58 protein-coding genes, 1 tRNA gene, 1 pseudogene and 1 riboswitch are annotated in these 55,568 nt (G+C 68.7%); of the genes and pseudogenes, 29 read left to right on the top strand and 31 right to left on the bottom strand.

What is annotated here, in order from left to right:
* Positions 1-9: 9 nt before the first annotated feature.
* The 3 genes from araD to QSK35_RS33945 are packed head-to-tail and all read right to left on the bottom strand — an operon-like array spanning position 10 to position 3,252.
* Positions 10-1,716, bottom strand: a complete 1,707-nt coding sequence (araD, locus tag QSK35_RS33935) for an L-arabinonate dehydratase (protein WP_285751758.1) — start codon at positions 1,714-1,716, stop codon at positions 10-12.
* A complete protein-coding gene (locus QSK35_RS33940) occupies positions 1,713-2,618 on the bottom strand; it encodes a dihydrodipicolinate synthase family protein (RefSeq protein WP_285751759.1) in 906 nt (301 codons plus the stop codon). The genes araD and QSK35_RS33940 overlap by 4 nt, the downstream gene beginning before the upstream one ends.
* Complete coding sequence (locus QSK35_RS33945; RefSeq protein WP_285751760.1) at positions 2,605-3,252, bottom strand: GntR family transcriptional regulator; 648 nt, start codon at positions 3,250-3,252, stop codon at positions 2,605-2,607. Before QSK35_RS33945 ends, QSK35_RS33940 begins: the two co-directional genes overlap by 14 nt.
* A gap of 161 nt (positions 3,253-3,413) precedes the next feature.
* On the opposite strand from QSK35_RS33945, the gene QSK35_RS33950 reads away from it, so the two are divergent.
* From QSK35_RS33950 to QSK35_RS33965, 4 genes are all read left to right on the top strand, one after another.
* The gene (locus tag QSK35_RS33950; RefSeq protein ID WP_285751761.1) at positions 3,414-3,917 is read left to right on the top strand and encodes a hypothetical protein; all 504 of its coding nucleotides are present in this window, start codon (positions 3,414-3,416) and stop codon (positions 3,915-3,917) included.
* 677 nt (positions 3,918-4,594) lie between these two features.
* Positions 4,595-5,590 (top strand): DUF1996 domain-containing protein, encoded by a 996-nt coding sequence (locus QSK35_RS33955; protein WP_285751762.1) that lies wholly within the window; start codon positions 4,595-4,597, stop codon positions 5,588-5,590.
* 114 nt (positions 5,591-5,704) lie between these two features.
* Complete coding sequence (locus QSK35_RS33960; protein ID WP_146351038.1) at positions 5,705-6,256, top strand: sigma-70 family RNA polymerase sigma factor; 552 nt, start codon at positions 5,705-5,707, stop codon at positions 6,254-6,256.
* Positions 6,253-6,966 (top strand): anti-sigma factor family protein, encoded by a 714-nt coding sequence (locus tag QSK35_RS33965; RefSeq protein ID WP_285751763.1) that lies wholly within the window; start codon positions 6,253-6,255, stop codon positions 6,964-6,966. Before QSK35_RS33960 ends, QSK35_RS33965 begins: the two co-directional genes overlap by 4 nt.
* A gap of 62 nt (positions 6,967-7,028) precedes the next feature.
* Here the strand turns inward: QSK35_RS33965 and QSK35_RS33970 are convergent, their stop codons facing one another.
* A complete protein-coding gene (locus QSK35_RS33970; RefSeq protein WP_285751764.1) occupies positions 7,029-7,922 on the bottom strand; it encodes a zinc-binding dehydrogenase in 894 nt (297 codons plus the stop codon).
* Between the two features lie 129 nt (positions 7,923-8,051).
* Here QSK35_RS33970 and QSK35_RS33975 point away from each other — a divergent pair, with 129 nt between their 5' ends.
* The 4 genes and pseudogenes from QSK35_RS33975 to QSK35_RS33990 form a co-directional block, all read left to right on the top strand.
* Positions 8,052-8,441, top strand: a complete 390-nt coding sequence (locus tag QSK35_RS33975; RefSeq protein WP_285751765.1) for a hypothetical protein — start codon at positions 8,052-8,054, stop codon at positions 8,439-8,441.
* Positions 8,438-8,833, top strand: a complete 396-nt coding sequence (locus QSK35_RS33980) for a thiol-disulfide oxidoreductase DCC family protein (protein ID WP_285751767.1) — start codon at positions 8,438-8,440, stop codon at positions 8,831-8,833. The genes QSK35_RS33975 and QSK35_RS33980 overlap by 4 nt, the downstream gene beginning before the upstream one ends.
* Positions 8,799-9,500 (top strand): TetR/AcrR family transcriptional regulator, encoded by a 702-nt coding sequence (locus QSK35_RS33985; RefSeq protein WP_285751768.1) that lies wholly within the window; start codon positions 8,799-8,801, stop codon positions 9,498-9,500. The genes QSK35_RS33980 and QSK35_RS33985 overlap by 35 nt, the downstream gene beginning before the upstream one ends.
* 224 nt (positions 9,501-9,724) lie before the next feature.
* Positions 9,725-9,856, top strand: a pseudogene (locus QSK35_RS33990) (leucine zipper domain-containing protein); the annotation flags it as partial.
* Between the two features lie 232 nt (positions 9,857-10,088).
* Here QSK35_RS33990 and QSK35_RS33995 read toward each other — a convergent pair.
* From QSK35_RS33995 to QSK35_RS34015, 5 genes are read right to left on the bottom strand one after another with little or no spacing between them, the layout of a single operon-like run.
* Positions 10,089-10,664 carry a hypothetical protein gene (locus QSK35_RS33995; protein WP_285751769.1) on the bottom strand — a complete coding sequence of 192 codons (576 nt, stop codon included), beginning with the start codon at positions 10,662-10,664 and terminating at the stop codon, positions 10,089-10,091.
* A gap of 24 nt (positions 10,665-10,688) precedes the next feature.
* Entirely contained in the window at positions 10,689-12,089 is a 1,401-nt protein-coding gene (locus tag QSK35_RS34000) for an aminobutyraldehyde dehydrogenase (RefSeq protein ID WP_285751770.1), read from the bottom strand.
* A complete protein-coding gene (locus QSK35_RS34005) occupies positions 12,086-13,699 on the bottom strand; it encodes a thiamine pyrophosphate-binding protein (RefSeq protein WP_285751771.1) in 1,614 nt (537 codons plus the stop codon). Before QSK35_RS34005 ends, QSK35_RS34000 begins: the two co-directional genes overlap by 4 nt.
* Complete coding sequence (gene speB / locus QSK35_RS34010; RefSeq protein ID WP_285751773.1) at positions 13,696-14,634, bottom strand: agmatinase; 939 nt, start codon at positions 14,632-14,634, stop codon at positions 13,696-13,698. Before speB ends, QSK35_RS34005 begins: the two co-directional genes overlap by 4 nt.
* Positions 14,631-16,055: a sodium:solute symporter family protein gene (locus tag QSK35_RS34015; RefSeq protein ID WP_285751774.1), complete on the bottom strand. Its 1,425-nt coding sequence runs from the start codon at positions 16,053-16,055 to the stop codon at positions 14,631-14,633. Before QSK35_RS34015 ends, speB begins: the two co-directional genes overlap by 4 nt.
* Positions 16,056-16,136: 81 nt before the next feature.
* On the opposite strand from QSK35_RS34015, the gene QSK35_RS34020 reads away from it, so the two are divergent.
* From QSK35_RS34020 to QSK35_RS34055, 8 genes are all read left to right on the top strand, one after another.
* Positions 16,137-17,582, top strand: a complete 1,446-nt coding sequence (locus QSK35_RS34020) for a PucR family transcriptional regulator (RefSeq protein WP_285751775.1) — start codon at positions 16,137-16,139, stop codon at positions 17,580-17,582.
* A gap of 256 nt (positions 17,583-17,838) precedes the next feature.
* A tRNA-Glu gene (locus QSK35_RS34025) sits at positions 17,839-17,910 on the top strand.
* Between the two features lie 170 nt (positions 17,911-18,080).
* Entirely contained in the window at positions 18,081-18,740 is a 660-nt protein-coding gene (locus QSK35_RS34030; protein ID WP_285751777.1) for an SAM-dependent methyltransferase, read from the top strand.
* 62 nt (positions 18,741-18,802) lie between these two features.
* Positions 18,803-19,432, top strand: a complete 630-nt coding sequence (locus QSK35_RS34035) for a DUF4383 domain-containing protein (protein WP_285751779.1) — start codon at positions 18,803-18,805, stop codon at positions 19,430-19,432.
* 71 nt (positions 19,433-19,503) lie between these two features.
* The gene (locus tag QSK35_RS34040; RefSeq protein ID WP_285751780.1) at positions 19,504-20,166 is read left to right on the top strand and encodes a M50 family metallopeptidase; all 663 of its coding nucleotides are present in this window, start codon (positions 19,504-19,506) and stop codon (positions 20,164-20,166) included.
* A gap of 18 nt (positions 20,167-20,184) precedes the next feature.
* Complete coding sequence (locus QSK35_RS34045; RefSeq protein ID WP_285751781.1) at positions 20,185-20,850, top strand: M50 family metallopeptidase; 666 nt, start codon at positions 20,185-20,187, stop codon at positions 20,848-20,850.
* Between the two features lie 41 nt (positions 20,851-20,891).
* Positions 20,892-22,625 carry an arginine--tRNA ligase gene (gene argS, locus QSK35_RS34050; protein ID WP_285751782.1) on the top strand — a complete coding sequence of 578 codons (1,734 nt, stop codon included), beginning with the start codon at positions 20,892-20,894 and terminating at the stop codon, positions 22,623-22,625.
* 74 nt (positions 22,626-22,699) lie between these two features.
* Entirely contained in the window at positions 22,700-22,999 is a 300-nt protein-coding gene (locus QSK35_RS34055) for a WhiB family transcriptional regulator (protein ID WP_285751783.1), read from the top strand.
* A 65-nt stretch (positions 23,000-23,064) separates the two neighbouring features.
* Here QSK35_RS34055 and QSK35_RS34060 read toward each other — a convergent pair whose 3' ends face one another.
* Both QSK35_RS34060 and QSK35_RS34065 read right to left on the bottom strand, forming a co-directional pair.
* Positions 23,065-23,832 carry a SigB/SigF/SigG family RNA polymerase sigma factor gene (locus QSK35_RS34060; protein WP_285751784.1) on the bottom strand — a complete coding sequence of 256 codons (768 nt, stop codon included), beginning with the start codon at positions 23,830-23,832 and terminating at the stop codon, positions 23,065-23,067.
* Positions 23,829-24,239, bottom strand: a complete 411-nt coding sequence (locus tag QSK35_RS34065; RefSeq protein WP_285751786.1) for an ATP-binding protein — start codon at positions 24,237-24,239, stop codon at positions 23,829-23,831. Before QSK35_RS34065 ends, QSK35_RS34060 begins: the two co-directional genes overlap by 4 nt.
* Before the next feature lie 138 nt (positions 24,240-24,377).
* On the opposite strand from QSK35_RS34065, the gene QSK35_RS34070 reads away from it, so the two are divergent.
* On the top strand, positions 24,378-25,130 hold the full coding sequence (locus tag QSK35_RS34070) for an ATP-binding protein (RefSeq protein ID WP_285751787.1): 753 nt from the start codon (positions 24,378-24,380) through the stop codon (positions 25,128-25,130).
* Here the strand turns inward: QSK35_RS34070 and QSK35_RS34075 are convergent.
* Together QSK35_RS34075 and QSK35_RS34080 are read right to left on the bottom strand one after the other, a co-directional pair.
* A complete protein-coding gene (locus QSK35_RS34075) occupies positions 25,090-25,482 on the bottom strand; it encodes an STAS domain-containing protein (protein ID WP_285751789.1) in 393 nt (130 codons plus the stop codon). The genes QSK35_RS34070 and QSK35_RS34075 overlap by 41 nt on opposite strands.
* 386 nt (positions 25,483-25,868) lie before the next feature.
* On the bottom strand, positions 25,869-26,537 hold the full coding sequence (locus QSK35_RS34080) for an ANTAR domain-containing protein (RefSeq protein ID WP_285751790.1): 669 nt from the start codon (positions 26,535-26,537) through the stop codon (positions 25,869-25,871).
* Positions 26,538-27,764: 1,227 nt separating this feature from the next.
* Between QSK35_RS34080 and clsA the strand changes: the two genes are divergently transcribed.
* From clsA to QSK35_RS34115, 6 genes are all read left to right on the top strand, one after another.
* Positions 27,765-28,343, top strand: coding sequence for a cardiolipin synthase ClsA (gene clsA / locus QSK35_RS34090; RefSeq protein ID WP_285751793.1), 579 nt, complete (start codon positions 27,765-27,767; stop codon positions 28,341-28,343).
* A 54-nt stretch (positions 28,344-28,397) separates the two neighbouring features.
* Entirely contained in the window at positions 28,398-28,781 is a 384-nt protein-coding gene (gcvH, locus tag QSK35_RS34095; RefSeq protein WP_285751794.1) for a glycine cleavage system protein GcvH, read from the top strand.
* Positions 28,782-28,894: 113 nt separating this feature from the next.
* Positions 28,895-29,353 carry a glycogen accumulation regulator GarA gene (gene garA / locus QSK35_RS34100; protein ID WP_285751795.1) on the top strand — a complete coding sequence of 153 codons (459 nt, stop codon included), beginning with the start codon at positions 28,895-28,897 and terminating at the stop codon, positions 29,351-29,353.
* A 17-nt stretch (positions 29,354-29,370) separates the two neighbouring features.
* A complete protein-coding gene (locus QSK35_RS34105) occupies positions 29,371-29,922 on the top strand; it encodes a MerR family transcriptional regulator (RefSeq protein ID WP_502881761.1) in 552 nt (183 codons plus the stop codon).
* 127 nt (positions 29,923-30,049) lie between these two features.
* Positions 30,050-30,523, top strand: coding sequence for a bifunctional nuclease family protein (locus QSK35_RS34110; RefSeq protein WP_146351007.1), 474 nt, complete (start codon positions 30,050-30,052; stop codon positions 30,521-30,523).
* Between the two features lie 291 nt (positions 30,524-30,814).
* Positions 30,815-31,381, top strand: coding sequence for a MerR family transcriptional regulator (locus QSK35_RS34115; protein WP_285751797.1), 567 nt, complete (start codon positions 30,815-30,817; stop codon positions 31,379-31,381).
* On the opposite strand, the gene QSK35_RS34120 is transcribed toward QSK35_RS34115, so the two are convergent.
* Positions 31,347-32,705, bottom strand: coding sequence for a glycosyltransferase (locus tag QSK35_RS34120; RefSeq protein WP_285751798.1), 1,359 nt, complete (start codon positions 32,703-32,705; stop codon positions 31,347-31,349). The genes QSK35_RS34115 and QSK35_RS34120 overlap by 35 nt on opposite strands.
* A 152-nt stretch (positions 32,706-32,857) precedes the next feature.
* Positions 32,858-32,952, top strand: a riboswitch (glycine riboswitch).
* Between the two features lie 147 nt (positions 32,953-33,099).
* On the opposite strand from QSK35_RS34120, the gene gcvP reads away from it, so the two are divergent.
* Positions 33,100-35,991 carry an aminomethyl-transferring glycine dehydrogenase gene (gene gcvP / locus QSK35_RS34125; protein ID WP_285751799.1) on the top strand — a complete coding sequence of 964 codons (2,892 nt, stop codon included), beginning with the start codon at positions 33,100-33,102 and terminating at the stop codon, positions 35,989-35,991.
* Between the two features lie 64 nt (positions 35,992-36,055).
* Here gcvP and QSK35_RS34130 read toward each other — a convergent pair whose 3' ends face one another.
* From QSK35_RS34130 to QSK35_RS34155, 6 genes are all read right to left on the bottom strand, one after another.
* On the bottom strand, positions 36,056-36,280 hold the full coding sequence (locus QSK35_RS34130) for a hypothetical protein (protein WP_285751800.1): 225 nt from the start codon (positions 36,278-36,280) through the stop codon (positions 36,056-36,058).
* Between the two features lie 36 nt (positions 36,281-36,316).
* Positions 36,317-37,207 (bottom strand): trypsin-like serine peptidase, encoded by an 891-nt coding sequence (locus QSK35_RS34135; protein WP_285751801.1) that lies wholly within the window; start codon positions 37,205-37,207, stop codon positions 36,317-36,319.
* A 122-nt stretch (positions 37,208-37,329) separates the two neighbouring features.
* Positions 37,330-38,043: a maleylpyruvate isomerase family mycothiol-dependent enzyme gene (locus QSK35_RS34140; RefSeq protein WP_285751803.1), complete on the bottom strand. Its 714-nt coding sequence runs from the start codon at positions 38,041-38,043 to the stop codon at positions 37,330-37,332.
* Positions 38,040-38,636, bottom strand: a complete 597-nt coding sequence (locus tag QSK35_RS34145) for a TetR/AcrR family transcriptional regulator (protein ID WP_285751804.1) — start codon at positions 38,634-38,636, stop codon at positions 38,040-38,042. Before QSK35_RS34145 ends, QSK35_RS34140 begins: the two co-directional genes overlap by 4 nt.
* A gap of 40 nt (positions 38,637-38,676) precedes the next feature.
* Positions 38,677-39,336: a maleylpyruvate isomerase family mycothiol-dependent enzyme gene (locus tag QSK35_RS34150; RefSeq protein ID WP_285751805.1), complete on the bottom strand. Its 660-nt coding sequence runs from the start codon at positions 39,334-39,336 to the stop codon at positions 38,677-38,679.
* A gap of 7 nt (positions 39,337-39,343) precedes the next feature.
* On the bottom strand, positions 39,344-39,736 hold the full coding sequence (locus QSK35_RS34155) for a DUF3224 domain-containing protein (RefSeq protein WP_285751806.1): 393 nt from the start codon (positions 39,734-39,736) through the stop codon (positions 39,344-39,346).
* A gap of 40 nt (positions 39,737-39,776) precedes the next feature.
* Here QSK35_RS34155 and QSK35_RS34160 point away from each other — a divergent pair, with 40 nt between their 5' ends.
* On the top strand, positions 39,777-40,757 hold the full coding sequence (locus QSK35_RS34160) for a helix-turn-helix transcriptional regulator (RefSeq protein ID WP_502881759.1): 981 nt from the start codon (positions 39,777-39,779) through the stop codon (positions 40,755-40,757).
* Entirely contained in the window at positions 40,748-41,581 is an 834-nt protein-coding gene (locus QSK35_RS34165; protein ID WP_285751807.1) for an aldo/keto reductase, read from the top strand. The genes QSK35_RS34160 and QSK35_RS34165 overlap by 10 nt, the downstream gene beginning before the upstream one ends.
* 6 nt (positions 41,582-41,587) lie before the next feature.
* On the opposite strand, the gene QSK35_RS34170 is transcribed toward QSK35_RS34165, so the two are convergent.
* The 5 genes from QSK35_RS34170 to QSK35_RS34190 form a co-directional block, all read right to left on the bottom strand.
* A complete protein-coding gene (locus tag QSK35_RS34170; RefSeq protein WP_285751808.1) occupies positions 41,588-43,354 on the bottom strand; it encodes a substrate-binding domain-containing protein in 1,767 nt (588 codons plus the stop codon).
* 75 nt (positions 43,355-43,429) lie between these two features.
* Positions 43,430-44,473, bottom strand: a complete 1,044-nt coding sequence (locus QSK35_RS34175) for an NlpC/P60 family protein (protein WP_285751809.1) — start codon at positions 44,471-44,473, stop codon at positions 43,430-43,432.
* Positions 44,470-44,958 carry a poly-gamma-glutamate biosynthesis protein PgsC/CapC gene (locus tag QSK35_RS34180; protein ID WP_285751810.1) on the bottom strand — a complete coding sequence of 163 codons (489 nt, stop codon included), beginning with the start codon at positions 44,956-44,958 and terminating at the stop codon, positions 44,470-44,472. The genes QSK35_RS34175 and QSK35_RS34180 overlap by 4 nt, the downstream gene beginning before the upstream one ends.
* Positions 44,955-46,196 (bottom strand): poly-gamma-glutamate synthase PgsB, encoded by a 1,242-nt coding sequence (gene pgsB, locus QSK35_RS34185; protein ID WP_285751811.1) that lies wholly within the window; start codon positions 46,194-46,196, stop codon positions 44,955-44,957. Before pgsB ends, QSK35_RS34180 begins: the two co-directional genes overlap by 4 nt.
* Before the next feature lie 3 nt (positions 46,197-46,199).
* Entirely contained in the window at positions 46,200-48,284 is a 2,085-nt protein-coding gene (locus tag QSK35_RS34190; RefSeq protein WP_285751812.1) for a HAMP domain-containing protein, read from the bottom strand.
* A gap of 116 nt (positions 48,285-48,400) precedes the next feature.
* Here QSK35_RS34190 and QSK35_RS34195 point away from each other — a divergent pair, with 116 nt between their 5' ends.
* Positions 48,401-49,225 (top strand): hypothetical protein, encoded by an 825-nt coding sequence (locus tag QSK35_RS34195; protein WP_285751813.1) that lies wholly within the window; start codon positions 48,401-48,403, stop codon positions 49,223-49,225.
* Here QSK35_RS34195 and QSK35_RS34200 read toward each other — a convergent pair.
* From QSK35_RS34200 to QSK35_RS34210, 3 genes are all read right to left on the bottom strand, one after another.
* A complete protein-coding gene (locus tag QSK35_RS34200; protein ID WP_285751814.1) occupies positions 49,194-50,642 on the bottom strand; it encodes a hypothetical protein in 1,449 nt (482 codons plus the stop codon). The genes QSK35_RS34195 and QSK35_RS34200 overlap by 32 nt on opposite strands.
* A 10-nt stretch (positions 50,643-50,652) precedes the next feature.
* The gene (locus tag QSK35_RS34205) at positions 50,653-51,483 is read right to left on the bottom strand and encodes a 3-methyladenine DNA glycosylase (protein ID WP_285751883.1); all 831 of its coding nucleotides are present in this window, start codon (positions 51,481-51,483) and stop codon (positions 50,653-50,655) included.
* Positions 51,484-51,551: 68 nt separating this feature from the next.
* On the bottom strand, positions 51,552-51,788 hold the full coding sequence (locus QSK35_RS34210; protein ID WP_285751815.1) for a hypothetical protein: 237 nt from the start codon (positions 51,786-51,788) through the stop codon (positions 51,552-51,554).
* A gap of 33 nt (positions 51,789-51,821) precedes the next feature.
* Here QSK35_RS34210 and QSK35_RS34215 point away from each other — a divergent pair, with 33 nt between their 5' ends.
* A complete protein-coding gene (locus tag QSK35_RS34215) occupies positions 51,822-52,265 on the top strand; it encodes a DUF1801 domain-containing protein (RefSeq protein ID WP_285751816.1) in 444 nt (147 codons plus the stop codon).
* Here the strand turns inward: QSK35_RS34215 and QSK35_RS34220 are convergent.
* Both QSK35_RS34220 and QSK35_RS34225 read right to left on the bottom strand, forming a co-directional pair.
* Positions 52,249-53,031 (bottom strand): phosphotransferase, encoded by a 783-nt coding sequence (locus tag QSK35_RS34220; RefSeq protein ID WP_285751817.1) that lies wholly within the window; start codon positions 53,029-53,031, stop codon positions 52,249-52,251. The two genes, QSK35_RS34215 and QSK35_RS34220, sit on opposite strands and share 17 nt — an antisense overlap.
* Positions 53,028-53,495 (bottom strand): glycine-rich domain-containing protein, encoded by a 468-nt coding sequence (locus tag QSK35_RS34225; RefSeq protein WP_285751818.1) that lies wholly within the window; start codon positions 53,493-53,495, stop codon positions 53,028-53,030. The genes QSK35_RS34220 and QSK35_RS34225 overlap by 4 nt, the downstream gene beginning before the upstream one ends.
* A gap of 280 nt (positions 53,496-53,775) precedes the next feature.
* Here QSK35_RS34225 and QSK35_RS34230 point away from each other — a divergent pair, with 280 nt between their 5' ends.
* Complete coding sequence (locus QSK35_RS34230; RefSeq protein WP_285751819.1) at positions 53,776-55,125, top strand: NsdA family TPR-like regulatory protein; 1,350 nt, start codon at positions 53,776-53,778, stop codon at positions 55,123-55,125.
* On the opposite strand, the gene QSK35_RS34235 is transcribed toward QSK35_RS34230, so the two are convergent.
* On the bottom strand, positions 55,093-55,566 hold the full coding sequence (locus QSK35_RS34235; RefSeq protein ID WP_285751820.1) for a winged helix-turn-helix transcriptional regulator: 474 nt from the start codon (positions 55,564-55,566) through the stop codon (positions 55,093-55,095). The two genes, QSK35_RS34230 and QSK35_RS34235, sit on opposite strands and share 33 nt — an antisense overlap.
* Between the last annotated feature and the right edge of the window lie 2 nt (positions 55,567-55,568).

The following is a 55,568-nucleotide window of genomic DNA, read 5'->3' on the forward strand; positions in this document are numbered from 1 at the left end:
TCATGGCAATCAGAGGGCGTTTGGTTCCGGGTTGGTGCCTGGGCGGGACAGGAACTCGAAGTCGCAGCCCTCGTTGGCCTGGGTGATGTGCTCGTAGTAGAGCGCGCCCCAGCCGCGTTCGAACTTCGGCGCCGGGGGAGTCCACTCGGCACGGCGCCTGGCAAGCTCCTCGTCGGACACTTCCACGTGCAGGATCCGCGCTTCCACGTCCAACGTGACCAGATCGCCGGTGCGGACCAGAGCGAGCGGACCGCCCACGTGCGCCTCGGGCGCGACGTGCAGAACGCAGGCGCCGTAAGAGGTTCCGCTCATCCGCGCGTCCGAGACGCGGACCATGTCGCGCACGCCCTGCTTCAACAGCTTGTCCGGGATCGGCAGCATGCCGTATTCGGGCATGCCCGGTCCGCCCTTCGGCCCGCCGCCCGCGAGGACGATCACCGAGTCGCGGGTGATCTCCAGGTCGGGCGAGTTGATCCGTTGCTGCAAGTCCTTGTATCCCTGGAAGACCACGGCGGGACCGGTGTGCTTCCACAGCTCGGGTTCGGCGGCCACGTACTTGATGACCGCGCCGTCCGGCGCCAGGTTGCCGCGCAGCACCGCGAGGCCGCCCTCGGGCGAGACCGGGTTGTCCAGCGGCCGGATCACGTCGTCGTCGAACACCGCGGCGCCTTCGAGGTCCGCACCGAACGTCCTGCCTGTCACGGTGATCCGGTCGAGGTGCAGCCGTTCGGTGAGCCGCGAGAACAGGCCGCGCAGCCCACCCGCGTAGTAGAAGTCCTCCATCAGGTACTTGCCCGCGGGCTGCACCGACGCCAGCACCGGCGTCACGCGGGACAACCGGTCGAAGTCGTCCAGCGACAACGGAATCCGGCTCCGCCCGGCCATCGCGACGAGGTGGATCAACGAGTTCGTCGACCCGCCCAGCGCCAGGATCGTCGTCACCGCGTCGGTGTACGCCTCCGGCGACAGGATCCGCGACGGCTTGAGGTCCTCGAGCACCATCTCGACGACGCGCGCGCCACTCGCCGCGGCCATCCGGTAATGCGCGGAGTCGACGGCCGGAATCGAAGACGCACCAGGCAGAGTCAGCCCCAGTGCCTCCGCCGCGGAGGTCATCGTCGACGCCGTGCCCATGGTCATGCAGGTGCCGGGGGAGCGGGCGAGACCGGACTCGATCTCGTTCCACTCCTCGTCACCGATGACGCCGGCGCGCTTGTCGTCCCAGAACCGCCACATGTCCGTGCCGCTGGCGAGCTTCTGCCCGCGCCAGTTGCCGCGCAGCATCGGCCCGGCGGGCACGAAGATCACCGGCAGGTCGGCCGAGATCGCGCCCATGAGCAACGCGGGCGTCGTCTTGTCGCAGCCGCCCATGAGCACCGCGCCGTCGACCGGATAGGACCGCAGGATCTCCTCGGTCTCCATCGCGAGCATGTTCCGGTACATCATCGGTGTCGGCTTCTGGTACGTCTCCGACAGCGTGGACACCGGGAACTCGAACGGGAAACCGCCCGCCGCCAGCACGCCGCGTTCGACCTGCTGCGCACGTTCACGCAGATGCATGTGGCACGGGTTGATGCCGCTCCACGTGTTCAGGATCGCGATGATCGGCTTGCCGAGGTGCTCCTCGGCGTTGAGCCCGAGCTGCCGCGCCCGCGCGCGGTGACTGAACTGGCGCAGTGCCTCGCCTTTGAACCACTGCTCGCTGCGAAGTGTCACTTCAGGCTCCACATGGCCAGCAGGTCACCGACCTTCGCACGGTCCTTTTCGGACAGCGGATGGCTCGGCGGCCGGATGTCGCGGCGGCAGAGTCCCAGCTGTGCCAACGCCTCCTTCACCACGGACACGTTGTTCGCGGACTCGTTGGCCGCGCGCATCTCCTCGAACGGCCGGATGAACTCCCACAGTTCCATGGCGGCGCCGAACTCGCCGTTCTTCAGGGAGTTGAACATCTGCACGGAGATCTCCGGCGCGACGTTCGCGAGGCCGCTCGTGAATCCGGTGGCGCCGGTCGCGAAGTAGCCGGGAGCGGACAGCTCGGCGAGCCCGGCGACCCACACGAGCCGGTCGTAGCCCGCGTCGCGCGAGACGGACGCGAAGCGCACCGGGTCCGGCACCGCGTACTTGACGCCGACGACGTTCGGGCATGCGTCCTTGAGCTGTGCGATCTGCGCGCCGCCGATGCGCGGGTTGCGGACGTAGAGGATGACGCTGAGCTCCGGGACCTCCGACGCGATCCGCCGGTGGTACTCGACCCAGCCGTCCAGCGACACGTACGGGTGGACGGGCTGGTGGATCATGATCCCGCTCGCGCCCGCGGCGTCGGCGTACCTGGCGGCCTTGACGGCGGTGTGCACGTCGTGCCCGACGCCCGCGATGATCGTCGCGCGGCCGGCGACGACCTCGGCGGTGATGCTGACCGCCTTCTGCGTCTCCTGCTCGGACAACGCGTAGAACTCGCTCGTGTTGCCGTTCGGCGTGACGACACCGATGCCGCCTTCGACCATCCGGTCGACGATCGCGCCGTACGCCTTCTCGTCGATGGCGCCGTCCTCCGCGAACGGGGTGACGGTGATCGCCACGATTCCGGAGAGCTGGGCGGACACGTCATCGAATGCCATGGGGAAGCTCCTCGATCACTCGGTCGGCGAACGTCTGGATGTGCCTGCGCAGGAGCTCGGCGGCGAGATCGGCCTTGCCCTGCTCGGCGGCGGCGAGGATGGCGCGGTGTTCGGCGGCTTCGTCGTCCCACGTGGGGCAGATGCCCCAGCCCGCGACGGTGATCAACGCGGCCTGGTCGCGCAGCCCGTCCAGAATGTCGATCATCAGCGGGTTGCCGCACCCCTCGTACAGGGCGCGGTGGAACGACCGGTTCGCGAGGCTGCGCTTCGCGAGGTCCTGTGGGTCGGTCAGTGCTTGTCGTGCTTGGTGGAACGACGCTTTGAGCATGATCGACCGGCGCAGCGCCTCCGGCTCGACGAGCATCCGGACGTCGTAGACCGCGTTGGCCATCTCCGCGTCGACGGTCCGCACGGCCGCGCCCTTGTACGGCTCCATGACGACGAGCCCTGATCCGGCGAGCGTCTTCAACGCCTCGCGCACGGGTGTCTTCGAGACGCCCAGGTTTGCGGCGAGGTCCGTTTCCACAAGTGGCTGACCCGGCGTCAGGGATCCGTTGAGAATCGCTTCTTTGATCGATTCCAGAACAAAGTCGGTCCTAGACGCCGGTGGTGCGCCGGTCCGGTCGTACATCATATACGAGACGCTACGGCGCGGCTGTGACGCAGGTCAACCGTCTTGTGACGAAGCGAGATCTTCCCTTCCGGGACCGTTGAACCAACTAACGGCGGGTTCCGTTTTGAAGATGGCGGCCACCACGGCCGCTGGTTTCCACCGAGCTGAACCGAGATCTGCACATGCTGACGGAAGAAATACCGCCGGAGGCCTTCCTGGAGGGCCCGCCGCCGGACGACCTGCTGCTCCAGCGAACGCTGGGCACGGTCCGCGCTGAGCGCTCCCGTGCCGTTCGCCGCCGCGGCAGGCTCGCCGCCGCGACGACGGCGACACTCATCGCGGCGACCCTCGCCGGCGGTGTGTTCCTGGGGCAGGACCTGGGCTCCTCGGGGCCCCGCCTGTTCGCGGGCGGGACTGCCAGCGGGCCACGGATGTCGGTCCAGATGACGAGCACCGACGGCGGCGTCCACCTGGTCGCCACCGTGTCCGGCATCGCCGACGGCGAGAAGTGCTGGCTGGTCGTGCACACGAAGGATGGACGCGCGATCACGGCCGGAAGTTGGCTCTCGCACGATCAGAGCGTCACTTTGCCGGTGTCCGCCATGGTGTCCGGTGACGACGTGTCCGGGGTGAGCGTCGTCTCCGCCGACAAACACCCCTTGGTAACGGCTCACGCAACCGCGTGAGCCGCCCCGCGGGGGGCCGGGTCGCGCGGGGATGCGGCTCGTGGCGGCTGGGGAAGTAGCGGGGGCCGAACCGCGAACTCGCAGGGGCCGAGTTGATGACTCGCGGGGGGCTGACCTGAGGACTCGCGGGGATGGATTGCGGCTCGTGGGGCTGAGGAGTCGCGGGACGAACTCCGGAGTGACGGGTCGAACTGGGGAGTCGCGGGCGCGGGATTGCGGGCTCACGATCTTGTCGGACCCTGGCGGTAGTGTCGGTTCCGGGGCCCTACGGTCCGCCGGCGGTGCGAAGCACCCCCCGCGTCGAGCCTAGCGAGCCGCACCGACAGTTCCGCGAGTCGTACGTTCCGGACCCCCGAGTCGTACCTTCCCGACCCGCGAGTCGTACCTTCCCGACCCGCGAGTCGTACCTTCCCGACCCGCGAGTCGTACCTTCCCGACCCGCGAGCTCGACGTTCCCGTCCGCGAGCGCGCGTGTTGCCCCTTCGGCACCCGCTGTTCCCCGTTCGGCCCCCGTGAGTCGGCCGTTCGCCCCGCGGCCGTTAGGTCGTTCACCAGTTGACGCACTGGATCCGATCGGGTGTATTTCTGACTCTCAACTCAGCTCTACCCGCGTGAACGTGCCGCCTAGTGAGACATCGGCCTGTCTCCGTCATGTCCGGCTTGGCACAGTGTGAGCCGTGGCCGAACCGACCCAGCGCCCTGCCCGCCCGATGACGCTGGTGATCGGTGCTGTCGTCGCACTGGTGGTGGTGGCTGCGGCCGCCGTCCTCGCCGGCACCTCCGAAGGCGCCCAGACGCCCGGCGACGACCAGTACGTGGAGATCGCCGACGTCGCGCAGACGATCACGCCGAAGGTCACCGAGAACGGATCGAGCGGCCAGTACACGATCAGGTGCGGCAGCAACGCCGAACGCCACCTCAACGCCGACAACCCCGTCATGTCCCCCGGCACGCCCGCGGGCGCGCACCACACGCACGAGTACGTGGGCAACTCCTCAGCCGACTACACGTCGACGGACGACAGCCTCGAAAAGGCCAAGAGCACCTGTGACAAGGACCTGAGCTCGTACTTCTGGCCCGTGTTGCGGCTGACCGACGGCGTCGGCCACGACGCGCACGCCCCAGGTGGCGGGGAGCACGGCAACACCGGCGAGGTGGTGCCGCCGAAGAGCGTCACGATCACCTACGTCGGCAACCCCGCCAGCAAGGTGCTGCCGATGCCGCGGTTCCTGCGCATGATCACTGGGGACCCGATGGCGTTGACGCATCAGTACGGCGATCGGGTGCGCGCCAAGTGGAGTTGTAGCGGCCACCAGGATCGGTACACGACCAAGTACCCGCTGTGCGAGAACGGCGAGAGCGTCGTGCGCAGTTACGAGTTCGCCAGCTGCTGGGACGGGGGCAACATCGACAGCGCGTCGCATCGGACGCACATCGTGCACCCGTCGGCGGCTGGAATCTGCCCCGCCAGGACGTTTCCCGTGCCCCAGTTGCGGCTTACGGTGACCTACGACGTCCCGAAGGGGCGTCCCTTCGCGATCGACAGCTTCCCGGAACAGCACCGCGACCCCGCCTCCGATCACGCGATGTACATCAACGTGATGCCGGCGGCGATGATGAACGAGCTGGTCCGGTGCATCAACGAAGGCCGTTCCTGCAGCTCCGCACGGTGATCCGTAGGATCCCCGAAAATCTTTGAACCGAATCGGGACGCCGTTCGTGTCTCGCTTGAGGTCCATGCAGAACGCCCGACCAGAAGATGTTCACGGGCGGGGAGGAGTGGGTGGATGGCGGCTTTGTTCTCCCGGAAACGGGAGACCGCGGCCGACGAGGCGCTGATCCGATCGCTCTACGAAGAGCACGGTCGGGCTCTGCTCGCCTACGCGACGCGGTTGACCGGTGATCGGGCGGCGGCCGAGGACGTCGTCCAAGAGACGCTCGTCCGCGCCTGGCGACACCCAGACGCCCTCGTCAACGGCAAAGGTTCGGTACGTGGCTGGCTGCTCACGGTGGCGCGCAACATCGTCACCGACCGGGTGAGGGCCAAGGCGGCACGTCCGCAGGAGGTGGCCGAGTCCCCGGCTACTCCTCCGATCCAGCGCGACCACGCCGACCAGGTGGTCGACTCGGTCGTCGTGCTGGAGGCGCTCGACCGGCTGTCGTCGGATCACCGCGATGTGCTGATGGAGATCTACTTCCGAGGTCGCAGCGTGACCGAGGCGGCAGAGGCTCTGGGCGTTCCCCCGGGAACGGTAAAGTCAAGATCATATTATGCGTTGCGAGCCCTGAGGGAGACGTTCGTCGGTCAACAGGTCGCACTGAAGGGGGTGGCCGGATGACCACGCAACATGACCCGCAGCTGCTCGGTGCCTACGTTCTAGGGGCACTGGACGAGCAGGAGGTGCGCGAACTGGACGAGCACTTGGCGTCCTGCCCGGACTGCACCCGTGAGCTCGAGGACCTCCGCGCCATGGAGGCCGCGCTCGGCGAGGTGCCGCCCGAGGCCATGCTCGACGGGCCGCCCGAGGGCGGCGATCTGTTGCTGCAGCGCACGCTTCGCCAGGTGCGTCAGGAACGCGGCGGCGTCGCCCGTCGCCGTCAGTTCACCGTCGGCATCGCCGCGGCTGTTGTCGCCGCAGCGGTTCTCGGCGGCGGCGTGTGGATCGGCAAGGGCACGGCGCCCACCGGCGGCGACAACACCGCCCTGCCGACTCAGTCCACCGCACCCGACCCGGCGGGCACCAAGCTCGCCACCGCGACCGACCCGGCGACCGGCGCCTCGCTGACCGTCAAGGTCGTGCCCGCGGCCGGTTGGGTCCGGCTGAACATGCGGGCCGGCGGGATTCCCGAGGGCCAGAAGTGCCGGATCTTCGTCGTGGCGAAGGACGGCAGCCGGCAGGAGGCCGGCAACTGGCTGGTGTCCAAGAAGGGCGCCACCGAGGGCACCAACCTCGACGGCGCCGCGCTGGTCGACCCGAAGGACGTCGCGTCCGTCGAGATCGAGAACTTCGACGGCAAGAAGTTCGTGTCGGCGCCGATCCCGGCCTGACCGCTTGACCGTTATGGCCACCTTGACGGACCTCAGGTCCGCCAAGGTGGCCATAACGGTTTTCAGGGGTGGAGGACGACCTTGCCTGTGGTGGCGCGGGATTCGAGGGCCTCGTGGGCTTTCGCCGCGTCACGAAGGGCGAACGGCTGGTTGATCGACGGGGTGAAGCGACCCGTCTGGAGTGCCTGCAGCGCCTCGGTTTCCAACGGGCGCAGGCCCTTCTTCAACAGTCCCGGTCCCAGTGCGACGGTCGCGGTCAGGCTGTTGCGGTAGAGGATCTCGGTGGAGACCTTCGTGGACGTGCCGGACGCCCAGCCGTAGATGATGATCCGGCCGCCGGGACCGAGCGCCCGCAGCGCCTGGTCACCGATCTCGCCGCCCACACCGTCGAACACGACGGTGAAGTCCTCGAGCGAGTCCAGCTCGGAGTAGTCGTGCTCCAGCTTGCCCTTGCTGGCGAGGCCCACCACTGACGCGCCGACGTTCCACGCCTCCTGCACCAGCAACGCCCCGATGCCGCCCGCCGCGGACAGCACGAGCACGCGGTCCTCCGGCGTGAGCTTGGCGACCTGGAGGATGCCGACCGTCGTGCGACCGGTACCGATCATCGCCACGGCATTGTCGAACGAGACGTCGTCCGGCAACGCGTGCAGCGCCTCGACGTTCGCGACGGCCTTTTCGGCGTACCCGCCGTTGGCCATGCCGAGGTGTGCGACGACGCGCCGGCCGAGCCACTCGGCGGGGCCCTGCGTGACGACACCGGCGACCTCGCGACCCGGTGTCATGGGGAGCTCGGGGTTGCCGAACGCCCCCTTGCGGATGGACGTGTCGACGAGGTGCACCCCGGCGGAGGCGACGTGGATGAGGACCTGGTTCTCGGCCGGCTGAGGATCCGGCACCTCCTCGAAGCGGAGGGTTTCGGCGGGACCGAACTCGTACTGCCTGATGGCGAACATGATCCGACCGTAGGAACTCCACTTAAGTAGAGGTCAAACCGACGGTGGCGTGGATAACACTTGAACGCGTTCAAAAGCTGGGTGTACCGTCAGAGCCATCAACTTGAACACGTTCAAATGGGGGTAACAATGGTTCTCACGTATAGCCTGTACGTCCTGATCAGCGTGGGTTTGACCGTCTGGGTCGGCCACGTGCTGAGCAGCAACGGCAAGGTGTTCCTGATCGACGTCTTCCGCGGCAACGAGGAGCTGGCGGTCACCGTCAACCGGCTGCTCGTGGTCGGCTTCTACCTCGTCAACCTCGGCTTCGTCAGCTGGTACCTGCGCACGACGGACGTCGTCGAGGACCCGCGGCAGGTCTTCGAGACGCTGTCGGTCAAGATCGGCACGGTGCTGCTCGTGCTCGGAATCCTGCACATCACCAACGTGATCGTGCTCGGCAAGATGCGGCGCCGCAGCATCCTCGACACGCAGGCCGAGCCGCCGGTCGCGCCGACCGGGCACACGGTGACGGCATGAGGTACCTGACCGTTCTCTACGACGAGAACTGCGGGTTCTGCCGCCGCGCGGGCCGGTGGCTGCGGATGCAGAACCAGCTCGTGTGGCTCGACCTGGTGCCGGCGGGGTCCGACGCGGCACGCCGGAAGTTCCCCGTTCTGGATCACGAGGCGACGAAGCGAAAGATCACCGTGATCGCGGACAACGGGGACGTCTACACCGGCGACGACGCGTGGCTGGTGTGCCTCTGGGCGCTGCGCGCATGGCGGCCATTGGCGGTCTCGATGTCCAAGCCGGGGCGGGCGCGGTTCGTGCGGGCCGCGGCCGGACTGGCGGACCGGCTGCGAGCGAACAGTCTGGGCGGGGAAAATGATGCTCGTGGATCAACTTGCAACCACGCCCAGTGCGCCTGAGCCGTCCAAGGGGGAACAGACGCGGGCGCTGATCCTCGAGACGGCGCTGCGGCTGTTCAAGGAGAACGGCTACGACCGCACGACCATGCGGGCCATCGCCAAGGAGGCGGGGGTCTCGGTCGGCAACGCCTACTACTACTTCGAGTCCAAGGAACACCTGGTCCAGGGCTTCTATGACCGGATGATCGACCTGCACACACAGGCGAGCCGCTCGATCCTGGCCGACGAGCCGAAGTTCGCGATCCGGCTCGCCGGTGTGCTCGACGCCTGGCTGGAGGTGTCGCAGCCGTACCACGAGTTCGCCGCCCAGTTCTTCAAGAACGCGGCGGACCCGGCGAGCCCGCTGTCGCCGTTCTCCGCGGAGTCGACTCCCGCGCGGGACGCCGGCATCGGGCTCATGCGCAGTGTGCTGCTCGGGTCGACGGCGAAGGTGGACCCGGAGCTGCGCGAGGACCTGCCCGGACTGCTGTGGCTCTACCAGATGGCGATCGTGCTGTTCTGGGTGCACGACAAGTCCGAAGGCGCTTCGAAGACCCGCATGCTGGCGCAGCGCAGCGCGCCGATGATCGCGCGGCTGGTGACGCTGTCCGCGACGCGCGTGTTCCGGCCGATCACCCGTGAGGCCGTGCAGCTGTTCCGGGACATCGGCTGGTTCAAGGCCCGCTGACCAGGGCGAACCCGAAACTGTCGGTGTCGTCTGGAAGAATTGAATCCGGGGGTCCCCCAAGCGGGAGCAGGTGCCGCGAACGTGCCGTTTGGGGACATAGAGGTACCCGGAGGTCACGTTGGCTAGTTGTGCTGTCCTGCGAGGTTGCGAACGGCCCGACACGTAGTCGGATGATCGGGAGAGGGTCTCCGGATTCGGTGTGGATTGCGCATCTGCACCGATGATCGGTGAACGTCGCGGCCCGGTGGGCCGGGCGCTACCGCGACGAGGGCGTGGCAGGCATGGCCGATCGCTCCTCGCGCCCGCACACCAGCCCGCGCCGCACCTCCCGCACGACTCGAGCAAGTGTCAGGCTGATCTGCTGCTACCGGTCATTCCTCTGGCGCGACACCCTTCAACCGCACCCTGCTCGACGAATGGGCCTACGCCCACCCTTACCGATCAGAAACCGAACGCCGCGCAGCTGTTCCGGGACATCGGCTGGTTCAAGGCCCGCTGACCATGGGGAACCCGAAAACTGTCGGTGTCGTCTGGAAGAATTGAAACCGGGGGTCCCCCAGCCGGTTCACCGCACGCGACGCCGCGGGTTCACCGCACGCGACGTCGCGGGGCGCAGGACGAGCGGCCCGCCGGGCGCCGGATGTTCTCCGGCCGCGTCCGCCCCATCCGTTCGCACACCGGCGCCGCCGGAGCGCCGATCGACCGCAGCAGCTCATCGCGGTAAGGGGACGCGTCGACGAGATCGATGAGCAACGTCCGGGCGTACACGAGCAACCCGTGGCCGACCGCGAGCCCGAACGTGTGCCAGCTGCGCAAAGACTGCGGGTCGTCGGTCACCAGCCGCGCCGCCATGGTCGCCTCGGCGGCGTGCAGGACGCCGGACTCGCCGTTGAGGGCGGCCACCGAGGCCTCGGCGAACGTCACGCGCCAGTCGTCGCGCACCGAGCAGGGCAGGTCCGTCTCGTCGATCACGTCCTGGGGCAGCCGGGTCAGGCACGCGATGGCGGTGGCCATGTCGCGGCGGGCGGACCGGTGCGGGCGCCCGGCGCGCAGGTCGTCGAGGAGCTCGACGCCTGCGCGCCAGAGGGCGGAGATCTCGGCGACCGGGAGGGCCTGTCGCGGGTCACCGCCGAGTGCGCCGACGATGAGGGGAGCGAACGTCATGACCTCACCGTGCCCGAACAGTCACTAGGAGAACGCCTGCATCACGTGCTTGACGCGCGTGTAGTCCTCCAGACCGTGCATCGAAAGATCCTTGCCATAACCGGACTGCCCGAACCCGCCGTGCGGCATCTCCGGCGTGATCGGCCCGTGCGTGTTCACCCAGACGACACCGAAGTCGAGCTCGGTGGTGATCCTGTTGGCACGAGCCGAAGAACCGGTCCAGACCGAGGACGCGAGACCCTGCGGAACGCCGTTCGCCAGCGCGACGCCCTCGTCGTCCGACGAGAAGCTCTGCACCGTGATCACCGGCGCGAAGATCTCCTCCTGCACGACCTCGTCGTCCTGTCGCAACCCGGAGATCACGGTGGGGGAGAAGAAGAAACCGCGGTCACCGAACTGCTTACCTCCACAGTGGACTGTTGCGTGTGCGGGCAGCCGGTCCACCAGGCTTTGCACACGGGACAGCTGCGCGGCGCTGTTCAACGGTCCGTAGTCGACACCCGGCGTCTGCGCGGCCGCGGCCTCGGCCAGCGCGGAGACGAACTGGTCGTGAACGGAAGAATGCACCAGCACTCGCGTGGCGGCGGTGCAGTCCTGGCCCGCGTTGTAGTACGCGGCACCGACGACAGCCGGAGCGACAGCCGCCACGTCGATGTCATCGAACACCAGCACCGGGGCGTTGCCGCCCAGCTCCAGGTGTGTGCGCTTCAACGTGGTGGCGGCGCTGCGGGCTACCTCGATGCCCGCCCGCGTGGAACCGGTGATCGACACCATCGCGGGCACCGGGTGCTCGACCAGCAGGCGGCCCGTGTCCCGGTCGCCCAGCACGACGTTGAACACGCCCGGCGGCAGGACTTCGGCGGCGAGCGAGGCCAGCAGAACAGTGGACGACGGCGTGGTGTCGGCCGGCTTCACCACGACGGTGTTGCCCGCCGCGATCGCGGGCGCGATCTTCCACACGGCCATCATCAGCGGGTAGTTCCACGGCGTGATCTGCGCGATCACCCCGACCGGCTCACGCCGCTGGTACGACGTGTGCCCGGCCAGGTACTCGCCGGCCGCGGCGCTGTGCAGCAGGCGCGCGGCACCCGCGAAGAAGCGGATCTGGTCCGCGCACTGGGGAATCTCCTCCTCCAGCACCACGGACCGGATCTTGCCCGTCTCGCGCACCTCGGCGTCCGCGACGAGAGAAGCGTTGGCCTCCAACAGATCCGCGAGCTTCAGCAACGCCGAAGCGCGCTCACCCGGAGTCGTGCGCGACCACACGGCAAAAGCCTTCTCCGCGGCCTGTACCGCAGCGTCGACCTCGGCTTCGCGTGAGACGACGGCGCTGCCGAAGACCTCGCCGGTCGCGGGGTCGACCAGGTCGCTGCCCGCGGCACCGGAAAGGCGCTCGCCGTTGATCACGTTCCCCAGGGTCGTCATCGGTTCTCCAGGTGGGTAGGAGCGAACATCCTCAACACTGCGGGCAGCACTACCACGTGCGGGCCGTCACCGGCCAGCGCCTTCGCCAGGTCCTCGCGCAACGACTCCGGCGTGCTGCGCGTGGCGGGCACGCCGAACGCCTCGGCGAGCGCCACGAAGTCCGGCCGCGCCAGCTCGGTGCCGGTGGCCTGGCCGAACGCGTCGGTCATGTACTCGCGCAGGATGCCGTAGCCGCCGTCGTCGACGATCAGCCACGTCACGCGCGAGTTGTGCTGACGCGCGGTCGCGAGCTCCGGGATGCCGTACATCGCGCCGCCGTCACCGGACACCGCGAGCACCGGCCCGTCGGTCGCCGCCGCGGCACCCAGCGCGGCGGGCAGGCCGTAGCCGAGACCGCCCGCGCCCTGCGCGGAGAACTGCACGCCGCCGCGCGGATCCCACGCCGACCACGCCCAGTACGCGAGGATCGTCATGTCCCAGAACGTCGGCGTCCCGTCCGGCACGGCCGTCCGGACCTTCTCCAGCACGTCGAACTCGAGGTCGAGCTCCTGCTCGTCGAGCCGGGTGCGCACGGCGTCCAGGAGCCCGCGGACCACGGCCTCCGCCCGCCCGTCGGCCTCGCGCGGCGTGACCTCCAGTGCCCGCAGGAACTCGCCCGCGTCGGAGTGGATGCCCAGCCCGGCGTAGTTGGACTCGAGCTTGCCGAGGTCGGCCTCGACGTGGATCACCTGCCCGCGCGGCCGGAACGTCCGGTAGTTGCTGGACAGCTCACCGAGGCCGGAGCCGAGCACGAGCAGCACGTCGGCGTCGGCGAGGAACTCCGTGGTGTGCCAGTCCTCCAGCCACGACTGCGCGGAAAGCGGGTGCTCCCAAGGGAAACAGCCCTTGCCGCCGAACGTCGTCACGACCGGCGCGCGCAGTTTCTCGGCCAGCGCGAGCAGTTCAGCATTGGCACCACAACGGCCGACACCGCCACCGGCGAGGATCACGGGCCGTTCCGCGGAGTCCAGCAGCCGCGCGGCCTCGGCGACGAGCTCCGGCCGCGGTTCCAACACCCTTGAAACCGCCGAAACCCCTTGTACGGGCGGTATTCCGGCCGGGCCGAGCAAGACATCCTGGGGGATCTCCACCCACACCGGGCCGTTCGGGGCCTCGGCGGCGATCGCCCACGCCTCGGCGATCGCGGACGGGATCTGCGACGCCGACCGCACCACACGTGCGTGCTTCACGATGTCGCGGAACGAGGCCAGCTGGTCGGTCAGCTCGTGCAGGTAGCCACCGCGCCTGCCGCCGAGCCCGGCGCACGGGATCTGGCTGCTGATGCCCAGCACCGGCGCGGACGCGGCGGCCGATTCCTGAAGCCCCGCAAGGGTTTGCAGCGCGCCGGGCCCGGTCGAGACGAGCAGCGGCGTGACCTGGCCGGTGACGCGGGCGTGGCCGTCCGCGGCGAACGCGGCGTTGACCTCGGTGCGGCTGCCGACGTAGCGCAGGTCCGAGCGGCCGAGCGCGTCGAACAGGCCGAGCGCGTGCTGGCCGGGAATACCGAACACGGTGTTGGCGCCGAGCGCTGCCAGCGTCTCGACGACGACGTCGCCCCCAGTGCGCGTCACATCGACTCCTTCAACGACATCAGGCTGACCAGGTCGTAGGCCACGTGCGAGGCCGCGACCGACGTGATGTCCGCGTGGTCGTACGCGGGCGCGACCTCGACGACGTCCGCGCCGACCAGGTGCAGACCCGCCAGCCCGCGCAGGATCTCCAGCAGCTCGCGCGAGGTCATGCCGCCCGCCTCGGGCGTGCCGGTGCCGGGCGCGTGCGCCGGGTCCAGCACGTCGATGTCGATCGACACGTACAGCGGGCGGTCGCCGATCCGGTCACGCAGCGCGGATACGGTCTCGTCCACACCGCGGCGCATCACGTCCGACGACGTGACGATGCCGAAGCCGAGGCGGCGGTCGTCCTCCAGGTCGCGCTTGCCGTACAACGGGCCGCGCGTGCCGACGTGCGACAGCGCCGAGGTGTCGAGGATGCCCTCCTCGACCGCGCGGCGGAACGGCGTGCCGTGCGTGTAGGGCTCGTTGAAGTACGTGTCCCACGTGTCGAGGTGCGCGTCGAAGTGCAGCAGCGCCACCGGGCCGTGGATCCGCGACACCGCGCGCAGCAACGGCAGCGCGATGGTGTGGTCACCGCCGATGGTGACCAGCCGCGTCCCATCGGCCTGCATCTCGCCAGCCTGGCCCTCGATGGTCTCGATGGCCTCTCCGATGTGGAAGGGGTTCACCGCGATGTCGCCGCCGTCGACGACCTGGACGTTCTCGAACGGAGACACGTCCAGACCGGGGTTGTACGGCCGCAACAGGCGGGAGGCCTCCCGCACCGCCGCCGGCGCGAAGCGCGCGCCGGGGCGGTAGGAGACTCCGGTGTCGAACGGCACGCCGACCACCGCCACGTCCGCGTGCTCGACCTGGTCCCAGCGGGGCAGGCGGGCGAAGGTGGCGGGTCCGGCATACCGCGGTACGACGGAGGAGTCGACAGGGCCGATCACGAGTTCACCAGTTCCTTTTCGGTACGACTGTTCCAGACTTCCAGAGTCGCGGCGTCCGTCGGCGGGGTGACGAGGCTGACGACGATGTACACGACGAGTGACGCGCCGAGGCTGTAGTAGATGGGGGTGTTGGCCAGCACGCCGTCGATCACCATGAACGCGACCGCGGTGATCGCGCCGACCGCCATGGACGCCATCGCGCCGACGCGGGTGCCGCGCTTCCACACCAGGCCGCCGATGATCGCGACCAGCAGGCCGCCGACCAGGATGTTGTACGCGACGGTCAGCGCGGCGATCACGTCGTTCAACGCCACCGCGATGCCGATCGCGACCACACCGAGCACGAACACCCACACGCGGTTGGAGTGCACGTCCGCACTCTCGGGCTTCTTACCGGTCAGGCGCGGCCAGATGTCGTTGGCGGCGACCGTCGCGGACGCGATCAGGGCACCGGACGACGTGGACATCATCGCGGCCAGCGCGGCGGCGAGCACGAGGCCGCGGACACCGGTCGGCAGCAGGTTCTCGACGATCGTCGCGAACGCCTCGTCCTTCACCGCGATGCCGGGGTACAGCGCCTTGCCCGCGGTACCGATCAACGCGCCGGCGACGGCGTAGACCAGGCAGTACAGGCCGGACGTGATGCCGCCCCACGTCGCCACCTTCGGGGACTTCGCGGTGAACACGCGCTGCCAGATGTCCTGGCCGATCAGCAGGCCGAACACGTAGATCAGCAGGTAGGTGATGATCGTGTCGATGCCGATGGTGCCGATGTCGAACGCGGCGGGGTCGTTGAGGCGCTGCTGGATGCCGTCGAACCCGCCCGCGCTGTAGAGGGCGATGGGCAGCAGCAGGAACAGGATGCCGATCGTCTTGACGATGAACTGGACGATGTCGGTCAGCGTGATCGACCACATGCCGCCGAGCACCGAGTAGAGCACCACGATGCTGCCGCCGATGACGACGCCGACCCACTTGTCGAGTCCGAAGAGGACGTTGAAGATCGTGGAGTACGCGATGGTCGACGTGACCGTCAGCATCAGGGTGTAGCCCCACATCACGACACCGGAGATCGCGCTCGAGTTGCCGCCGTAGCGCAGGTCGAGCATCTCCGAGACGGTGTAGACCTTCAACCGCACGATGCGGCGCGCGAACAGCGCGCTGAGCAGCAGGATGCCGAGGCCGATCGAGAACACCATCCAGGCGCCCGAGATGCCGAACTTGTAGCCGAGGCCGACACCACCGATCGTCGACGCGCCGCCGAGGACGACGGCCGACATCGTGCCGGAGTACATCGCGAAGCCGAGCCTGCGGCCCGCGACGAGGTATTCGCTCTTGCTGGTCGCGCGCCTCATGCCCCACCAGCCCATGCCGACCATGCCGAGCACGTAGGCGGCGATCACCGCGTAGTCGAGTGCCACTCCTGACCTCCTTGGGTTGCAGGTCACACTAGAAATGGCTGGTAGCGCTGGTAAGTGGTTGTTCTGCACAATTGCCAGACCATGGTTGTGCAAACCGTCCCGCTCCGCGCGGTGGTGGCGCGGCCCGAGCTCGGCCTGGCCGTCCTTTGTGGCGGCGACGAGCTCGACCGGCCCGTGCGCTGGGCGCACGTCAGCGAGCTCGCCGACCCGACGCCGTTCCTCGTCGGGCAGGAGCTGCTGATGACGGCCGGCGTGCGGTTCCCAGACGACGTCCCCCGTTATGTCGCCGGTCTGGTGGCGTCCGGGGTGAGCGCGCTGGCGTTCGGCGTGCTGCCGGAGTTCGAGGAGGTGCCGCCGCGCCTCGTCGAGGAGTGCGCCGCGCAGGGCATGCCGCTGGTCGCGGTGCCGCCGGACACGCCGTTCCTCGCGGTGTCGCAGGCGGTCGCGGACGAGCTCGCCGAGCTGCAGAACGCCGAGCTGCGTATGCTCGCCGACTCGCAGCGCGCGTTGACCCGTGCGGCGGTGCGGATCCGGCCGGTCGACGGGACGGTCACGACGCTGGCCGTCGTCCTGGACTGCTGGGCGCTGCTGCTCGACGCGGACGGGGTGGTGCTGGCCCGGTCGGCCCGCGCGCCCGACCCGTCCGGCGAGCTGACGGCCCTCGCGCAGCGGGTGGGTGCGGGGACCGGGCCGCGCAGTGCGGCCACGACGATCGGCGCCGACCACGTGGTGCTCAACCCGGTCGAGCAGGTGTCGCTGCGGCCCGTGATCCTGGTGGTGGGCCGGGAGAACACGCTGTCCGTCGCCGAACGGGCGGTGGTCGCCGTCGCCGTGGCGTTGCTGAGCCTGCTGCGTCGGGACGCGGACACCGCGCGCGGCCAGAGTGCGCGGCTCGCCGCGCGCCTGGTGCTCGGGCTCGCGGCGGACGACCAGCTCGCGCGAGTGCTCGGCTCCTCGTCGTTCCGGGTGATCGCGGGGCGGAGCCTGCGGCGGGGGAGCACGGACTACGAGCTGCTGACCCAGACGCTCGGCACGCCGTTGATCGATCTGGGTGAATCGGACCTCACGGCGGTGATCGCAGCGGGTAACGCTCCGGACCTCGATCGGCTGGCAGATCTGGGCTGGTTGGCGGGCACTAGCGGACCGGTTCCGGCCGCCGAGCTCGCGCAGGCCTTCGCGGAGGCGTCGGCGTTGCTCCGCGCGGCTGTCGCGGCGGGCCGATCGCAGCGCGCCTCCGAGCGCACTTCTGTTTCGTCACTTGTCGACGCGGCGGTCGGGGAGCGGTTCGCGGTGCGGTTGCTGACGCCGTTGTCCGGGCGGCCGGACCTGGTGGAGACCTTGTGCGTGTGGCTCGCGCAGCACGGCAGCTGGGACCGCAGCGCGGCCGTGCTTCGTATCCATCGCAACAGCGTCCGGCACCGGATCGGGCACATCGAACGACTCCTGGGGCTTGACCTCGCGGACGCGTCCGTGCGCGCGGACCTCTGGCACGCCGTCGGCTGGCTGCCGCCGGGCTGGACCGGTTAATTCCTTTGACCCCTTCTTTCGCGGGCGGGATGATTGTTGCCATGACCGCGAAAGGAGGGATCTCGATGACCATCGAACGGAAGTTCTCCGCGAACGACTGGAACGGCGCTCCTGCCAAGCGCGGCCGCGAGCGTTTCCTTGGCCGATCCCTCCTGCGATGACCTGCACAGACAGTATCCGCAGGAGTCGTCGATCAAGGCGGCTCCTTTTTGTTTGACGGCGTATGCGGAAATGTCATGTCCGCATACGCCGCCCAGGCGTGTTCGTTCAGTGGTGAGGACACCGGAATCTCAATCCGGAAACACGGGTTCGACTCCCGTACGCGCTACTCGGCCCGGTCTCAGTGGGGTGGACCGGGCCTCCCCACGTGTCTCTTTCGCTCCACCTGTCAAGGTGGCCTAAAGACGCGTTGCCCCGCTGCCGATCCCCATGTCAGATGGACCCAAAGATTTTCGTGAACTTCGCTCGAACGGCCTAGGGGACGGTTACCCTCTGGTGATGCCTGCGGTCCCTGTCTGCGCACGCTACGAGGTCGACGTCCGTCGGCCCAGTGCCGCACGGATCTACGACTACTACTTGGGCGGCGTGCACAACTTCGCCGTCGACCGCGCGTTCGCCAAACAGGCGGTGCGCATCGAGCCCGAGCTGCCGTTGGTCAGCCGCGCCAACCGGGCGTTCTTACGCCGCGCCGTGCGCCACTGCTACGACGCGGGCGTGCGGCAGTTCCTCGACCTGGGTTCCGGGATCCCGACATGCGGCAGCGTGCACGAGAACGCGCCCGGTGCGCGCGTCGTGTACGTCGACCAGGACCAGACGACCGTGGCGTTCGGCCGGGCCATCCTTCGCGGCGAGCCGGACGCACGCGTCGTCCAGGCGGACTTCCGGTGCCCCGGACGGTTGCTGAACCATCCCGAGATGACCTTGGACCTCGACCAGCCGTTCGCCGTGCTGATGATCGACGTGCTCCGCTACGTCGACGAGGCCAACTGTCCCGCGCAGCTAGTCGCCGCCTATCGGGAAGCCTTGCCGCCCAAGGGTTTCCTGGCCATCTCCCACACCGGTCCGGTCGATTCCTTTGTGGACGGACTGGAGATCGCGGGCGACGGTCCGGTGCGGCTGCTGCACGGCGGGTACGCGGTGGTGGCGAGGCGTTCGTGAGGTTTGTCGGCGTGTCCTGAGGGGTATTCGCGGTGGGTCGAGAACGACCCCCTGGAGGCGTCATGACCCACCGCGTCACTGTGAAGGTCGCCGGGCTGCAGCCCGTGCAGGTGCTCGCGGCGCTGACCGGTATCGCGTTCATCGCGATCGGCGTCGTCGGCTTCACTCGCACGGGTGGTACCGGCAACGACCACGCGTTCGTGCTCGGCTTCGCGGTGAACCCGATGCACAACGCCGTGCACGTCGTCTTCGGTGTGCTGGGGCTGCTGATGGCCATGCGGTCCGGGCTCGCCCGCCTGTACGGCTGGCTGCTGTTCCTCGGCTACGGCGCCGTCTTCGTGTGGGGCCTGATGATCTCCGGCGTGATCACCGTCAACCCGGTGTCGGACCTCGGCAACCCGCTGGCGCTGAACACGAACGACAACTGGCTGCACCTCGGCATCGCCGTCCTGGGTCTCTTCCTGGCCGTGCTTCCCGCGCGCCGCAAGCTGATCGAGGTCGACGAGGCGGACGAGGCCGACGAGCGCCGGGACGTTCCGGAACCCCGCGTCGAGGAGATGGACCCGACGGTATCGCCGCGTCCGGCCACCACGAAGCACACCACGACGGCTCCGAGCCCGGCGGATACGTCGGACACCGAGCGGCTGCCCAAGCAGAAGAAGGACGAGTCCACGCACACGATCAAGTCGTGAACTGATTCCAGGTCGTGAGTGGTTTCCGTTGGTATGGAGACGGAAACCACTCACGATGTCATTCTGGGGCGATGCCGCAGGATCAGGTGCTCGCGGTCGGCTCGGCGCTGGGGGCGCTCGCCCTCGTCGTCTTTCCCGGTGTGTGGCGGGTCAGCCGATACGCCGTCACTGTCGCGCATGAGGGTGGGCACGCGCTCATGGCGGTCGTGACGGGACAGCGGCTCGAGAAGATCACCATGCACGCCTTCACGGGCGGGGCGACCCACATCAAGAATCCCTCGCCGGGCCTGCGGTGGTTCGTCACCGCGCTGGCCGGCTACCCCGCGCCGCCGCTGCTCGGTCTCGGAGCGGCGCATCTGGTGGTGCGTGACCAGGTGCGTCCGATGCTGATGTTGTGCATCGGCCTGCTCGCCGTGACGTTCCTGCACTCGCGCGGCTGGTTCGCGCCTCTCGTCGTCGTCGTGATCGGTGGGCTCGTGTACCTCGCGACCTGGCGGGTGTCCCAGCAGACGAGGGAGGCCATCGGGTACGGCATCGCGTGGTTCCTCCTGATCGGGGGGCTGCGTGCCGTGTCCGTGCTGCACTCGCTACACCGCAGCAAGCAGGGCAAGGGTTCGGACGCCACCGAGCTCAAGGAGCTCACCGCGGTGAGTGCCAGGTTCTGGGTGTTCCTGTTCTACGTTGTGGCGATCGGTGCGCTGTACCTGGGTGGGCGCGTGCTGCTCCATCTGTAGGGCGTGTCAACATCGGGCATGCCAACCCAAGAGCAACTCGTCCTCTGGGGCCCGGCCGCGGCCGCCTTCCTGCTCGTCGTGATCGGCGTTCTGTGGCGGATCAGCCGCAACGTCGTGACCATCGCCCACGAGGGCGGGCACGCGCTCGTCGCGGTGCTCACCGGCCGGCGGCTGACCGGGATCAAGCTGCACAGCGACACCTCGGGGCTCACCGTGTCGCGCGGGCGGCCGACCGGGCCGGGCATGGTGTTCACCGCGATGGCCGGCTACATCGCGCCGTCGCTGCTCGGGCTGGGGTTCGCTCTGCTGGTCGTCGGTGACCAGGTGCGGCTGATGCTGTGGCTGGCGATCGCGTTGCTGCTGGCCGTGCTCGTCATGATCCGCAACGTCTTCGGCGTCATCTCCGTGGTGGTGACGGGCGCGATCCTCGTGTGGGTGTCGTTCTACGCGAGCGACCCGGTGCGCGACGCGTGTGCGTTCGGCTTCTGCTGGTTCCTGCTGCTCGGCGGGGTGCGGCCGGTGTGGGAGCTGCAGGTGAAGCGGTGGAAGCGGCAGGCGCCGAGGTCGGACGCTGACCAGCTGGCGTGGCTGACGCACCTGCCCGCGTTGTTCTGGGTGCTGCTGTTCTTCGCGGTGTCGGTCGGTTCGCTCGTGCTCGGTGGTGGCCTGCTGCTCGGCCGGTGATGGGATACTGGCCTTTTACGGTTCAGACGGAGGGTGAGTCGGTGCTGCGGGGAGATGTCGGGCTGGAACTGGGCCAGCGGGTCGCCACGGCGTTGCGCGCGTCGCTGGGCGTTGAGATCACTCCCGAGGAAGCGCTGCTGCGACCCTCCAACCGCGACGGTGTGGACTACCAGTGCAACGTCGCGATGAGCCTGGCCAAGAAGCTCGGCAAGAACCCGCGTGAGGTCGCCACCGCGATCGTCGGCGCGCTCGACTCGGCGGACGCCGTCGAGGAGCCCGAGATCGCCGGTCCCGGCTTCATCAACCTGACGCTGCGTCGCGAGTGGCTGGAGGAGCAGACGTTCGCGTTGCTGGGCGACGAGCGGCTGGGCGTGCCGGTCGTGGAACGGGCGCGGCGCATCGCGATCGACTACAGCAGCCCGAACGTGGCCAAGGAGATGCACGTCGGCCATCTGCGCTCGACGATCATCGGTGACGCGCTGACGCGCCTGCTGCGGTTCGTCGGCCACGAGGTCATCCCGCACAACCACCTCGGTGACTGGGGCACGCCGTTCGGCATGCTGATCGAGCACCTGGTGGACGTCGGGGTCAACGCCGACCACACGATCAGCGACCTCAACGCGTTCTACCAGGAGGCGCGCAAGAAGTTCGACGCCGATCCGGACTTCGCCACCCGCTCGCGGCAGCGGGTCGTGTCGCTGCAGGGCGGCGACGAGGCCACGCTGGCCCTGTGGCGCGAGCTGGTCGACGAGTCGGCGCGGCACTTCCAGCAGGCGTACGCGACGCTCGGCATCGGGCTCACCGCCGAGGACAACTACGGCGAGAGCTTCTACAACCCGATGCTCGACGCGACCATCGAGGAGCTGGAGCGGCTCGGCCTCACCGAGGTGAGCGACGGCGCGGTGTGCGTGTTCCCCGAGGGCTTCACCAACCGCGACGGCGACCGGCTGCCGTTGATCGTGCGCAAGGGCGACGGCGGCTACGGCTACCCGGCGACCGACCTCGCGACGTTCCTGTACTGGACGCGCGAGCGCAAGGTCGACGATCTCCTCTACGTCGTCGGCACGCCGCAGTCGCAGCACTTCCAGATGATCTTCGCGGTCGCACGGGCCGCGGGTTGGCTGACCGACGCACACACGGCCGTGCACATCGGGTTCGGCTCGATCCTCGGCGAGGACGGCAAGATGTTCCGGACCCGTGCGGGCGGGACGGTCCGGTTGGGCGAGCTGCTGACCGAGGCCGTCGAGCAGTCCGCCCGTGCGATGCCGGAGAAGTCCGAAGTGGACCCCGCGGATCAGCCGAAGGTCGCGCACGCCATCGGAATCGGCGCGGTGAAGTACGCGGACCTGTCCAACGACCGCGAGAAGGACTACGTCTTCACGTGGGACAAGATGCTCGCGAAGACGGGCGACACGTCGGTCTACGCGCAGTACGCCAACGCCCGCGCCCGCTCGATCTCCCGCAAGGTCGGCCGCACGCCGTCGCCTTCCGCGCGGGTGATCCTGGGGGAGCCCGCCGAGCGTGCGCTGGCGTTGAAGCTGCTGCAGCTGCCCGCGGCTGTCGCCTCGGCCGTGGAGGGCTACGCGCCGCACAAGCTGACCGCGTACCTGTTCGAGACGGCCACGGCGTTCTCGACGTTCTACAACGAGTGCCCGGTGAAGGACGCCGCTTCACCCGAACTGCAGGATTCCCGCCTGCTGCTGTCCGAACTGGTGTCCCAGGTGCTCACCCTCGGGCTCTCGCTGCTCGGGATCGAGGCGCCTGATCGGCTCTGAGGTGTTTGGGCAGGCGGAACCGCCGGGTACGCAGTGATCGCAACACCCTGATCCGCCCACTAGAGGGAGTCGCGATGACCTGCACGACCCGCCTGCCCAGGCCGGTGACCGACGTGTGGGACTGGCAGCTCGAAGGACTCTGCCGGGGCCGCAACAGCGCAATCTTCTTCCACCCCGACAACGAACGCGGCTATGCCCGGACCGCGCGGGAGGCCAAGGCGAAGGCGATCTGCCAGCGCTGCCCGGTGCTTGAGCAATGCCGGCAGCACGCGCTGGACGCCCAGGAGCCGTACGGCGTGTGGGGCGGGATGGGGGAGGACGAGCGGCGCCAGATCATCGCCGCCACCCGCCGCCGTCTCCGCATCGCTCCCTAGCCATCGCGACTGCCGTCAGGGGCACCCTTGCGACGTCTGATGTCGCAAGGGTGCCCCTGACGGCACTAGTTCTCCTCGAGGACCTCGCGCAGCTGCCGCAGGGTCTTGGCGAGCAGGCGCGACACGTGCATCTGGGAGATGCCGACCTTCTGGGCGATCTGCGTCTGGGTCATGTTCCCGAAGAACCGCATGATGACGATCTTGCGTTCGCGTTCGGGCAACCGTTGCAGCAACGGGTGCAGCGCCTCCCGCTGTTCGATCATCTCGATCTCGGGGTCCTCGGTGCCGAGCGTGCTGCCCAGCGAGATGGAGGACTCGTCCGACATGAGCATGTCGTCGAGCGAGGCGCTCTGGTAGGCGTTGCCCGCGGCGAGACCCTCGTGGATCTCCTCCCGCGTCATGCCCAGGTGGGTGGCCAGCTCCGAGGGCGTCGGCGCGCGGCCGAGCTGCTGGGAGAGGCGGGCCGTGCCGCTGTTGATCGCGAGGTGCAGTTCCTTGAGGCGCCTGGGCATGCGGACGGACCAGGACGAGTCGCGGAAGTACTTGCGGACCTCGCCCATGATCGTCGGCACGGCGAACGAGAGGAAGTCGCTGCCGCGTTCGGGGTCGAACCGGTCGACCGCGTTGATCAGGCCTACGGTCGCGACCTGCACCAGGTCCTCGTAGGGCTCACCGCGGTGGCCGAAGCGGCGGGCGATGTGCTTGGCCACCGGGAGGTGCGCGGTGACGAGTTCGTCGCGCAGCGCCTCACGCCGCGGGCCTTCCTCGGTCGCGGCCAGCTCGACGAACAGCGGCGCCAGGTGGTCGTAGTCGCCGGAGTCCGAACCAGTCACCCATTCACCGCCCCTGCCGACCGCTTCACCAGGTCGATGTGCACCACGTGACCGTCACCTGTCGACGCGGGATCCACCCACGTGGTCACCGAGTCCACCAGCGCCGTCAGCACCCGCCAGCCGAAGCTCTCCCGGTCCGGCGGCGCCGAGCTGCCGGACGACACCTGTGCGTGCACGTGCACGGCGTCGTCGTTCACGACGAACCGGCACGACAGCACCGCCTTGTGGGCCGCCATCGTGATCAACGTCGAGCAGGTCTCGTCGACCGCCAGCTTCAGGTCCTCGATCGAGTCGAGGTCGAAGTCCTGCCGCATCGCGATGTCCGCTGCGACCGCACGTGCGATCGAGAGCTGCGTTGGATCAGCGGACATCCGGAGTTCGACGCCTTCGTCTTCCAATTGCGACACACCCACCTCGTTGTTGGTTCTCGCGTCGGTCGGCATGGTTCAGCCGTACCCGAATTGATCTCGTTTCACACGTGTACTGGGCCCCGCGTCGGGGAAAACCACCTCTGGGGTGAGGCAACGCCGCCGTTTGGGAGGGCTGTGACGAACGACTTGGCGTTGGAGCTGCCCGCACGTTCGGGCCAGGTGGCCGTAGTCCGGCGACGGATGGCGGCGTGGCTCGATGACGCGGGACTCGACGAGGACGCCGTCGCGAACCTGGTACTCGCCGTCAGCGAGGCCGTGAGCAACGCGGTCGAACACGCGTATGAGGGTCCCACGACGGGCACCGTTCGCGTGCGAGGGGAGGTCACCGACAGTACCGTTTGTGTAGCCGTGAGCGACTTCGGCCGATGGCGCGTTCCGCCCGCCGAGCTCACCAGTCGCGGGCGCGGCCTGCTGCTCATGCGCGAGAACGTCGACCAGGTGCTCGTCGACCGCTCGCCGGCGGGCACGACCGTCACGTTGCGCGTCGAGAACGGCCGCGAGGCGGACGTCGAGGGCCCGCACGCGGCGATCGGCCACGAGGTGCTGGTCCAAGAGGTCTCCGGTGGAGTCGAGGTGATCGTCCGGGGGAACGTGCCGGAACACGCCGGGCCGACGTTGCGGCGCACCCTGACCACGCTCGCGCGCGGGGGTTCCGTGCCGCTGACCGTCGACCTCACCGAGTTCGGCGGCCAGACCGATGGACTCGTGCCGGCTCTCCACGCGGTCGCCGAAGCGGAGTCCGCGGCGGGCAACCGGCTGACGGTGCACGCGCCGGACGGTTCGCCCGTGCGCCGAGCGCTCATGCAGCTGGCGGCGATCCTCGACCTCAGGCGCCGACGGCCTCCTCGACCGTCCGGTGCACGCTGAACACGTCGCCGAGCCCGGTCGCCTCGAGTGGCCGCGTCACCGCCCGTGCGACCGCGACCACGCGCAGGGACACGCCCCGCCGTTTGCTCTGCTGGGACGCCTCGACCAGCACGGCCAGCCCCGCCGAGCCGAGGAACGTGACCCGGCTCAGGTCCAGGACGAGCGTGGCGCCGTCGGTCAGGTGCCGACCGACGGTGGTGCGCAGGTCGGGGGCGGACAGCATGTCGACCTCGCCGGCGACGGAGAGGACGGTGACGCCGTTCTCCTGGTGCCGCACGGTGATGCCGATGAGCTGTTCCGGTCGCGGGTCCGCGTCGTGCGTCAGCTCGACGTTCGGATCCTGCACAGTCACGTCTCTCTCCCTTAGCCGCCAACGAAAGGGAACGTGCCGCAGTTCAACTGCAGCGTGCTCCCCACAGCTCGGACGCGGCTGTTGGCTCAACCGCTGCGAACCCACCGTACGGACGTGCCCCGACGATCACAAGCTGGGTCAGCCGTGCGAGCGAGGCCGCAACTCGTAGAAATTTCCGGGGTCGTCGCGATAAACGAACTCCAGGTCAAGACCCTCGAACTCGGCGAACCACCGGTCCCATGAGAGCGGATCCACCTCGTTGTAGACCGGAAAGTCGAAAGCGGGTCCCGACGTGGGAACCGCCTCTCGTCGTTCAGCCCATTCCCTGATCAGCAAGTGGTCTGTCGTTCGCTGCACGCCCACGGCTTACCCCTGTTCCGGCGATTTCAACCGTCGTGTAACGCCGCCCACAACTGGTGCGCCACGCGCCTCGCCTCCTCGTCGGGCTCGGTCACCGGCGTCACGCCCGTTTCGTCCAGGGTGCCCGAAACCTCCAGCACCAGTGCCGAGCAGAGGTCGCGCAGCTTCACGTTCGCGTGCTGGCTGGCTCTTACGAGCAGTTGGAACGCGTCGCCCCCGGAACACCGCCGGTGCGCCATGAGCAGTCCCTTCGCCTGCTCGATCAGCCGGCGGTGCTGCACCATCGCCAGCATCTGGTCCGCGCGCAGCACCTCGCCCGCGCAGAACTCGACGACGGCCGCGGCCATCGTCACCATCGGCTCGATCTCCTCGACCACGCGCAGGTCGGCCGACTCGGGTGGGTGGTCCAGGTAGACGGTCAGCACCACCGGCCCGTCCGTGCCCCAGCTGCCCGGCACGGCGATCAGGCCGAGGCCCATCACGTCGTCCAGTGTCACGACGCCGTTGGGTGTCGCGTTGAGCAGTTTGCGGACGGCCGGGTCGTGCTCTTTCGCGGCGCCGCGTGCTGTCAGCGGTCCCGTCAGACCGCTCGGCGACCACACGCTCAAGCCGACTCCTGTGCAGCCTTTCAGCTCGTTGCAGAGGTAGTCGACCAACCGCGAGATCAGCTCTGGTCCGAATTTGACCTGGTCCACGTGGGCCAGAGTAGGCCGACCGTTCAGCGCGACCTATGGGCGACGCGGGGTGTGCGGTCGTCTGCGGACGGTGAGCGGCCGGTTCGGCCGGTGGCCGGTTATCCGCTCGGCTTCACCGGTGGGCAACTCGGCGCTTGGAGTGATCCATCGGGCGCGTCAGTTGGAAAACTAGGCGGTGACCTGAACCACATTGGGCCAGAATTCGTTTCCAGGGATAACGCCGGAGCCCCGGCCAACGACATCCCTGACACACGGAGGGATAGCAATGAGAACCGCCACGGAAGCCCAGCCCACGCAGGGGGCGGCCCTGCCTACCGCGCCTTGCAGCGTGGTGTGGAGCAAGGGGCACGCTTACGTGCTCGAGGGTTTCCGGGCTCGGTGGGTCGGGGTGGACGATCGGGGGCGGCCGCACGCTCTCAGTGGTGCTGATCTGCAGCGTCGTGGGTGGTCGCGGACTCGGTCCGCTTGATCTCTTTGCTGGGTTTGCTTTCTTTTTCTGCCGGTTTGTGTTGACGCGGCGGCTTTCGTATTGGGTTGCGTTTGTGTTGACGCGGCGGCTTTCGTGCGCGGGGCTCCGCCCCGGACCCCGGCTCAGCTCAAAGAGGGGCCCTTTCCTGGGTTTCTTTTCGTAGTGGGTCGCCTTGGGGTGGTGGGCCCCTCCCGTCGCATCGCACCAGAGGCAGCCGCAACTGAGCCCCGAGGTCAAGCGAAAAGCGTGCTTGACCTCGGGGCTCAGTTGCGGCAGGGCTTCGCCTGCGATGCGACGGGAGGGGCCCACCACCGGGTGGTTGTGCGCGCTGGCGCGCGCCTCTACCTGCCGGTCCCGTACGTGGTCGCTTCCTTGGCTGCCGGTTCCGTCGTGGTCCTGGTCCCGTGGCTCGCGCTTCGCGCATCGTGTGCGCGAGTCCGCAGCTCAGCCCCGGCGAGTCCTCAGCTCACTCCCCGCGAGTCCTCAACCCAGCTTGGTTGTCGGTCGCCCTCGCTAGCCTGGATACGGGGGCAGCTCATCTCGCCAGCGCGCCGACACACCCCCAGCCGACCGTAGCGCCAGGGGCCGACAATCCCGGCCGCCTCGCGTCGTCCGCAGGGTTCGCGCTTCGCGCATCGTGTGTGTGGCGGGCTCGCGCTTCGCGCATCGCGGCGCGGGGGGTGAGGGTTATGAATCCTTGATCGGCGCGTCATGGTGCTTCGGGCACCTGCCCTAGGTGCGGCGATTACAGTGCGGGTGTGCGCGACCCGGCTGATCGCCTGCTGACCATCCCGAACCTGCTCAGCATTCTGAGGCTGGCTGGTGTCCCGCTGTTCCTTTACCTCTTGCTGGGGCCGGAAGAGGACGGTTGGGCCCTGCTGGTGCTGGTGGGCGCCGGGCTCAGCGACTGGCTCGACGGCAAGCTCGCGCGGTGGTTGAACCAGACCAGTCGGCTCGGGGGGTTGCTCGACCCGGCCGCGGATCGGTTGTACGTGTTCTCCACGCTGCTGGCCTTCGTGATTCGCGACATTATTCCCGTGTGGATCGCGGTCGTGCTCGTGGCGCGGGAGGTTGTGGTCGGCGTCTGCCTGCTGGTGCTGCGGACGCGTGGGTACGGGCCGTTCGAGGTGACGTATCTGGGGAAGGCCGCGACGTTCAACCTGCTGTACGCGTTTCCGCTCCTCCTGCTCGCGCAAGGGGACAACGCGTGGGCGCAGATCGCCCGGCCGTTCGCGTACGCGTTCATCGCTTGGGGTGGCGCGCTTTATCTGTGGTCGGCGGTTCTGTACGTCTACCAGTTTGTGCTGGCCATGCGCCGTCCGGTGTCTCGTGCCTGATCGGGCGTGGAAAGATCACTGTCATACAGGTCCATTAGCAAGGAGCGCAGTTAGGTGATTCCCGAGGAACTCAGGTACACCGAGGAACACGAGTGGGTCGCGCGCACGGGTGAGGACACCGTTCGGATCGGTATCACCGACTATGCGCAGGAGCAGCTCGGCGACGTGGTGTTCGTTCAGCTGCCCGAGATCGGTCAGACCGTGAACAGCGGTGACACGTTGGGCGAGGTCGAGTCGACCAAGAGCGTGTCCGACATCTTCGCCCCGCTCGAGGGTGAGGTCGTGGGTCGTAACGACGCGCTGGACCAGCAGCCCGAGCTGGTGAACTCCGACCCGTACGGCGAAGGCTGGATGGTCGAGATCAAGCTCAGCGACCCCGCCAGTGCCGACGACCTGCTCGACGCGGGTGCTTACAAGGCGTTGGTGGAGAAGGAGTGACGACGATCTTCCGCCGGATCTTCGGCCGGTTGGGGAGCCGCTCCTCGGACGAGAACGCAGGCACGATAGGTTTGCAGGGTCAAGACGGTTCCAGCAGCAGGAGGAGAGCTCAGGTGAGCACGAACGACGGCCCAGGCGTTCCGCCGGAGCAGTCCCCGGAGCGGACCTCCGTCTTCCGGGCTGACTTCCTCGCAGAGGTCGAGGGCGCCGAGGCGCCCGCCCAGGAGCCGGCCGTTGCCGGCGTTGACGCACTTCCCGCCGGTTCCGCGCTGCTCGTGGTCAAGCGTGGTCCCAACGCGGGTTCCCGCTTCCTGCTGGACCGTGACACGACCAGCGCGGGGCGCCACCCGGACAGCGACATCTTTTTGGACGACGTGACGGTGTCGCGTCGCCACGCCGAGTTCCGCAAGGAGAGCGGCGAGTTCGTCGTCATCGACGTCGGCAGCCTCAACGGCACCTACGTCAACCGCGAGCCGGTCGACCAGGCCGTGCTGGCGAACGGTGACGAGGTGCAGATCGGCAAGTTCCGGCTCGTCTTCCTGACCGGGCCGGGATCCGGGGGCCAGGGCTGACCCGGAGGGGACTCAGTATCGGGGCGGTGCTCGCCGAGCTCCGCCCCGAGTTTCCCGAGGTCACCATCTCCAAGATCCGGTTCCTCGAGTCCGAGGGGCTGGTGCACCCGGCTCGTACGTCGTCGGGATACCGGCAGTTCACCTACGCGGACGTGGAGCGGTTGCGTTACGTGCTGGCCGCGCAGCGCGACCGGTACCTGCCGTTGAAAGTCATCCGGGAACAGCTGTCGGCGGCGCGGCCCACCGAGCTTTCCCACGAGAATCTCCTTGCGCAGTCCGCAATCGCGCCCGAACTCCTGGCACAGCTCGAACAGGACGGTCTCGTCCGGCCCGGTGAGAACGGCGGCTATTGCGTCGACGACCTCATCGCGATCCGCACGATCCGGACGATGATGGAGCTCGGTGTCGAAGCGGACCAACTTCGCGCGTTTCGCGCCGCGGCGGACCGGGAAGCCGCGCTCCTGAGGTCGCTCTCAGATCCCGGGACGATCCGGGAAATGTCCAGACTTTCGGCGACGTTGCACTCGTTGCTGGTCAAGGCATGCTTGCGGAACGCGCTGGGGAGTTAGCTTTTCGTTGTGCTCAGCGGTTGAGCACTCGGCCCGCTTGGCGGGTAGCGTCGAACATGTAACGCGGGGGATCCTCGGGAGACGAACCGGGGAGCCCGACACGAACGCCAGAGGGAGGCGAGACCCGATGAGCGAGATGCGCGTCGTCGGCGTGCGGGTGGAGCTGCCCGCGAACCAGCCGATCCTTCTGCTGCGCGAAACCGAGGGTGAGCGCTACCTGCCGATCTGGATCGGCTCCGTCGAGGCCACCGCGATCGCACTCGAACAACAGGGCGTGCGCCCCGCGCGTCCGCTCACCCACGACCTCCTCAAGGACGTCATCGGCGCCCTTGGCCGGCAGCTGGAGCAGGTCCGCATCACCGACCTGCAGGAGGGCACGTTCTTCGCCGAGCTCGTCTTCGACGGCGACATCCGCGTGTCCGCCCGCCCCAGCGACTCGGTGGCCCTCGCGTTGCGCGTCGGCGTGCCGATTCACGCCGAGGAGTCGGTCCTCGCCGAAGCCGGGCTCATCATTCCGGACGAGCAGGAGGACGAGGTCGAGAAGTTCCGCGAGTTCCTCGACTCGGTGTCTCCTGAGGACTTCCGCGGCGCCGACACGTGAGACTTCACCGCGTCTCTTTTGGCGCGTGTGGACACTCGTGCGGCCGTCCCTCGATCGGACTACTGAACGCAACAGCGTCGGCTAAACAGTCACTAAACGTCACGTGAACCTGTTAGTTCGGGTGACGCGGAAAGTTGACTCGTGAGTCGACCCCAGACACTCTCCGCGCGTCGCGTTGACCAGCCCCCATGCCGGTCCTACCGTCGATGACGAGTGAACTGCGACGGTGTGTTCGGTGCTCCGTGGCGGCTTGACGGCCGGTGCGTACGGGCCGTTCGAGGGGAGGCAGGCGTGGTCGAGGAAGCGCCCATCCGGGCCGAATCCGGGCAGCAGGGTGAGCTGTTCCCGGACTCCTCGCTGCCGGACGAACTCGTCGGCTACCGGGGGCCCGCCGCGTGCCAGATCGCCGGTATCACGTACCGGCAGCTCGACTACTGGGCGCGCACGGGACTGGTGGCTCCGACGATAAGGAGTGCACACGGCTCGGGGAGCCAGCGGCTGTACTCGTTCAAGGACATCCTGGTGTTGAAAGTGGTCAAACGACTGCTGGACACCGGCGTCTCGTTGCAGAACATCCGGGTCGCGGTGGACCACCTGCGCCGGCGTGGGGTCCAGGACCTCGCGAAGATCACGTTGTTCAGCGACGGCACCACGGTCTACGAGTGCACCTCGCCCGAGGAGGTCGTCGACCTGCTGCAGGGCGGCCAGGGTGTGTTCGGCATCGCGGTGAGCGGAGCCATGCGGGAGATCAGCGGCACGATCCACGAGTTCCCGGCGGAACGCGCGGACGGGGTCGAGATCGCTCCCATGACCGAGGACGAGCTCAGCAGGCGCCGCCGGGAACGCGCGACGGGCTGAGCGTGCCGTGCTCGGTCTTCTCCCAGACGAACGGTGAGCGGACGAGTTGCCACAGCGCGCGCCACGCCGCGACCCAGTGCAGTGACCAGTAGCCGGGCAGCATGGTGGCGGCCAGGCCGAGTACGGACATGCCACGACGTTTGCCCGCGTACAGCAGCACGGCGCCGTACATCGCCGACGACGTGAGCGTGACCGTACCGATCCACGCGGGCGGTGCGGCGCCGGCCAGGCTCAGCACCGTCGTGAGGGACAGGGCGAAGTAGGACACCGGCGTTCCGCCGACGACACCCAGCAACGACACCAGACCGCGTCCACCGAGCCGCCGCCACGCGTCGCGCGGCTGTCGGGTGTGGACGAGGGTGGTGAGCAGAAAACCTTTGAGCCACCGGGTGCGCTGCCGGATCCACGGCCACGGCCGGTGGACGGCCTCCTCCCATGTGGTCGAGTCGACGAGCTCGATCCGGTGCCCCATGGCGGCACAGCGCATGCCGAGGTCCGCGTCCTCGGTCACGTTCCACGCGTCCCACCCGCCCGCCTCGCGCAGCACCGAGGTCCGGAAGTGGTTGCTCGACCCGCCGAGCGGAATCGGCAGCCGCAACGCGCTCAACCCGTGCAGCATCAGGTCGTAGCGCATCGAGTACTCCATCGCGAACTGCCGGGTGAGCAGGTTCCGCGTGCCGTTGTAGAAGTTCAGCCGCGCCTGCACGCACGCCAGGCCGGCCCCGGAGCGCGCGAAGCGGGCGGCCACCTTGCGCAGCTGGTCGGGTTCCGGTCGGTCCTCGGCGTCGTAGATCACGACGAACTCGCCGCGCGCGAGCATCAACCCGAGGTTGCACGTGCGCGGCTTCGTCTGCGGGGCGCCCGCCGGGATGTTCACGACGCGCACGAACGGAGGCGGATCGGCATCCAGCACGGCCCGTTTCGTCGCGGGATCGTGGTTCTCCACGAGTACCAGCACCTCGAGCCGGTCGTGCGGGTAGTCCATCGCCGCGATGCATCGCACCGTGTCGGCGATCACGGCCTCTTCCCGGTAGGCGGGCACGATGACCGTGTACGACGGCAGCAGCTCGTCGGGCAGTGGCGGATCGGCCGCCTCGGCGGTGCGGCGCGGGATCGCCGAGGCGGCGAGCGCCGTACGCAGGCCGACGAGCACCGTGCCGACGAGGCCCAGGCAGGCGGCGAGCGTTTCGGCGTCGAACAGGAGTCCGGCCACCACGGCGACCGCCAGCAACACCGCGGTCACCTGCTGCCAGCGGGCGAAGCCTAGGCGTGCCGCGAACAGGGGATGGGTGCGGGTGAACTCGTTCGCCATGCGGTCGGCCACGACCTCGGGTGATGTGGCCAGAAGCAACTCTGTTGTCGCAGGGTGCACGACCCAGTTCACGTGCGATGTGGCCGAACGGTTCTCAACTGAGACGTTGACCGCGCCTTGAGGACTTCTCGAATGAACAGCGGGTATCCTTCGCGGGTAGTCGCTGAAGCCACGCGGGAGAGATCGGACCCGTGTCCGGCGCCGAAGGAGCAAGTTCCTCCCCGGGAACCTCTCAGGCACCCAGGACCGCGTGGGTGAGACGCCTCTGGAAAGTGGGCTGAAAATGCCCCGCCGACGGTGAAAGCCCAGTCCGCTGGGTGAACCTCTCAGGCGCCCGGATCGACGGGTACGGACAGAGCGGGGAGGGCACAGCAGCAGTGTGCCCTTGGACCCCGGAGGCTCGTCCATGTCGCAGGACCGCATTCCCCTCGCCGCTCTCGAGCACGGCACCCCCTTCGCCGACCGGCACGTCGGGCCGCGGCCTGCCGAGCTGGCGCGGATCCTCGACGTCATCGGCGTCGGGTCCCTGGAGGAACTGGCGCAGCGCGCCGTTCCCGAGTCCATTCGCGAGCGCGACCTCGTACTGGACCTCCCGGTCCCGGCGACGGAGGCCGAGGCGCTGGCCGAACTGCGTGAGCTCGCGTCCCAGAACCGGCCGATGACGCAGATGATCGGCCTCGGCTACTACGACACGGTCACGCCGGGTGTCATCCTCCGCAACGTCCTCGAGAGCCCCGCCTGGTACACCGCGTACACGCCGTACCAGCCGGAGATCTCCCAGGGCCGCCTGGAAGCACTGCTGAACTTCCAGACGATGGTCGGCGACCTCACCGGCCTGCCCGTCGCCAACGCGTCCATGCTGGACGAGTCGACCGCCGCGGCCGAGGCGATGACGCTGGTGCGCCGCGCGGGACGGTCCAAGTCGAACAAGTTCGTGGTGGACGCGGACACGTTGCCGCAGACGCTGGCCGTCATCGAGACGCGCGCCGAGCCGCTCGGCATCGAGATCGTCGTCGCGGACCTGTCGCAGGGCATCGAGGGCCTGGGCCTGGGCGGTGACTTCTTCGGCGTGCTGCTGTCCTACCCCGGTGACTCCGGTGTCGTGCGGGACCACTCGGGTGTCATCGAGGAGATCCACAAGGCCGGCGCGCAGGCTGTGGTGGCCGCCGACCTGCTGGCGTTGACGCTGCTGCGCCCGCCGGGCGAGATCGGTGCGGACGTCGTCGTCGGCACCACGCAGCGCTTCGGTGTGCCGATCGGCTTCGGCGGCCCGCACGCCGGTTACATGGCCGTGCGTTCCGGTTTGGAGCGCCAGCTGCCCGGCCGTCTCGTCGGTGTCTCCGTCGACGCGGACGGCTCGCTGGCCTACCGCCTGGCGTTGCAGACGCGCGAGCAGCACATCCGCCGCGAGAAGGCGACGTCGAACATCTGCACCGCGCAGGTGCTGCTCGCGGTGATCGCGTCGATGTACGCGGTCTACCACGGTCCCGAGGGCCTGCGCGCGATCGCGACCCGCACGCACCGCATGGCGACCGTGCTCGCGACCGGCCTGTGCGAGGCCGGCATCGAGGTCGTGCACGGCGAGTTCTTCGACACCGTCCGGGTCTCCGTGCCCGGTCAGGCCGCTGTCATCGTCGAGAAGGCGCGCGGGCTCGGCATCAACCTGCGGCTCGTGTCCTCCGACGTCGTCGCGATCGCGTGCGACGAGAAGACCACGCGTGCGGACATCAAGAAGGTCTGGGAGGCGTTCGGCGTCACCGGGTCCGATGTGGACGCCATCGACGCCGACACCGCGGACGGTATTCCGCTCGACCTGCGCCGCACGTCCGACTACCTGACGCACCCGGTGTTCCACGCGCACCGCTCGGAGACCGCGCTGCTGCGTTACCTGCGCGCGTTGTCGGACAAGGACGTCGCGCTCGACCGGAGCATGATCCCGCTGGGCTCGTGCACGATGAAGCTCAACGCCACCGCCGAGATGGAGGCCATCACCTGGCCGGAGTTCTCGGGCCTGCACCCGTTCGCGCCCGTCGAGGACGCCGCCGGGTTGCTGAAGATCGTCGACGACCTGGAGAAGTGGCTGGCCGAGGTCACCGGCTACGACGCGGTCTCGCTGCAGCCCAACGCCGGTTCACAGGGTGAGTTCGCCGGTCTGCTGGCGATCCGCGCGTACCACCGGTCGCGTGGCGAGGACGCCCGCGACATCTGCCTGATCCCGTCGTCCGCGCACGGCACCAATGCCGCGTCGGCGGTCATGGCCGGCATGCGGGTCGTCGTCGTCCGCTGTGACGACAAGGGCAACATCGACCTGGGCCACCTGCGCGAAACCGTTGCGGCGCACCAGGACGACCTCGCCGCCATCATGATCACCTACCCGTCGACGCACGGCGTGTACGAGGACACCGTGCGCGAGGTGTGCGGCCTGGTGCACGACGCGGGCGGCCAGGTGTACGTCGACGGCGCGAACCTCAACGCGCTGATCGGCCTGGCGCAGTACGGGAAGTTCGGCTCGGACGTCTCGCACCTGAACCTGCACAAGACGTTCTGCATCCCGCACGGCGGTGGCGGTCCCGGCGTCGGCCCGATCGGCGTGCGTTCGCACCTGGCGCCGTTCCTGCCGAACCACCCGCTGCAGCCCACCGCGGGCCCCGCTTCCGGTGTCGGCCCGATCTCGGCGGCGCCGTGGGGTTCCGCGTCGATCCTGCCGATCTCGTGGGCGTACGTGCGGATGATGGGCGGCGACGGCCTGCGCCGCGCGACCCTGACGGCCGTGGCGTCCGCGAACTACATCGCGCGCCGGCTCGACGAGCACTACCCGGTGCTCTACACCGGCGAGGGCGGTTTCGTGGCCCACGAGTGCATCCTCGACCTGCGCCCGATCACCAAGGCGACCGGCGTGACCGTGGACGACGTGGCCAAGCGCCTCGCGGACTACGGCCTGCACGCGCCGACGATGTCGTTCCCGGTGGCCGGCACGCTGATGGTCGAGCCGACCGAGTCCGAGGACCTGGCCGAGATCGACCGGTTCATCGACGCGATGATCGCGATCAAGCGGGAGATCGACCGCGTCGGTTCGGGGGAGTGGCCCGTCGAGGACAACCCGCTGCGCAACGCCCCGCACACCGCGGCGTGCGTGACGGTCGGTGAGTGGAACCACCCGTACACGCGTGAAGAGGCCGTCTACCCGGCCGGCACGTCGGCTCCGAAGATCTGGCCGCCGGTGCGCCGGATCGACGGCGCCAAGGGCGACCGCAACCTGGTCTGCTCCTGCCCGCCCCTCGACGCCTACAGTTCGTAAGACACAGGGGGCCGGACGGTAAGACTCGCGCGAGTCTTACCGTCCGGCCCCCTGAGTTTTACGTTCAGCAGCTGGGTCCGGTGGGCATGGGAGCCGGTTTGGCGTTGCTCATCCGCTCATCGGTCCAGTAGCTCGGATCAGGTGAGGTCGCGATCGGGCCCGCGGCGTTGCCCGTCGGAGTGCTCGGTCCGCCGCCGCACTTGGGGCCGGTTTGCAGCGCCACCACCAGCCAGGTGACTCCAGCGACCACGGCCACGACGGCGAGCACGATGACCACGATTCTGCCCATGTCAGCAGGACGTACCTCTCACGTTCTCCGGTTGCACTACATGTTCTTCACGGTGTCGTACAGGCTGCCCGCGGTGTCGTAACTGAAGTACGGGCTCTGCCACTTGTAGACCTGCGCCGGGTCGTTGTTGCGCCAGAACATCCAGCTGTTCACGCCGTTGACGTAGGCCCAGAACGTGGCGCCGTAGTTCTCCAGCCACGGCCCGCCGCTCGCGCCGCCCGTCATGTTGCAGTCCAGCGTCGGGAAGCCGCCCTCGTTGCGCGTGTTGCCCCAGCAGAAGTAGAGCTGGCTGCCGTTGAACGGCGGGTCGGCCGGGTAGCCGAACATGTAGATGCGCAGACCGTATCCGGCGCCCCACTTGATGCCCTGGCCGCCGACGGCGTCGACGATGCGGGTCCCGTTGAGCAGCTGCATGACGACCGCGGCCACGTCGAACGCGCGGTTGGCGTTGTTGATCCACGCCGTCTTCGTCCACTGCTGGTAGGCGCTCCACGTGCCGTACGGCCGGTTGCCGTTGTTGTAGCCGGGCACGAACACCCAGCGGTTGACGTCGAACCAGCCACGGCCGGAGCCGCCGCCGTGCACGCAGTGGCCGGCGGTGAAGACGAGCCGCTTGCCCGCGCTGTTCACCGTGCTGCCGCTGCAGGACCTGTTCTGCCCCAGGTCGTTCACGAAGAACACGCGGCCGGACATGGTGTTCACGTCGGCCTGGGCTTGCAGGTTTTTCGGCGCCACCCCGTCGTGCGTGCCGGACGGCCCTTGTCTCGGCACGGCCTGTGGTCTCGCCGCGGCTTGGGGCAGGTCGGCCGGGATCGCGGACTTCATCCGCTCCGGCGTCCAGTACTCCTGTGCGCTCTGGATGTTCGACGCCGTCTGGGAACCGGCGTTACCGATCGGCGCGGCCTGCGCCGGGCTTGCGACGGCCACCGCCACCGTCCAAGCCGCGAATACAACTATTAATCGCATGGCGGAACAACCTCCGTCGAGGTTCGAATTCAAGGAACGCTCGAACGGTATCGTTTACGGTGTTTTCGTTGTTCCGCCGTTCGTTAGAACGGGACTTCCGTCGAGAGCAGGCCCTCCGCTGGTCCGCGCCCTGACACGGCATTGCAGAAATCGATGGCGTCGAGCTCGATCTCGGGTCCGCCATTGCCCCATTCGCCCCCGGCTGGGCCGGTCAGCCGCAGAGTGAACGGCTTTCCGTGCCGTTCGGCCCATTCCTTCACCACATCGTCGATGAGCAAACCGTCGTGCTCTTTGGTGAGCACGTGTTCCGCCCCGGTCGCCCTGGTGATGTCGACCCGGTGCATCCACGGGTCGCGGGTCATGATCACGTCGTTCAGGAAGCCGAAGCTCCAGGTCTCGTCGCGCCCGTTGACCCGCTGCTTGCCGGGTACCGGAAGGAACCGCGGGGTGCGGCGTCTGCCCTTGACGGCCTTCGGGGTGATCTCCGCGTACTGCTCGATGATCTCCCGCGGCCCGAGGTGCGCGTGCTCCTCGACCTGCAGGGCGGTCAGCGCGTCGATCATCACGCCGCCGCGTCTCGCGGCGATCCTGTTCTGCCGCAGGCCTTCCCGGATCGACGCGGACATCTTCGCCATGCCGAGCAGGTGGGACGCCATGGCCCGCACGTCCCAGCCGGGGCAGGCCGTCGGCTTCTCCCAGTCGCGCGGGCCAAGGCTCCTCAGAAGTTGCAGGAACCGGTCGTACTCCGTTGCGGCCAGCCGGGTTGCGGTCTTCGGGTCGATCTTCGGCGTCCTCATGACTGTCTCCAGACGTTGTCGGCGTACATCTCGATGGCGCGGGGCAGCAGGCGGCGCCACCGGTCGCCGCCGTGGTCGTTGGCGAGCTGGCAGTCGACGAGCCCGCCGGTGATCGCGAGGAACAGGTCGATGTCCGCCTCGTCGGTGATGCCGATCGTCCGCATGGTGCGGTGCAGCAGCGCCATCGTCTCGACGCTGGGCGCGTACGCGCCTTCGCTGGGCACGAAGCCGGGGATCGAGCGCTGGTTCATCAGCTGGTAGCGGGCGAGGTCGGCGACCGAGAAGTCGAAGAAGTGCTCGGCTATCGCTTCGAGGGCCGCGCGCGGGTCGTCCGGCAGGGTCTTGGCGGCCTCGGTCGCTTCGGCGAGGTAGCCCGTCCAGGCGTCGCCGAACATCGCGTCGTAGATGGCGTTCTTCGACTCGAAGTGCGAGTACAGGGACGGTGAGCGCATCCCGATCATGGCCGCCACCTCGCGCAACGTGACCGCGCCGAGGCCGTCGCGGCGCGCGATCTCCCAGGCGGCTTCGACTATTTCCCTTCGGGTGGCCTCACGCCGTTCGGCTTGCCTATCACGATTAGGTAGAGCGCTCATGGTTAGGCACGGTCCGCCTCGGACCGTGCCTTGTCAAGACTTACTCGGTGAAGTCGGTGTCCCGGTGCTTGCCGAACAGGGCGAAGGAGGCGATCCACACGTCCGGATCGCCCTCCCACTCCATGTCCTTGATCTGGTCGGCGCTGCGCCGCCCGCCGATCGCCCGCAGCAGCTCGAACGACGAGGCCGTCAGCGTGCCTTTGGGCTCGCCCGCCCCGACGACGCGCTCACCGTGCTCGAGCACGATCCGCAGCGCGGGCACCTCGTTCTCGCGCATGCGCTTGTCCAGCTGCTGCAACGGTTTGGTCAGCGCGGACCGCACGGCGACGTTCTCCCGTTCACCGGGGGTGTCCAGCGCCGCGCGGAGGTCGTGCTCGTGCATCACGACCTCGGTGATCAGGGTCGAGCCGATGGGCGTGTCGAACAGCGGGGCGGCCAGCTCGCGGTTGGAGCTCCACTCGGCGAACGCGTCGTCGAGCGAGTTGTCGCGGCGGTCGCGCACCTGGCGTTCGCCCCACTCGCCCGACTCGACGCCGTCGAAGCGGCGGTCGACGAAGTCGCGCAGGCCGCCGCCGAGATGAGCCACCACGTCCTTGACCGACCACCCCGGACAGGCGTCGACCGGGAGCGACGCGTCCCGGCCGCGCACCAGGTCCGTGATCCGTTGCTTGGTCTCGTCGTAGATGGCGGCATTGGTCATCGCTACCTCACACGTCGTACTCCAGCGTGAACGTGGCAGTAGTCTCCGCCCACTCGGCGCCGCCCGCACCGCGCATGCCCGCCAGCTCGCCCGAGGCGCCGACGACCTCGAAGCTTCCGGTGACCTTGCCGTCCCGGTAAGCCCCCACGTGCCGCAGCACGAACGTGCCCGACCGCGAGCCGATGCGGCCGGTGATCTCCTCCAGGCCGACGGTCTCGCACGACGTGTCGCTGTCGTACGACATCAGGTAGCGACAGGTGCCTGTGCCCTCGATGTCGCCCGTGTACTTGAACGTCACGACCGCCATGGTCAGCTTCGCGCCGCTCACCTCGGTGTACGGGCGGCCGTCCCACGTCTGCTCGTCCCAGCTCTGCACTTCGATGGTTCCGGTTGCCTTCATGGCGCCCACCATCCAACGAATACCTGACAACATGTGTCAGGTGAAGGCCAGCCGGTTGTTGTCGGTGCTGCTCCTGCTGCAGTCGCGCGGCCGCATGACCGCGCAGGAGCTGGCAGACGAGCTCGAGGTGAGCGTCCGCACGATCTACCGCGACGCCGAGGCGCTGTCGGCGGCGGGCGTGCCCGTGTACGCCGACCGCGGGCCCGCCGGCGGGTACCAGCTGCTCGACGGCTACCGGACGCGGCTGACCGGGTTGACCTCGGAGGAAGCCGAATCGTTGTTCCTCGCCGGGATGCCCGGTCCCGCCGCCGAGCTCGGGCTCGGCACGGTCGTCGCCGCCGCGCAGCTCAAGCTGATGGCCGCGTTGCCGCCGGAGCTGCGGTCGCGGGCGTCGCGCATCCGCGAGCGGTTCCACCTCGACACGCCGTCGTGGTTCCGCGGGCAGGACACCCCGCCGCACCTGGGCGTGATCGCCGAGGCGGTGTGGAACCAGCGGCGGCTGCACCTGCGGTACCAGCGGTGGGGTGGTTCGGCCATCGAGGTGGAACGGGACATCGAGCCGCTCGGCCTCGTGCTGAAGGCCGGGGTCTGGTACTTCGTCGGCGGCCCCGAGCCGCGGACCTACCGGGTGTCGCGGGTGCTTGAACTGAGAGAGCTCGACGAGACCTTCGAACGTCCCGAGGACTTCGACCTCAGTGCATTTTGGACGGCCTGGTCCGAGCGGTTCGAGAGCACGTTGTACGGGGCTCGCGTCCGGGTGCGGATGTCGGCCGAGGGGCTGCGCAAGTCGGGTTACCTGCTGACCGGGCACCAGAGGAGGGTCATCCAGGAGCTCGATCCGAAACCGGGGGAGGAGTTCGGCTTCCCGACCGAGTCGCTCCGCCACGCCCACTCCGACCTGCTGCGACTCGGCGCGGACGTGGAGGTCGTGGCACCCGCCGAACTGCGCGAGCAGATGATGGCGACGATCTCGGCGATGCAGTCCGTCTACGGAGATGGAAAGCTGCGTGCATGGGAGTAGTTCCACTGATCGGGCTCAACAACGGAGTACGGATCCCCCAACTCGGTTTCGGCGTCTTCCAGGTGCCGCAGGACCAGGTCGCGGGCGCGGTGCGGACCGCCCTCGACGCCGGTTACCGGAGCATCGACACGGCTTCGGCGTACGGCAACGAGTCCGGTGTCGGTGACGCGATCGCCGCCACCGACATCCCGCGCGACGAACTCTTCATCACCACGAAGCTGTGGAACTCGGACCAGGGCTACGACTCGACGCTGCGCGCCTTCGAGTCGTCGATGCGCAAGCTGCGCCTGGACGTCCTCGACCTCTACCTCATCCACTGGCCGACGCCTGCGCGCAACCTCTACGTGGACACGTGGAAGGCCTTGGAGAAGCTCTACGCCGACGGCCGCGTGCGCGCCATCGGCGTGTCCAACTTCCACACCGAACACCTGCAGCGGCTGTTCGACTCCTCGGACGTGACGCCCGCGGTCAACCAGATCGAACTGCATCCCCTGCTGGCACAGGAGGAGATGCGCAAGGTGCACGTCACGCACCGCATCGCCACCGAGGCGTGGTCCCCGCTCGCACGCGGCGGGGAGCTGTTGCACGACACCGCTATTCGCGGTCTGGCGGACAAGTACGCCAAGACGCCCGCGCAGATCGTGCTGCGGTGGCACGTTCAGCTCGGGAACGTCGTGATCCCCAAGTCCGTCACGCCGTACCGGATCAAGGAGAACATCGAGGTCTTCGACTTCGAGCTCGCGCCGGACGACATGGCCGTCATCAACGAGCTCGACAACGGGACGCGCACCGGCCCGGATCCGGACCGGTTCAACTCCGCCTGAGTGCCGTCAGGCCTGTTCGGACAGCAGCTGACCCAGGGCCGGCTCGATACCCTTTCCGTCCTCCACGACGGAAAGGGTCCCGCCGGTCGACTTCGCGATGTCGGTCAACGGCTGCCGCTGCGGCTCCGACCCGATCGCGATGAAGCTGATCTGCACGTCGTTCTTCTTGAGTTCCTTCAGCTTGTCCTTCAACGCCTGCAGGTCGATCCCGCCGTCGTTGGGGCCGTCGGTGATCACGACGATCCGGTTGGGCTTGCCCTGCTGGAAGTTCTTCTGCGCCGACTCGTAGGTGGCCGCGAGGCTGCTGTACAGGTGCGTGGCGGACACGGGTTGCAAGGTGTCGATTCCGCGCACGAGGGCATCTCGCTGATCGCCGACCGGTCCGGTCGCGACCACCTGCTTGTAGGCCTTGTCGCCGTCGACGCCCTTCGAGAACTCCCACAGCCCCAGGGAACCCGAGACCGACCGGTCCACCTGCCCCTTCAGCGCCGCCTTGAGCCAGTCGAGCCGGGACCTGCCGTCCCCACCGGGCTCCTTCATGGAGGCGGACACGTCGACCAGAAGCGTCACCACCTGGCCGCCGTTGTCCGCGGTGGCCCACGCGGCGGTGATCTGCTGGGTGGTGTTCTCGTCGGCGGGTACCAGGTACTCGGTCGTCACGGCCCAGCGAACGCCGGGGGACGGGTTCGGGTGTTCCTTCGACGACTCGACGCGCAGGCCGGCTCGCGACAGGGTGCGCTGCTGGTCGGGTTCCATCAGGAACTCACGGAACGCTTGCGCCGCACGGGCTTCCGCCTCGCCGACGCCCTCACCGGCCAGCGCCACGTAGGGGAAGTCGGCGACCGGGGTCGGTCCGCCCGCGGCGACGCCCGACAGCGCCTTCGCCGGGGCCTGGTTGCGCGCCTTGCCCACGTTGTACCGGTAGAGATCGACCTCGAACGCCGGCACCGCGCTGAACCCCGCGCTGTTGACCGCGGGGTTCTCCGCGAGCTTCTGCAGCGCGTCGAAAGTGTTGCCGGAGAAGGAACCCTGCGCCGCGGCGAGCTTGCTCATCGTGGACTTCACCGGCCCCAGGGCCAGCATGTCGGCGGTCACCGGGCCCTTGCCGGTCGGCGAGGCGCCCGCGAGAGCCGACTGGATCGCCTGCGCGGTCGCCGTGTTCAGCGCCGGGTCGGGCATCGCCACGCTGAAGCGGCCCCAGTCCTTCTGGCCGTACTTCTCCCAGCTCGTCACGTCCGGCAGGTCGGTCCACCGGAAGCTGTTGCCCGTCATCAACGCCTGCGCGCCGGCCTCGGGGACCGCGAGCAGCACGGGTGAGGTCGCCACTGACTTCGGGGCGCCACCGAGGAGCGCCCGGTTCTGCGCGGCCAGGCGGTTCGCCCACAGCGAGGAGTCGGGGAGCCACGCGTGCGGCCGGCCGCCGAGCTTGCCCTCGTCCCACGTCGTGGTGAGGCCCTCGACGACGACCTGCGACTCGACTGACTTGACCTCGATCTGGATGCAGTGGTCGTAGACGACCGGTCGGGTGGCGCTCCAGGCCTTGGCCACCTCGACGACCGAGTCGGCGATCGTCGGCGTCGCCGCGATGCGCAGCAGGGCGGGGCCTTCGCTGCAGTTCTTCGCCTGCGCGGCGGCCCGGTCGGCGACGATGCCGCTCACCCAGTTGTAAGCGACGTAGCCGAGGCCGAGCAGGACCACGACCACCACGACGGCAACCGGCCATTTCGCGACTCCGCGCCGCACCTTCGCCCGCAGCGTGCGGTGTCGAGACATCGACTCCCTTTTCTCCGGTGGCCCCCGACGACCGTCCGTCACGCTAACAGGTGAAGAAGTACGGGAAACGTGAAATCAAATACGACGGGCCGAACGGAACCCGCGCGAGTACATACCGCCGTCGTCCAGCAACGATGTGCCACCGAGGTCGCCGAACGTCGGACCGTTGGCCCTTTCCCGGCTGGACACGAACCGGTGATGACCGGTGGAGTCGACGCCGAGGTAGATGCCGGCGTGGTCGAGCTGGTCGTCGGCGTCCTCGACCTCGAAGAAGACCAGGTCACCGGGCTGGAGCACGGCGTAGTCGGTGACGCGCTGCTTGCGGTTGGGCACGAGCACGACGCCCGGTGCGGACTCGGCGATGGCGTACGCCCGGCGCGGCAGTCCCGGTCCGGCGTCGTTGTTGCCGAGCAGCGGGAAGCCGAGCCGGTAGCCGTAGACGATGCGCACGAACCCCGAACAGTCCAGCGCGCCGGAGTGCGCCGGCTTCGGCTTGCGCGTGCCCGCGTCCGGGAACGTCCACGAAACGCCCAGGTAGTCCTGGAAGTCGGACTGCTCCAGCCGGCCGGCGCCGCTCGCCGCGACCGGCCCGAACGCCGCGTCGCCGCGGAACCGCACGGACTTGGCGTCGCTCTCGGCAGGTGCGCCGTCGACGTACTGCATGGCGGTGGCCAGCGCGTCCGGGCTCTGGTCGGCGCGCACGCGGTCCAGCCACGGCCGGAACCATTCAGCCTGCTCGGCACCCGCGACCCACGGCTGGTCGAGCAGCCGTACCCACACCGTCGAGTCGATCTGCGCGGGGGTGAACTTCGGGTCCTTGAAGGTCCGGGCGGGCCCGATGATCGTCGCCGTGCGGGCGCCGTCGGTCAGGGTGGCCACCACGGCACCGCGTTCGTCCCGCACCACCGTCCGGGGCGGCCCGTCCACGCGTTCGAACCGCAATGCCGACGTGGACAAAGCCGGAGCCGGCGAGCTCTGCTCCAGCGGAACGGCTTTCGGCAGGTCCGGCGCCGGTTTACGCGCGCCGATGTAGACGACGGCGGCACCCGAGAGCGCGATCACCGCGACGAGCACGATGATGCGCGCCCAGCGTGGCCACGACTTGCCGTTTCGCCTCATAGCGGCGGCACCAGACCGACGAGCACGCCGCTCATCACGACGCCGTAGCTCACGAAGCTGACCGTCGAGGTCGCGATGATCGTGGCCAGCGGCGGCTGGCGCACGAGCTGGTAGGCGATCAGGCCGGGCACGACGAAGCCGAGCGTCTGGTGGACGAACAGCAGCGGCGCGTTGCGCAGGAAGATCAGGAACAGCGCGCTCTGCAGCAGCACCGCGGTCAGCACGACCGCGGCGAACAGGCGCTTGCCGTACAGGATGACGACGCGCTGCAGCAGCCGTGTGACGCCGTAGGTCAACGCGGTCATCAGCACGATGATCGCGGCGTGCCGGTAGTCGGTCACCAGCGTCAGCGCGAGCCAGCCCGGCGTGATCATGCCGCCCGGCGACAGGTTCGTCGTCAGGTAGCAGACCAGCGAGAACACCAGCCCGATCGCGAGCGCGAGGGTCATGACCCCAGGCAGCATCAACTGGCCGGCGGTGTTCACCGGCGGCTCCTCTCCGGGTCGGCGAGCAGGCGTCGTGGCCGGTACTCAGCTGGTTCCCGAGCTTCCTGGACTTCGAGCGGGTGCAACGCCTCCAGCAGCAGCTCGCCCTGGCCGTGGATGTTGCCGATCGTCACGACGGACGCCTCGTCGCGGATGCCCTCGAACAGCGCTTGTACCAGCTCCCCGGCGGCGCGCCGGCCGCCGAGGTCGACCACGGACCGCTGCCAGTCCGCGTGGATCTCGGTCCGGGCGCTGCGGGTCGGCTCACCGATCAGCAGCACGCGGTCCGGGCCGATGCGCTGGATCAGTGTGCCCATCTGCCCGTTGCGCTCGACGCGATCGGGCCGGCAGTTGATCACGACGTGCAGCGGGCGGGCGATCGCGCCCTGGCCGAGTAGCTGCTCGATGTTCATCAGCGTCGACTCGGGGTCGTTGGCCGCGAACACGTTGGCCAGCCGCACGTGCTTGCGCCCGGACCGGTGGTGCGTCACGGCGAGCACGCCGGGGTCGGGCGGCGCGGACCACATGCCGGCGAGCGCGAGCCTGCGGTTCACCCCGAGCAGCTCGGCGACCTTGAGCGCGATGGCGACGTTCTCCTTGAACGTGATCCAGCCGAACCCGGCCATGTCCTCGTCGGTCACGGATTCCGGGTCCACGGCGATGAGCTCGCAGTTCCGGCGCGCCGCCTGCTCTTTCAGGATGTGCAGGCGATCCTTCTCGGCGGTGACGCAGATGCCGCCGATCGGCATGGACCGGCACAGCGAGCGCGCGACGTCGTCGAGCGTGGGCCCCATCTCGGCGAGGTGGTCCTCGCGGACGTTGCACAGCACGCCGATCGTGGACCGGATCAGCTTGGTCTGGTTGATCTCCTGCAGGTCCGGCATGACCGCCATGCACTCGATCACCAGCGCGTCGGGGTGGTAGGCGGCGGCGCGGCGCACGATGCCGATCTGCTCGACCACGTTGGCGATGCCGAACTTGCGGTAGACCGGCTCCTCGCTGGCGTCGGGGTGGATGAACCGCGCGGCGGTGCCGGTCGTCTTCGCGACCGTCACGAGCCCGCCGCCGCGCAGCGCGCCCGCGCACAGGCGAGTGATCGAGCTCTTGCCGCGGATGCCGTTCACCAGCACCCGTGTCGGGATCCGTTCCAGGTTGGCGTAGTGCCGGCGTTGCTCGAGGATCCCGGCGACGAGCAACGCCAGGCACGCGAGCGCGAACACGGTGAACAGGAAGACCACGGCTCAGCGCCTCGCGGGTTCGTCGATCGCGGGCATCAGCTCGGTCACGTCGGTCGCCGCGCCGCGCGGCCTGCGCACGGACCCGAGCCGGCCGACACCGTCGACCAGCGCCTGGCGGCAGATCTCCAGGCAGCACGCGATCGTGCCGATCTGGTCCTGGCGCTGCGGGAAGATCGTGTCGCCGGTGTGACCGTTGCGCAGCCGGTCCGCCGCGGCCGCGAGCCGGCGCAACGGCCGGACCAGCACCAGGTGGTGCCAGCCGAACAGCAGCAACGCCAGGATCACGCCGACCAGGGCCACGAGCAGCGCGCCGCGTTGCTCGGCGTTGCCCGCGAGATCGAGGGCGCTCGCCGGTTCGGCGGAGACCACCGCCCAGCCGAGCTCGTTGCCATCGCGTTCGAGCGCGCGCGCCGCGACGACGGACCCGGCGTGCACAACGGTCGTCGGCTTGCCCGCGAGGGCGTCGATCGCGCTGGTGCGCAGCCGTTCCGCGGTCAGTTCCTCGAACGCGGTGAAGCCGTGCGTGGACGCGATGGTCTTCAGTTGTGCGTCGACCAGGCGCACCTCGCCGGGTGCGCGGCGGAGCAGGCTCGACAGGTGCTCGATGTCGTACTCCGCGACGACCACGCGCGACCCGTCGCCGAGCGGCGCGAACGCGAAGAGCACCGGAACCGTGCTCGTGGTGTCCTGCAACCGGATGCCCGCGCCTTCCGGCGGAGTGACCTCGCGCAGGCGGGTGCGGCCCGCGCTGAGCAGCGGCTCGCCCTTTCGGTCCACAACGGACACGTTGCGGTAGCGGGACTGCTTGGCCAGCTGTTCGACCGCGGACCCCAGCTTGCCGGCGTCCTGCGTGCCGTTGAGGTGCGCGAACGCGAGCACGTCCCGGAGCCCGTCGTTGAGGCTGCGGCGCACGGCGTCCGCGGTGCCGCCGAGCCGGCTGTGGCTGCCCGCGACGACCGCGTCGGGGACGGCCACATCACCGCGGCCGGCGGTGAGCGCGACCGCGGCCGACCAGCCCAGCACGCCCAGCGCGGCGAGCACGACGGCGATCGACGAGGTGACGCGGCGCGGCCGCTTGACCCGGCGGGTGCGGCGGCGCAACCGGTGCTGGCAGATCAGCACGGCGTCGGCGATCCGGCCCACTTCCTTCGAACGGGTGCGCCTTGGTTCGTGGGCGAGGTCGCCACCCGCCACCCGCAGCACGTCCCGGCGTAGCCGCAGGATCGGCCACACCAGCCAGACGCGGATGAGCGCGAACCCGGTCAGCGCGATGACCACGAGCGCGGCCGCCGGCAGCAGCCCGGGCCAGCGCGACACCGGGTCGGACATCGGCACTTTGAGCGTGGTGGCGACGGTCAGCCCGAGCGCGCCGGAGAGGTTGTCCGAGGCGACCGGCGCGTGCGCGACGAGGGCCGCGCGCTTGTCATCGGCCTTCACGACCGCGTTGCCCGGCTGGTCGGTGCCCGCGGCTCGTTTGAGGAGGTCGCTGGTCTCTTTTGCGGGCGCGGTGCCGCGCGTGGCGACGACCGCGCCGTTGCGGTCGAGCAGCACGAGCCCCTGTTCGAGCTCGCCGTCCAGCGGCGCGAACGGCACCCCGGCCGTCATCGAGGCGACGAGCAGGCCTTTTGGCAGCCGGACCGCGACGACCATGCGCAGCTCGGCGCCGGGCACGGGCGTGACGGACGCGTCCTCGGTCTGCGGAACCGCGTCGACCGGCACCGGCTCGCCGAACGCGGAGACCGTCTGCTTGCCGTCCAGGATCGCCGCCCCACGCCACTGCGGGTGGCTCTTGAGCACGTTCTCGGGTGTGACCGCCGGCGCCGCGGCCGCCGTGCGCAGGTCGTTCACGCCCTGTCCCGCGGTCGCCGCGACGCTGCGCGCGAGCCCCTCGACAAGCCGTTGCTGCGACTCGACGACGGCACCGGGAACCGCGGCATCGTCTTTCGTGCGCAAAAGAAATGCACACAATCCGGCGAGCATGAGGAGCATCACCAGGAGAAGCGCCGACGGTGCTTTCACACCGGCCGGAAATCCGCTCTCCGGGATCTGCCGCTCCAGGTCAGCAGCAGGTCGTCGCTTACGCTTCATCATCTCCCAGCCGATTTACGTCGGCCGAACGGGTGTGCGTCTAAAACATTTGGCCTAATAGCGTGGTCGTCGTCACGTGCAGGGATTCATACAAACGGGGCTAGGGTGCCACACGAATGGTTACGTTGAAAAACGCCCGGCTGAGCCTGCTGATCGTCGCGGTCGGCACGCTGCTTGCTGTCGTGCTGGTGGTACTGCGATCCGGCCCGGCTCCATCGGTCGACGTCGATCCAGATCCCGCGCAGACGCTGGCCTCGTTCACCTTGACGCTGACGCAGGACGCGTCCTACGCGACGCCGCCGTCACCGCGGCGCCTCGGCACCGGCGTGCTCGACGGCTCGACGCCTTCGGGGTTCGCGCGCGCCGAGCACACCGATCCGGCGACGGGCCGGCGCTACGCCGTCGTCTCGTCGGACCGCGGCTGGGGCCTCTACCTGATCGACCTGTCGGCGCCGACGCGCCTGGCGATCGAGGTGCCGCACGCGAACTCCGACCTGGACACCGAGCAGGTGGGCCTGGGCCTGTTCCGCAAGCTGCCCGGCTCGGTCCTGCTGGTCACGGGCACGCACCGCAAGGTCGTCGACGTCGCCCACGAAGAGGACACGGTGTTCAACGCCGTGGCGCGGCTGCTGGCCGAGCGGTCCGTGCCGCAGGTGCAGGTGCACGGGTTCGACGACGAGAGTCTGCCTTCGGCCGACGTCGTGCTGTCGTCCGGCGCCGCGCCCGTGTCTCCGCTGGCACGGGCTGTTTCGTTGGAGGGCTTCGACACGTGCCGGGCGTGGGAGTCGGCGTGCGGGAAGCTCGAGGGGACGAAGAACGTGCAGGGGCAGGACGCCGCTGCGCTCGGTGCGACGTTCCTGCACGTCGAGCTGAGCCGTTCGGTCCGGTCGGGCCGGCTCGACGAGGTGGTCAGCCAGTTGGCGAAGGGGCTGAAACCTTAGTCCGGCGGGGCACCAGGAGTACGAGCGCGGCCGCCGCGGCCAGACCCCACGCGAACCAGCGGTTCATCGCGCCCACCGGGTTGACCTCGCTCGCGGGTTCGACCGAGATCAGTGCCCATCTGAACAGGGAACCGCCGTGCTCGATCGGCCTGGCCGTGACCACCGCGCCGTTGTCCACCTTGGACACCACCTTGCCGCCGAGCGCGGACTGGGCGGCGGCGCGGAACGACTCCTCGACAGGCTGGAGCGTGCCCACACCCTGCTTGGTCGCGATGGTCCGCATGTCCTTGTCGACGAGCCGGACATCGCCTGGAGCACGCCGCAGCAGGTCGACGATGGAGTCGAGGTCGCACTCGGTGACTTGGGTGATGGACTTGTCCCCGGTCCAACCGTGGTAATAGAGCAGGGGGCCTACGCCAGGAACGTCCTCCAGCACGGTCTCCGAGGCGACCGGGAAGTTCCGCCGGGGAAGTTTGGGTGGCTTGCCCGCGGTGAGGACCGTGGCGCCCGTCGCATCGATGAGGGACACCGTGCGGACCTGTTTCTGCTCGGCGATCAGCCGCATCGCCGGATCCAACTCCCTGGGGTCGCCGGTGACCAGGGGCAAGCCGGGGCCGCAGAGGCTGCTTCGCACCGCGTCGGCGATGGGGCTGAGCCGGCTGTTGCTTGCAGCAATGGTCGCACCGGGGAGGTCGGCCGGTTTCGCGGCGATGGTGACCGCGATCGCCGCCGACCAGCCCAGGACGGCAATCACGAGAACGATCCGCCACGGGACGAACGCCAGCGGTGCGATCAGCGCGAGGGCGATCGCGGGCACCAGACCGGGCCGCTGAGTGGGGATCGGCGCGTTCACCGAAGCGACGATGGTGTAGCCCTTGAGGAACTCGGACGGGACGGACGCGCGTCCTTCGGCCGTCGAGTGGTCGCCTTTCGCGCCGCGTTTGGCCACGACGTCGCCGTTCTTGTCGAGCAGCCGGAGGCTTTGCTCGAGCTTGTCGTCGACCGGCGCGGACGGCAGTCCGGCGGCCGCGGTGGCGACCAGCAGCCGGCCCTTGCCGGGGACCGCGATCAGCAGCCGCAGCTCGTTGCCTTTGAGCGGGGTGACCGAGAGCTCGCCGGTGGCGGGCAACTGTTCCAGCGGCACCGTGCCGATGGTCTCCGTGACCGGCTGGCGGGTCTCGCCGTCGAGCAACACCGCGCCCAGGTGGTAACGCCCCACCGACTCGATGTTGATCTTGGGCGCGATCGCGTCGACCTGAAGGCGGGTGACGGAGAGGGCGACCGAGTCGGCCGTCGCCTGCGCCAGCTCGTTCGCGAGCTGCTGTTGTGACCTCGTGACGGCGTCCGCCGGCTTGAGCACGAACAGACTGAGGCCTGCGAGCACCAGCAGCAACGCGAACGAGAGCTTTCTCCCCATGGGGGAATAATCATCGACCGGCGGTCGTATCGACGTGCGACGTGCCGCGCGTCACTACGCGACACAGCGAAATGAGACGGTGTCGCAGCGGCTCGGCCCGTTCAGCGAACCTCGACTGTTGCCGGACATATTCCGCCCGGCCCTGCGGATCCTCGATGCGGATCGGCGCGTAGCCGAGTTCTTCGAGGTCATAGGGGCTGGCTTTCATGTCCAGCTCCCGGATTTCCACGGCCAGCTCGAAACAGTCGGCGACCAGCTCCGACGGCGTGGCGGGCTCCAGTTTGTACGCCCATTTGAAGAGGTCCATGTTCCCGTGCAGGCAGCCCGGCTGTTCGTTGCCGGTCTGCGTATCCCGGGTCGGCTGGATTGTGTTGCGCGGCCGGGCGTCCTCGGTGAAGAACCGGAACGCGTCGAAGTGCCCGCACTGGATTTTGGAGTTCTCGACGACCTCGTCGGTTTTCTTTCCGAGCCGCAGCGGCCACGCGTTGTGGCGGACCTGCTCGGGGGTCTGGCGGTACACCATCGCCCACTCGTGCAGCCCGAAGCAGTTCAACCGTGGTTGCCTGGTGAGGGTGGCCGTGAGCAGCGCTTCCACGAACGCGAGCGTCTTGCCGCGGGCTTCGGTGAAGCTCTCCAGGTCGAGCGTGACGCCGTTCTTCGTGGTCTTGTAATGCGGGATCTCTTCGTACTCGGGCGCGTCCTCGAGGACGACGTTCGGTCCGGGGTGCCAGCGCTCGAGGCGGACCGGCCGGTGCGAGTAGTACGTGAAGAGGAAGTCCAGGACCGGGTGCTTCTGCTTCTGCAGCTTGCGTTCCAGGTGCGGCCCGGTCCACTTCCGCATGCGCGCCCGATGCTCTTCGGCGCGCTGCTGCCACGTGTCGCGGGTGAGGACCTCCACGTCCGCCCAGGTTACAGGGGTGGGATCAGCCCGTTGAACGTGCGGCTGCCCTGACAGTGCGGGCACTCGCGCCCGTTGTCGACCGTCCTCGGCGCGCCACCGATGATGGCGAGCGTCGGGCTGGCGATGAACCCCGCGCCGCCGCACAGGTGGCACACCGTCCGGGGCTCGGGCGTGACGGCGAAGAGGTCGTCCTCCTCGTCCTCGAACTCTTCCTCGGCGTCGTCGAAGTCCTCGTCCTCACCCATGGCGCGTGAGGTTACCGGTTGGATAATCGGTGCGTGCCACGTAGCAGCGCTTCCTCGGTGCCCGAGTATCTGGAGTCCTTGTCGGACGCTCAGCGCGACGAGGTTTCTCTCGTCCGCGATGTTCTGCTGGCGCGCATGCCTGCCGGGTTCGAGGAGGGCATGCAGTGGGGGATGATCACGTGGTCCGTGCCGCTGTCGGTGAGCGGTAAGACCTATAACGGGCAGCCGCTCGGGTATGTCTCGCTGGCCGCGCAGAAGAACTACCTGTCGCTGTACCTGATGGGCGTGTATGGGGCGCGGGAGGACGCGTTCCGCTCTGCCTATGCGGGGTCTGGGAAGAAGCTCGACATGGGCAAGAGTTGTGTGCGGTTCCGGCGGGCCTCCGACCTGGCGCTGGACGTGATCGGGGACGAGGTGGCCGGTACGTCGGTGGAGGAGTTCGTGGAGCGGCACCGGTCGGCTAGAGGTTCCGGCTGACCGCCCAGCCGCGCGCGATTCGCGCGAGACGCCGGCGGTGCGGCCTGGGGTCGTTGTGCGCGAGGTGCTCCCACACCCCGGCGAGCGCGACGACGAACTCGTCGGGGACGTCGGCCACCTGATCCTCGGCTTCGGTGGGTGAGTGGCCCGCGATCATCAACCGAGTCGCGAGGAACGCGTCGTCCACCCACGGCGCCCCGGTACGCGCCCATGCCCAGTCGATCACCCGCACCCTGGTGTCGAGCAGGATGTTCAACGGATGCACGTCCGTGTGCAGCAGCGTGTCGCCTTCCGCGAGTTCGAGGGCTCTCGTCCCGAGTTGTTGCCACACCGGCAGTTGGCGCCAGTGTTCGGCAAAGCTCGCGACCTTCGCGGGGCACGGCGTCAGCTTGGCGTGCAGGTCGTGGACGGCGTCGATGACCGGCCGGATGTCGGCGGAACCGGGGGAGAGGTCGGGGTGGCGTCCGGTGATGTGCTCCAGGCCCAGGATCAGCCAGCCGTCTTGCTCGACCGTCCACTGCAGCTTGGGTGCGATGTCAGGGAGGTACGGGTGCACCTCCCTTTCGTTGCGGTGCATCCACGCCATGCGGCCGTTGGCGGCGATCACCTTGCAGAAGAACCTGCCCGCTTCGGCGTCCACGGTGACGGTCATCGCGGAGTTGACGCCACCCGTGACCGGCTCGATTCCGGTGATCTCGCCGATGTGCACCTCGACGGCCCGGCGAACCCCTTCGGGCAGGTCTTCCCAGAGCATGCGGTTCCTCATGCGGCTCGGTATGGCGGGATCGGCGGCGGGTCGTCGTGACATCCGCTCGCGCAGCCGTGGCACTTGTCGGTGTCGCACTTGGAGGTCGCACCCTCCCACAGTTCGGGGTCGACGGCGAAGCCCGAAGCCCCGATTGCCTCGATGGTGTGGTCGAGCGTGGTGCCGCCCGGTCCATCGGTCGGCACGTGGTGAATGAACCGCCCGGCCACACGGTCGCAGAACTCGGCGTAGTCCCGCGTGTAGAGCAGGAACGTGTGCCACCCGACGTCGACCAGCCAGCTCGGCGACAGCGGCGCGCCGGGCCGGTCGGCGCACGCCTTCAGGAACACCAGGGCCTGGTCCATCACGCGTGCTGCGAGAGCCGGCTCGAACCCGTGATCAGCGCTGATCCGATCAGTGAGGCGGTCGAACAGTGCGATCGGCACGAGCGAGCGGCCGAGTCGGTGTGCTTGTTGAACAGTCACGGCGATTCCCTTCGGACGGGCGGTTCCACTCGACGCACCTGGTGCAGCCCGGCGGGCACCGGCTCGCCAGCCAGCTCACGCACGTCTCGCGAGCCTCTTTGATCCGCCGGTGCACCTCGTCGGGATGCTGTGCCATGCGATCAGTGAAGGAGGCTGAGAGCTCTGGCGGCAGTCACAGAAGATGCCTGGTCACGGCCACTTCCGTCGCAGGGGTCCCACTTCCGTCCCACTTGCGAATTCACCCGGTTTGGAGGCTAACGACCGGCTACCGTCAGATGTCGTGGGGAACGTCGCGCTCCGTCGATTGCTCGCCGAGTCCGGCCTGAGCAACGGGGCGCTGGCGCGGGCGATCATCGCGATGGGCGCGAAGGAAGGGCTGCATCTCGCCACCACGACCACCTCGGTGAAGCGCATGCTCGACGGCGCCCAGCCCCGCTGGCCGGTGCCCAGACTCGTGGCGAAAGCCCTGACCATGCGGCTCGGCTACCAGGTCGGTATCGAGGACTGCGGTTTCGTCGACCGAAGTCCGGTCGGCGACACGTTCGACGGCTGCGCTTGTTCGCCGACCGCAGCTGGCACGATCGCCATCGTGGTCGAACTCTCGTGGCGCGACATGAACCGGCGGAACTTCCTCATGGGTTCCGCCTTCACCGCGGCGGCGTTCGCCCAGCCCGCCTGGCTCGCGCTGACCGTGCCGCCCGACCACGACCGGTCACACGAAGGCGGCGCCCGCATCGGCTCGCCGGATGTCGAGGTGCTCAAGTCGATGGTGCGGCAGTTCGAGCTGCTCCACCGGCGGCACGGTGGAGGGGTGTCGCGACCGCACGTGGTGCAGTTCGTTCACCATCAGGCGAGGGCTGCTCTGCACGGTTCTTACTCGGACAAGGTCGGGCGGGAGCTGTACTCGGCTGTCGCACAGGCGACCTGGCTCGCTGGACTGAACACAGTGGACAGTGGGCGGCACGCATTGGGGCAGCGGTACTACACGCAGGCGCTCAACCTCGCGTTGCACGCGGGGGATCGGCTCTACGCGGCCAACGTCCTCGCGGAGATGAGCCGGGTGACCATCGAAGTCGGCCAGGTGAGTGGTGCGGTGAGCGATGCGCAGAACGCCGCTGGACTGGCGCGGTCCGCGCTCCAGGTGGCCAACGGCAGGGCCACCCCGGCGCTCGGCGCGTACCTGCACGCGATCGAAGCGCGTGGGCTGGCCCTCCTCGGCGACGCGAAGGGCACCGCGAAGGCGCTCGATGACGCGCGCCGGTCGTTCGAGCGGGAAGGCGACGAACCGGACTGGATGAGCTTTTACGGCGAGTCCGACCTGATGTCGGACATCGGTCAGTGCTTGCGCGACACGGGTCGGCCGCAGCAGGGCGTCGCGATGCTCGAACGTGCGCTCGCGGGACTGCCAGAGCATCGCGTCACGGCACGCGCGAAGACGCAGATCCACATCGCGGCCGCGTACGTCGAACTGGGTGACTACGACGGAGCTGACCATGTCGCCGGTGAGGCGTTGCAGACGATCGGCGGGCTGTCGTCGTCGCGGATTGTCGAGCGCGTGAAGTCGTTGCGGCGCAGGGCGAACAGGCGGCATGCCGACCTAGACGAGCGGATCGCCGGCTTCTTGGCCTGACCCCGGACCGGGGAGCACGTCGACATTGGTGGCGTGCATGGGTTTGCCGCACTCGGAACACACCAGCTCGACGTGCGCGATCTCCCCGCACGTGTGGTGCCGGTACAGCACCGGTGGACCGTCCGGGGCCAGCCACCGGTCACCCCACCGGACCATGACCATCAGCAGGTCGACGAGTTCGGTGCCCTTCTCGGTCAGCACGTACTCGTAGCGCGGCGGGCGGCTCGAGTACTCCTCGCGCGCGAGCACACCGTGGTCGACGAGCCACCTCAGGCGTTCGGTGAGCACCTTGCGGGAGATGCCGAGCGACTCCTGGAGCTGGTCGAACCGGTTGATGCCCACGTAGACGTTGCGCAGGACCAGGGGGGACCACGGTTCGCCGATGACGTCCATCGTGCGGGCGATCGAGCACGCCATGTCGCCGAAGTTCGTGCGTTGCATGA

This window comes from Lentzea sp. NBRC 105346 (assembly GCF_030269605.1).
Taxonomy (GTDB): Bacteria; Actinomycetota; Actinomycetes; order Mycobacteriales; family Pseudonocardiaceae; genus Lentzea.

Excerpts from the sequence above, each read along its gene's own strand:
- QSK35_RS34175 (WP_285751809.1), bottom strand. The coding sequence starts at position 44,473 with ATGAGGCGAAACGGCAAGTCGTGGCCACGCTGGGCGCGCATCATCGTG.
- QSK35_RS34040 (WP_285751780.1), top strand. The coding sequence starts at position 19,504 with ATGCCGCAGGATCAGGTGCTCGCGGTCGGCTCGGCGCTGGGGGCGCTC.
- QSK35_RS33945 (WP_285751760.1), bottom strand. The coding sequence starts at position 3,252 with ATGATGTACGACCGGACCGGCGCACCACCGGCGTCTAGGACCGACTTT.
- QSK35_RS34235 (WP_285751820.1), bottom strand. The coding sequence starts at position 55,566 with ATGCAACGCACGAACTTCGGCGACATGGCGTGCTCGATCGCCCGCACG.
- QSK35_RS34170 (WP_285751808.1), bottom strand. The coding sequence starts at position 43,354 with ATGTCTCGACACCGCACGCTGCGGGCGAAGGTGCGGCGCGGAGTCGCG.
- QSK35_RS33950 (WP_285751761.1), top strand. The coding sequence starts at position 3,414 with ATGCTGACGGAAGAAATACCGCCGGAGGCCTTCCTGGAGGGCCCGCCG.
- QSK35_RS34020 (WP_285751775.1), top strand. The coding sequence starts at position 16,137 with ATGGTTGTGCAAACCGTCCCGCTCCGCGCGGTGGTGGCGCGGCCCGAG.
- QSK35_RS33960 (WP_146351038.1), top strand. The coding sequence starts at position 5,705 with ATGGCGGCTTTGTTCTCCCGGAAACGGGAGACCGCGGCCGACGAGGCG.
- QSK35_RS33980 (WP_285751767.1), top strand. The coding sequence starts at position 8,438 with ATGAGGTACCTGACCGTTCTCTACGACGAGAACTGCGGGTTCTGCCGC.
- QSK35_RS34205 (WP_285751883.1), bottom strand. The coding sequence starts at position 51,483 with ATGCGGAAGTGGACCGGGCCGCACCTGGAACGCAAGCTGCAGAAGCAG.
- QSK35_RS34130 (WP_285751800.1), bottom strand. The coding sequence starts at position 36,280 with ATGGGCAGAATCGTGGTCATCGTGCTCGCCGTCGTGGCCGTGGTCGCT.
- QSK35_RS34210 (WP_285751815.1), bottom strand. The coding sequence starts at position 51,788 with ATGGGTGAGGACGAGGACTTCGACGACGCCGAGGAAGAGTTCGAGGAC.
- QSK35_RS34220 (WP_285751817.1), bottom strand. The coding sequence starts at position 53,031 with ATGAGGAACCGCATGCTCTGGGAAGACCTGCCCGAAGGGGTTCGCCGG.
- QSK35_RS34000 (WP_285751770.1), bottom strand. The coding sequence starts at position 12,089 with ATGACGACCCTGGGGAACGTGATCAACGGCGAGCGCCTTTCCGGTGCC.
- gcvP (WP_285751799.1), top strand. The coding sequence starts at position 33,100 with ATGTCGCAGGACCGCATTCCCCTCGCCGCTCTCGAGCACGGCACCCCC.
- QSK35_RS34165 (WP_285751807.1), top strand. The coding sequence starts at position 40,748 with ATGGGAGTAGTTCCACTGATCGGGCTCAACAACGGAGTACGGATCCCC.
- QSK35_RS33965 (WP_285751763.1), top strand. The coding sequence starts at position 6,253 with ATGACCACGCAACATGACCCGCAGCTGCTCGGTGCCTACGTTCTAGGG.
- QSK35_RS34145 (WP_285751804.1), bottom strand. The coding sequence starts at position 38,636 with ATGAGCGCTCTACCTAATCGTGATAGGCAAGCCGAACGGCGTGAGGCC.
- QSK35_RS34190 (WP_285751812.1), bottom strand. The coding sequence starts at position 48,284 with ATGAAGCGTAAGCGACGACCTGCTGCTGACCTGGAGCGGCAGATCCCG.
- QSK35_RS33975 (WP_285751765.1), top strand. The coding sequence starts at position 8,052 with ATGGTTCTCACGTATAGCCTGTACGTCCTGATCAGCGTGGGTTTGACC.
- QSK35_RS33940 (WP_285751759.1), bottom strand. The coding sequence starts at position 2,618 with ATGGCATTCGATGACGTGTCCGCCCAGCTCTCCGGAATCGTGGCGATC.
- QSK35_RS34055 (WP_285751783.1), top strand. The coding sequence starts at position 22,700 with ATGACCTGCACGACCCGCCTGCCCAGGCCGGTGACCGACGTGTGGGAC.
- QSK35_RS34155 (WP_285751806.1), bottom strand. The coding sequence starts at position 39,736 with ATGAAGGCAACCGGAACCATCGAAGTGCAGAGCTGGGACGAGCAGACG.
- QSK35_RS34195 (WP_285751813.1), top strand. The coding sequence starts at position 48,401 with ATGGTTACGTTGAAAAACGCCCGGCTGAGCCTGCTGATCGTCGCGGTC.
- QSK35_RS34035 (WP_285751779.1), top strand. The coding sequence starts at position 18,803 with ATGACCCACCGCGTCACTGTGAAGGTCGCCGGGCTGCAGCCCGTGCAG.
- QSK35_RS34140 (WP_285751803.1), bottom strand. The coding sequence starts at position 38,043 with ATGAGGACGCCGAAGATCGACCCGAAGACCGCAACCCGGCTGGCCGCA.
- QSK35_RS34200 (WP_285751814.1), bottom strand. The coding sequence starts at position 50,642 with ATGGGGAGAAAGCTCTCGTTCGCGTTGCTGCTGGTGCTCGCAGGCCTC.
- QSK35_RS34030 (WP_285751777.1), top strand. The coding sequence starts at position 18,081 with ATGCCTGCGGTCCCTGTCTGCGCACGCTACGAGGTCGACGTCCGTCGG.
- QSK35_RS34150 (WP_285751805.1), bottom strand. The coding sequence starts at position 39,336 with ATGACCAATGCCGCCATCTACGACGAGACCAAGCAACGGATCACGGAC.
- QSK35_RS33970 (WP_285751764.1), bottom strand. The coding sequence starts at position 7,922 with ATGTTCGCCATCAGGCAGTACGAGTTCGGTCCCGCCGAAACCCTCCGC.
- QSK35_RS33995 (WP_285751769.1), bottom strand. The coding sequence starts at position 10,664 with ATGACGTTCGCTCCCCTCATCGTCGGCGCACTCGGCGGTGACCCGCGA.
- QSK35_RS34110 (WP_146351007.1), top strand. The coding sequence starts at position 30,050 with ATGAGCGAGATGCGCGTCGTCGGCGTGCGGGTGGAGCTGCCCGCGAAC.
- QSK35_RS34045 (WP_285751781.1), top strand. The coding sequence starts at position 20,185 with ATGCCAACCCAAGAGCAACTCGTCCTCTGGGGCCCGGCCGCGGCCGCC.